This is a genomic window from Streptomyces sp. BK79, from assembly GCF_044142145.1.
GTDB lineage: Bacteria > Actinomycetota > Actinomycetes > Streptomycetales > Streptomycetaceae > Streptomyces.
The window spans coordinates 1-57,662 of sequence record NZ_JBHVOC010000038.1; the positions used below are offsets into that span (position 1 = coordinate 1).

Annotated in this window: 47 protein-coding genes; 27 read left to right on the forward strand and 20 right to left on the reverse strand. The window is 72.8% G+C overall.

What is annotated here, in order from left to right; all coding sequences use genetic code 11:
• On the reverse strand, positions 1-1,496 hold a 1,496-nt coding region (locus tag ACFIF2_RS33740; RefSeq protein ID WP_395577096.1), incomplete at its 3' end, for an MFS transporter.
• A 466-nt stretch (positions 1,497-1,962) separates the two neighbouring features.
• Here ACFIF2_RS33740 and ACFIF2_RS33745 point away from each other — a divergent pair.
• Complete coding sequence (locus ACFIF2_RS33745) at positions 1,963-2,640, forward strand: response regulator transcription factor (protein ID WP_345596614.1); 678 nt, start codon at positions 1,963-1,965, stop codon at positions 2,638-2,640.
• A gap of 31 nt (positions 2,641-2,671) precedes the next feature.
• Positions 2,672-3,943, forward strand: a complete 1,272-nt coding sequence (locus tag ACFIF2_RS33750; RefSeq protein WP_395577097.1) for an ATP-binding protein — start codon at positions 2,672-2,674, stop codon at positions 3,941-3,943.
• Positions 3,944-4,013: 70 nt separating this feature from the next.
• On the opposite strand, the gene ACFIF2_RS33755 is transcribed toward ACFIF2_RS33750, so the two are convergent.
• A complete protein-coding gene (locus ACFIF2_RS33755; protein WP_395577098.1) occupies positions 4,014-4,586 on the reverse strand; it encodes a GtrA family protein in 573 nt (190 codons plus the stop codon).
• A gap of 166 nt (positions 4,587-4,752) precedes the next feature.
• On the opposite strand from ACFIF2_RS33755, the gene ACFIF2_RS33760 reads away from it, so the two are divergent.
• Genes ACFIF2_RS33760 through ACFIF2_RS33770 form a run of 3 tightly spaced genes read left to right on the forward strand, consistent with a single transcriptional unit; the run spans position 4,753 to position 7,615 of the window.
• Positions 4,753-5,892 (forward strand): 5-(carboxyamino)imidazole ribonucleotide synthase, encoded by a 1,140-nt coding sequence (locus ACFIF2_RS33760; protein WP_395577099.1) that lies wholly within the window; start codon positions 4,753-4,755, stop codon positions 5,890-5,892.
• Positions 5,889-6,431 (forward strand): 5-(carboxyamino)imidazole ribonucleotide mutase, encoded by a 543-nt coding sequence (gene purE, locus ACFIF2_RS33765; protein ID WP_395577100.1) that lies wholly within the window; start codon positions 5,889-5,891, stop codon positions 6,429-6,431. The genes ACFIF2_RS33760 and purE overlap by 4 nt, the downstream gene beginning before the upstream one ends.
• A gap of 5 nt (positions 6,432-6,436) precedes the next feature.
• Positions 6,437-7,615 carry a dipeptidase gene (locus ACFIF2_RS33770; RefSeq protein WP_395577101.1) on the forward strand — a complete coding sequence of 393 codons (1,179 nt, stop codon included), beginning with the start codon at positions 6,437-6,439 and terminating at the stop codon, positions 7,613-7,615.
• Between the two features lie 73 nt (positions 7,616-7,688).
• Here ACFIF2_RS33770 and ACFIF2_RS33775 read toward each other — a convergent pair whose 3' ends face one another.
• A complete protein-coding gene (locus ACFIF2_RS33775; RefSeq protein ID WP_395577102.1) occupies positions 7,689-8,999 on the reverse strand; it encodes a PQQ-binding-like beta-propeller repeat protein in 1,311 nt (436 codons plus the stop codon).
• Between the two features lie 199 nt (positions 9,000-9,198).
• Between ACFIF2_RS33775 and ACFIF2_RS33780 the strand changes: the two genes are divergently transcribed.
• Positions 9,199-10,329 (forward strand): dipeptidase, encoded by a 1,131-nt coding sequence (locus tag ACFIF2_RS33780; protein WP_395577103.1) that lies wholly within the window; start codon positions 9,199-9,201, stop codon positions 10,327-10,329.
• A gap of 13 nt (positions 10,330-10,342) precedes the next feature.
• Here the strand turns inward: ACFIF2_RS33780 and ACFIF2_RS33785 are convergent, their stop codons facing one another.
• Together ACFIF2_RS33785 and ACFIF2_RS33790 are read right to left on the reverse strand one after the other, a co-directional pair.
• Positions 10,343-10,735, reverse strand: a complete 393-nt coding sequence (locus tag ACFIF2_RS33785; RefSeq protein WP_395577104.1) for a VOC family protein — start codon at positions 10,733-10,735, stop codon at positions 10,343-10,345.
• Positions 10,736-10,802: 67 nt separating this feature from the next.
• Positions 10,803-11,174 carry a VOC family protein gene (locus ACFIF2_RS33790; protein WP_395577105.1) on the reverse strand — a complete coding sequence of 124 codons (372 nt, stop codon included), beginning with the start codon at positions 11,172-11,174 and terminating at the stop codon, positions 10,803-10,805.
• 272 nt (positions 11,175-11,446) lie between these two features.
• On the opposite strand from ACFIF2_RS33790, the gene ACFIF2_RS33795 reads away from it, so the two are divergent.
• The 3 genes from ACFIF2_RS33795 (at position 11,447) to ACFIF2_RS33805 (ending at position 13,507) form a co-directional block, all read left to right on the forward strand.
• Positions 11,447-11,869, forward strand: coding sequence for a peptidase inhibitor family I36 protein (locus tag ACFIF2_RS33795; RefSeq protein ID WP_395577106.1), 423 nt, complete (start codon positions 11,447-11,449; stop codon positions 11,867-11,869).
• A 90-nt stretch (positions 11,870-11,959) separates the two neighbouring features.
• Positions 11,960-12,919, forward strand: a complete 960-nt coding sequence (locus ACFIF2_RS33800) for a hypothetical protein (protein WP_395577107.1) — start codon at positions 11,960-11,962, stop codon at positions 12,917-12,919.
• A 75-nt stretch (positions 12,920-12,994) separates the two neighbouring features.
• Complete coding sequence (locus ACFIF2_RS33805; RefSeq protein WP_395577108.1) at positions 12,995-13,507, forward strand: CGNR zinc finger domain-containing protein; 513 nt, start codon at positions 12,995-12,997, stop codon at positions 13,505-13,507.
• 114 nt (positions 13,508-13,621) lie between these two features.
• On the opposite strand, the gene ACFIF2_RS33810 is transcribed toward ACFIF2_RS33805, so the two are convergent.
• Positions 13,622-14,965 carry a UDP-glucose dehydrogenase family protein gene (locus ACFIF2_RS33810; RefSeq protein ID WP_395577109.1) on the reverse strand — a complete coding sequence of 448 codons (1,344 nt, stop codon included), beginning with the start codon at positions 14,963-14,965 and terminating at the stop codon, positions 13,622-13,624.
• A gap of 181 nt (positions 14,966-15,146) precedes the next feature.
• On the opposite strand from ACFIF2_RS33810, the gene ACFIF2_RS33815 reads away from it, so the two are divergent.
• The gene (locus ACFIF2_RS33815) at positions 15,147-16,304 is read left to right on the forward strand and encodes an acyl-CoA dehydrogenase family protein (RefSeq protein ID WP_395577110.1); all 1,158 of its coding nucleotides are present in this window, start codon (positions 15,147-15,149) and stop codon (positions 16,302-16,304) included.
• Between the two features lie 31 nt (positions 16,305-16,335).
• Here ACFIF2_RS33815 and ACFIF2_RS33820 read toward each other — a convergent pair whose 3' ends face one another.
• Positions 16,336-16,902 carry an acyl-CoA thioesterase gene (locus tag ACFIF2_RS33820; RefSeq protein ID WP_395577111.1) on the reverse strand — a complete coding sequence of 189 codons (567 nt, stop codon included), beginning with the start codon at positions 16,900-16,902 and terminating at the stop codon, positions 16,336-16,338.
• A 120-nt stretch (positions 16,903-17,022) separates the two neighbouring features.
• Between ACFIF2_RS33820 and ACFIF2_RS33825 the strand changes: the two genes are divergently transcribed.
• Positions 17,023-18,306, forward strand: coding sequence for an LCP family protein (locus ACFIF2_RS33825; protein WP_395577112.1), 1,284 nt, complete (start codon positions 17,023-17,025; stop codon positions 18,304-18,306).
• Between the two features lie 12 nt (positions 18,307-18,318).
• Here the strand turns inward: ACFIF2_RS33825 and ACFIF2_RS33830 are convergent, their stop codons facing one another.
• Positions 18,319-19,695, reverse strand: coding sequence for an LCP family protein (locus tag ACFIF2_RS33830; protein WP_395577113.1), 1,377 nt, complete (start codon positions 19,693-19,695; stop codon positions 18,319-18,321).
• Between the two features lie 273 nt (positions 19,696-19,968).
• On the opposite strand from ACFIF2_RS33830, the gene ACFIF2_RS33835 reads away from it, so the two are divergent.
• Positions 19,969-21,021: a glycosyltransferase family 2 protein gene (locus ACFIF2_RS33835; RefSeq protein WP_395577114.1), complete on the forward strand. Its 1,053-nt coding sequence runs from the start codon at positions 19,969-19,971 to the stop codon at positions 21,019-21,021.
• 6 nt (positions 21,022-21,027) lie between these two features.
• Here the strand turns inward: ACFIF2_RS33835 and ACFIF2_RS33840 are convergent, their stop codons facing one another.
• From ACFIF2_RS33840 to ACFIF2_RS33865, 6 genes are all read right to left on the reverse strand, one after another.
• Positions 21,028-22,647 carry an LCP family protein gene (locus ACFIF2_RS33840; RefSeq protein WP_395577115.1) on the reverse strand — a complete coding sequence of 540 codons (1,620 nt, stop codon included), beginning with the start codon at positions 22,645-22,647 and terminating at the stop codon, positions 21,028-21,030.
• 76 nt (positions 22,648-22,723) lie between these two features.
• A complete protein-coding gene (locus tag ACFIF2_RS33845; protein WP_395577116.1) occupies positions 22,724-24,487 on the reverse strand; it encodes an LCP family protein in 1,764 nt (587 codons plus the stop codon).
• Positions 24,488-24,693: 206 nt separating this feature from the next.
• Positions 24,694-26,397, reverse strand: a complete 1,704-nt coding sequence (locus tag ACFIF2_RS33850) for an LCP family protein (RefSeq protein ID WP_395577117.1) — start codon at positions 26,395-26,397, stop codon at positions 24,694-24,696.
• A gap of 193 nt (positions 26,398-26,590) precedes the next feature.
• Positions 26,591-28,351: an LCP family protein gene (locus ACFIF2_RS33855; protein ID WP_395577118.1), complete on the reverse strand. Its 1,761-nt coding sequence runs from the start codon at positions 28,349-28,351 to the stop codon at positions 26,591-26,593.
• Between the two features lie 274 nt (positions 28,352-28,625).
• Positions 28,626-29,852: an LCP family protein gene (locus ACFIF2_RS33860; protein WP_395577119.1), complete on the reverse strand. Its 1,227-nt coding sequence runs from the start codon at positions 29,850-29,852 to the stop codon at positions 28,626-28,628.
• A gap of 69 nt (positions 29,853-29,921) precedes the next feature.
• Complete coding sequence (locus ACFIF2_RS33865) at positions 29,922-30,686, reverse strand: TIGR03089 family protein (protein WP_395577120.1); 765 nt, start codon at positions 30,684-30,686, stop codon at positions 29,922-29,924.
• A 139-nt stretch (positions 30,687-30,825) separates the two neighbouring features.
• On the opposite strand from ACFIF2_RS33865, the gene ACFIF2_RS33870 reads away from it, so the two are divergent.
• Both ACFIF2_RS33870 and ACFIF2_RS33875 read left to right on the forward strand, forming a co-directional pair.
• Positions 30,826-32,208: a peptidoglycan recognition protein gene (locus tag ACFIF2_RS33870; RefSeq protein WP_395577121.1), complete on the forward strand. Its 1,383-nt coding sequence runs from the start codon at positions 30,826-30,828 to the stop codon at positions 32,206-32,208.
• A gap of 103 nt (positions 32,209-32,311) precedes the next feature.
• Positions 32,312-33,394, forward strand: a complete 1,083-nt coding sequence (locus tag ACFIF2_RS33875) for a sugar phosphate nucleotidyltransferase (RefSeq protein WP_395577122.1) — start codon at positions 32,312-32,314, stop codon at positions 33,392-33,394.
• 271 nt (positions 33,395-33,665) lie between these two features.
• Here the strand turns inward: ACFIF2_RS33875 and ACFIF2_RS33880 are convergent, their stop codons facing one another.
• The 4 genes from ACFIF2_RS33880 to ACFIF2_RS33895 form a co-directional block, all read right to left on the reverse strand.
• Positions 33,666-34,655, reverse strand: coding sequence for a DNA-3-methyladenine glycosylase family protein (locus ACFIF2_RS33880; protein ID WP_395577123.1), 990 nt, complete (start codon positions 34,653-34,655; stop codon positions 33,666-33,668).
• Positions 34,656-34,721: 66 nt separating this feature from the next.
• The gene (locus tag ACFIF2_RS33885; protein ID WP_395577124.1) at positions 34,722-36,041 is read right to left on the reverse strand and encodes a coenzyme F420-0:L-glutamate ligase; all 1,320 of its coding nucleotides are present in this window, start codon (positions 36,039-36,041) and stop codon (positions 34,722-34,724) included.
• Positions 36,038-36,997, reverse strand: coding sequence for a 2-phospho-L-lactate transferase (gene cofD, locus ACFIF2_RS33890; RefSeq protein WP_395577125.1), 960 nt, complete (start codon positions 36,995-36,997; stop codon positions 36,038-36,040). The genes ACFIF2_RS33885 and cofD overlap by 4 nt, the downstream gene beginning before the upstream one ends.
• A 44-nt stretch (positions 36,998-37,041) precedes the next feature.
• Positions 37,042-37,560: a cysteine dioxygenase gene (locus ACFIF2_RS33895; protein WP_395577126.1), complete on the reverse strand. Its 519-nt coding sequence runs from the start codon at positions 37,558-37,560 to the stop codon at positions 37,042-37,044.
• A gap of 688 nt (positions 37,561-38,248) precedes the next feature.
• Here ACFIF2_RS33895 and ACFIF2_RS33900 point away from each other — a divergent pair.
• The 3 genes from ACFIF2_RS33900 (at position 38,249) to ACFIF2_RS33910 (ending at position 44,051) form a co-directional block, all read left to right on the forward strand.
• The gene (locus ACFIF2_RS33900; RefSeq protein ID WP_003975777.1) at positions 38,249-38,512 is read left to right on the forward strand and encodes a WhiB family transcriptional regulator; all 264 of its coding nucleotides are present in this window, start codon (positions 38,249-38,251) and stop codon (positions 38,510-38,512) included.
• Between the two features lie 212 nt (positions 38,513-38,724).
• On the forward strand, positions 38,725-42,552 hold the full coding sequence (locus ACFIF2_RS33905) for a glycosyltransferase (protein WP_395577127.1): 3,828 nt from the start codon (positions 38,725-38,727) through the stop codon (positions 42,550-42,552).
• The gene (locus ACFIF2_RS33910; RefSeq protein ID WP_395577128.1) at positions 42,549-44,051 is read left to right on the forward strand and encodes a DUF5719 family protein; all 1,503 of its coding nucleotides are present in this window, start codon (positions 42,549-42,551) and stop codon (positions 44,049-44,051) included. Before ACFIF2_RS33905 ends, ACFIF2_RS33910 begins: the two co-directional genes overlap by 4 nt.
• A 339-nt stretch (positions 44,052-44,390) precedes the next feature.
• Here the strand turns inward: ACFIF2_RS33910 and ACFIF2_RS33915 are convergent, their stop codons facing one another.
• Entirely contained in the window at positions 44,391-44,852 is a 462-nt protein-coding gene (locus ACFIF2_RS33915) for a metallopeptidase family protein (RefSeq protein ID WP_395577137.1), read from the reverse strand.
• 294 nt (positions 44,853-45,146) lie between these two features.
• Here ACFIF2_RS33915 and ACFIF2_RS33920 point away from each other — a divergent pair, with 294 nt between their 5' ends.
• The 9 genes from ACFIF2_RS33920 (at position 45,147) to ACFIF2_RS33960 (ending at position 55,301) form a co-directional block, all read left to right on the forward strand.
• Positions 45,147-45,569, forward strand: coding sequence for a DUF3499 domain-containing protein (locus tag ACFIF2_RS33920; protein WP_073729114.1), 423 nt, complete (start codon positions 45,147-45,149; stop codon positions 45,567-45,569).
• A gap of 135 nt (positions 45,570-45,704) precedes the next feature.
• Entirely contained in the window at positions 45,705-47,321 is a 1,617-nt protein-coding gene (locus tag ACFIF2_RS33925) for an L-lactate permease (RefSeq protein WP_395577138.1), read from the forward strand.
• An 80-nt stretch (positions 47,322-47,401) separates the two neighbouring features.
• Positions 47,402-48,766 (forward strand): phosphomannomutase/phosphoglucomutase, encoded by a 1,365-nt coding sequence (locus ACFIF2_RS33930; protein ID WP_395577129.1) that lies wholly within the window; start codon positions 47,402-47,404, stop codon positions 48,764-48,766.
• A gap of 171 nt (positions 48,767-48,937) precedes the next feature.
• The gene (locus tag ACFIF2_RS33935) at positions 48,938-49,108 is read left to right on the forward strand and encodes a Trm112 family protein (RefSeq protein ID WP_109005418.1); all 171 of its coding nucleotides are present in this window, start codon (positions 48,938-48,940) and stop codon (positions 49,106-49,108) included.
• A gap of 71 nt (positions 49,109-49,179) precedes the next feature.
• On the forward strand, positions 49,180-50,307 hold the full coding sequence (locus tag ACFIF2_RS33940) for an SIS domain-containing protein (RefSeq protein ID WP_395577130.1): 1,128 nt from the start codon (positions 49,180-49,182) through the stop codon (positions 50,305-50,307).
• Positions 50,308-50,407: 100 nt separating this feature from the next.
• Entirely contained in the window at positions 50,408-51,559 is a 1,152-nt protein-coding gene (manA, locus tag ACFIF2_RS33945; protein ID WP_395577131.1) for a mannose-6-phosphate isomerase, class I, read from the forward strand.
• A 165-nt stretch (positions 51,560-51,724) separates the two neighbouring features.
• A complete protein-coding gene (locus tag ACFIF2_RS33950) occupies positions 51,725-52,705 on the forward strand; it encodes a cation diffusion facilitator family transporter (protein WP_395577132.1) in 981 nt (326 codons plus the stop codon).
• Between the two features lie 362 nt (positions 52,706-53,067).
• Positions 53,068-54,525 (forward strand): adenosylhomocysteinase, encoded by a 1,458-nt coding sequence (gene ahcY, locus ACFIF2_RS33955; protein WP_395577133.1) that lies wholly within the window; start codon positions 53,068-53,070, stop codon positions 54,523-54,525.
• A 161-nt stretch (positions 54,526-54,686) separates the two neighbouring features.
• The gene (locus tag ACFIF2_RS33960; protein ID WP_395577134.1) at positions 54,687-55,301 is read left to right on the forward strand and encodes a hypothetical protein; all 615 of its coding nucleotides are present in this window, start codon (positions 54,687-54,689) and stop codon (positions 55,299-55,301) included.
• Positions 55,302-55,366: 65 nt separating this feature from the next.
• Here the strand turns inward: ACFIF2_RS33960 and ACFIF2_RS33965 are convergent, their stop codons facing one another.
• Positions 55,367-56,293, reverse strand: a complete 927-nt coding sequence (locus tag ACFIF2_RS33965; RefSeq protein WP_395577135.1) for an RDD family protein — start codon at positions 56,291-56,293, stop codon at positions 55,367-55,369.
• Between the two features lie 133 nt (positions 56,294-56,426).
• On the opposite strand from ACFIF2_RS33965, the gene ACFIF2_RS33970 reads away from it, so the two are divergent.
• Positions 56,427-57,434 (forward strand): stage II sporulation protein M, encoded by a 1,008-nt coding sequence (locus ACFIF2_RS33970; RefSeq protein ID WP_395577136.1) that lies wholly within the window; start codon positions 56,427-56,429, stop codon positions 57,432-57,434.
• Positions 57,435-57,662 lie beyond the last annotated feature (228 nt).

The following is a 57,662-nucleotide window of genomic DNA, read 5'->3' on the forward strand; positions in this document are numbered from 1 at the left end:
CAGCGGACGTCGCCCATGAGTTCCTTGACGCGCTTGCGGTACATCCAGATCGCGACACCGGCGACCACGGCGAGCGTGGCCTCCGCGGCCACGATGCCCGTCTTGTTCAGGTCGACGCCGGCGATGGAGAGCAGGCCGGTCGTGGCGTCACCGGCGGTGACGGCCAGGAACCAGACGCCCATCATCTGCGAGGCGTACTTCACCGGCGCCATCTTCGTGGTGACCGACAGGCCGACCGGGGAGAGCAGCAGCTCACCGCAGGTCTGGACGAAGTAGATCGCCACCAGCCACATCGCCGCGGCCTTGTGGCCGCCGTCCGCGATGGCCAGCGGGGCCAGGAAGAGGAAGAAGGACGTGCCGACCAGCACCAGACCGCCGGAGAACTTGACGATCGTGCTCGGCTCCTTGCCGCGGCGGGCGAGCGCCAGCCACAGCGTGGCGAAGACCGGGGCCAGGGCCATGATGATGACCGGGTTGACCGACTGGTACCAGGAGACCGGGAAGTCCCAGCCCAGGACGCTGTTGTCGGCCGAGGTGGAGGCGAAGATCGACAGGGTCGAACCGCCCTGGTCGTAGATCATCCAGAAGACGGCCGCGGCGACGAAGAACCAGATGTACGCCGACATCTTCGACTGCTCGGCGCGGTCCAGCGACCTGTCGCGCTTGATGCGGGTCAGCACCAGCACCGGGATGATCACGCCGAGCAGGGTCAGCGGGACCAGGATCCAGTTCAGGGTGTAGACGCCGGAGAAGCCGACGATCGCGTAGAAGACGACGGCGATCGCGGCCCAGAACGCGGCCTTGCGCAGCGTGGAGGTCTTCTCCTCGGCCGACAGCGGCTTGGGCACGATGCTGGAGTGCGGCGCCAGGTTGCGGCTGCCGATCAGGAACTGGATCACGCCCAGGCCCATGCCGACCGCGGCGAGCGCGAAGCCCAGGTGCCAGTTGACGTTCTCACCGATGGTGCCGATGACCAGCGGGGCCGCGAAGGCACCGAGGTTGATGCCCATGTAGAAGACGGTGAAGCCACCGTCGCGGCGCGGGTCGTCGGGGCCGTCGTAGAGCTGGCCGACCATCGTCGAGATGTTGGCCTTCAGCAGACCGGAACCGATGGCGACCAGTCCGAGACCCGCGAAGAAGGTGCCGGAGGTCGGGAGCGCCAACGTGAGGTGGCCGAGCATGATCACGCCACCGGCGACGGCGACGGTCTTGCGGGGGCCCCAGACACGGTCGCCGAACCAGCCGCCCGGCATCGTGAGCAGGTACACCAGCGAGAGGTACACCGAGTAGATGGCGGTCGCGGTGCCGGCGTTCATGCCGAGACCGCCGGGGGCCACCAGGTACAGCGGGAGCAGAGCCCTCATGCCGTAGTAGGAGAAACGCTCCCACATCTCGGTCATGAAGAGAGTGGCCAGTCCGCGGGGGTGGCCGAAGAAGGTCTTCTCGGAACCGGGGGTGCCCGGAGTGACCGAGTCCTTCGTCAGGCTGGACGCCATGGTCGATCCTTGCTGGTCGGGACGCGCTCATGGAGGCGATGCGCGCCCGGTGGGGGGGGCGGCCGGCACCGGCGGCCTTCGTCCGCCCGTCCCACGCCTGAGGGAGTCCGCTCCGGATTGCGGAGCGCTGGGCGGCGGCCACCGGGATCCACGCCTCGGCGCGCGTCACTGCACGCGGTGAGGCCCGGCCACAGGTCATTCCTTTCGAGGCCGGCCGTGGGGGCCGGCCCGCACACAAAAGAGACCCTCAGCGTCGAACTGTCGCCAAAGGGTCCCCTGGGTGCTACAGGCGCTGATTCACCATACGGCAGGACACCGCCCGGTATGGAAGGACTTGAGACGCGGATCACAGGTAATAGTGGAACCGCGAACGATCTTTCGAAGGTCCATCACAGGATGGCACCCCACAGCCGCAGGTCCGTACGCGGGGGCCCGGGCGTTGCTCCGAGCGGACTACCATCAGCTCATGACCCGTGTACTGCTCGCCGAGGACGACGCGTCCATCTCGGAGCCGCTGGCCCGCGCACTGCGCCGGGAAGGGTACGAGGTCGAGGTGCGTGAGGACGGACCCACCGCACTCGACGCGGGGCTGCAGGGCGGCATCGACCTGGTCGTGCTGGACCTGGGCCTGCCGGGCATGGACGGGCTGGAGGTCGCCCGCCGGCTGCGGTCCGAGGGCCACGCCGTGCCGATCCTCATCCTGACCGCGCGCGCCGACGAGGTCGACACCGTCGTCGGTCTGGACGCGGGCGCCGACGACTACGTCACCAAGCCCTTCCGCCTCGCCGAGCTGCTGGCCCGGGTCCGGGCCCTGCTGCGGCGCGGCTCCGTGGAGCCCCCGCAGCCTCCCGCGACGCACGGTGTGCGCATCGACGTCGAGTCGCACCGGGCCTGGATGGGCGAGGAGGAGCTGCAGCTCACCGCCAAGGAGTTCGACCTGCTGCGGGTGCTGGTGCGCGACGCCGGCCGGGTCGTCACCCGCGACCAGCTGATGCGCGAGGTCTGGGACACCACCTGGTGGTCGTCGACCAAGACCCTCGACATGCACATCTCCTGGCTGCGCAAGAAGCTGGGGGACGACGCGGCCAACCCCCGCTACATCGCCACCGTGCGCGGCGTGGGCTTCCGTTTCGAGAAGAACTGAACGCCCGCAGGGCCTGCCCAGGTAAGAGGACATGCGCCGTCGACTGATCCAGTCCACGCTCGCCGTGGTGCTCGTCGTGATCGCCGTGTTCGGCGTCTCCCTCGTGATCGTCGAGACCCGGACGATCAGCAGCAGCGCCCAGGAGCGGGTGGACCTGGAGGCGGTGCGGCTGGCCAGCATCGTGGACAGCCGGCTGCTCGGTGCCGGGTCCGTCGACGCCGCCTTCCTGCGGGAACAGGTCCGCGACGCCCGGTACGCCGAGATCCGCATCCCCGGCAAGCCGGTCATCGAGGTCGGCACCCGGCCGACCGGTGAGGTCATCCGGGGCAGGGCCACCGGCGAGGAGGGCGAGACGGTCCTCGTCGAGGAGCCGAGTTCCTCGGTGACCCGCGAGGTCGGCCGGACGCTGCTCATCATCGGCCTGGTGGCGCTGCTCGCGGTGGTCGCCGCGGTGGTGCTGGCGATCCGGCAGGCCAACCGCCTCGCCTCCCCGCTCACCGACCTCGCCGAGACCGCCGAGCGCCTCGGCTCCGGCGACCCGCGCCCGCGGCACAAGCGGTACGGCGTCCCCGAGCTGGACCGGGTCGCGGACGTGCTGGACTCCTCCGCCGAGCGCATCGCCCGGATGCTCACCGCCGAACGCCGGCTGGCCGCCGACGCCTCCCATCAGTTGCGTACGCCGCTGACCGCGCTGTCCATGCGGCTGGAGGAGATCACCCTCACCGACGAGCCGGAGACGGTGAAGGAGGAGGCGACGATCGCGTTGTCGCAGGTGGAGCGGCTGACGGACGTCGTGGACCGGCTGCTGACGAACTCCCGCGACCCGCGCAGCGGCTCCGCCGTCACCTTCGAGCTGGACGACGTCATCCAGCAGCAGATCGACGAGTGGCGCCCCGCCTACCGCAGCGAGGGCCGGGCGATCGTCAGCTCCGGGAAACGGCACCTGACCGCCGTGGGCACCCCGGGCGCGGTGGCGCAGGTGCTGGCCGCGCTGATCGAGAACTCCCTGATGCACGGGGGCGGCACGGTGGCCCTCAGGACCCGGGTGACCGGCAACCAGGCGGTGGTCGAGGTCACCGACGAGGGGGCCGGCGTTCCGGGCGACCTGGGGGCGCGGATCTTCGAGCGGGCGATCAGCGGGCGGAACTCGACGGGCATCGGCCTGGCCGTCGCCCGCGACCTGGCCGAGGCGGACGGCGGACGGCTGGAACTCCTCCAGGGCCGCCCCCCGGTCTTCGGCCTGTTCCTGTCCCGCACGCAGCCGCCGAAGTCCTCCGGCGACTCCGGGAACACGGTCCGCTAGCCGCCCTCAGCGGCGAGCGTCCCCAGCGGTGAACGCCCTCAGCGGTGAACGCCCTCAGCGGCGAACGCCCTCAGCGGTGGACCGCCGGTGTGCCGTCCGTCGTGCGTACCGCCGTCGGCTGCTCGTGCTCCAGGAAGGTCTCCGCCCGCGTCACCGGCTCCCGGGCGGGCAGCGCGCGGAAGACCCAGCTGCGGTACGACCAGAAGCGGAACAGCGTGCCCAGGCCGATGCCGAGGAACTTGAAGATGTTGCTCTGCAGCGGGCTGTCCCAGCCGAAGCCGTACGTCGCCGTGTACAGCACGCCGTTCTCGATCACCAGTCCGACCGCGCTGAACACCAGGAACAGCGACATCTCGCGGGTCCGGTGCCCCTTGTCGCGGTCCCGGTAGGTGAAGTAGCGGAAGCCCAGGTAGTTGAAGACGATCGCGACGATCGTCGCGACGATGCTGGCCCGCACCACCTGGAGGTCGGTGGTGTGCCGCACCAGGTTGAAGACCAGGAGGTTGACCAGCACCCCCGCGCCGCCCACCGCGCCGAACTTCACGACCTCGCGGACCAGCCGGTCGAGCCGCTCCCGCACCGCGCCGCGGGGCGCCGGGGGAGCGGGGGGAGCTGTCTGAGCACCCGAGGAACCATGTCCCATGGTCGTGCAGGCCCCCGTCCGTCGGTTGGCGTCAATCCGTTCATGCTAACCACCCGGACGCGCGATCTTCCTGCGGACGGACGCCGGGCGGCGGTGACGGGCGGTGCGATGGCCGGGGAAACGGCCGGTAAACAGGTGGGCTCCGCGCGGCCGATACGCTAGGGGTGTGACGTTCCCCGTAGTCGGCATGGTCGGCGGTGGCCAGCTCGCTCGTATGACACACGAGTCGGGCATCCCGCTGGGCATCAGGTTCAAGCTCCTCAGTGACACCCCTCAGGACTCCGCGGCGCAGGTCGTGAACGAAGTCGTCATCGGCGACTATCGCGATCTGGACACGCTGCGCGAGTTCGCGCGCGGCTGTGACGTGATCACCTTCGATCACGAACACGTGCCGACCGAGCACCTCAGGGCCCTGGAGGCGGACGGCATCCCCGTCCGCCCCGGCCCCGACGCGCTCGTGCACGCCCAGGACAAGGGCGTGATGCGCGCGCGACTCGACGCGATCGGCGTGCCCTGCCCGCGCCACCGGATCGTGCGCGATCCGGCCGACGTGGCCGCCTTCGCGGCGGAGGGCGACGGGTTCCCCGTGGTCCTCAAGACGGTCCGCGGCGGGTACGACGGCAAGGGGGTGTGGGTGGTCGACTCCGTCGAGGAGGCCGCCGAGCCCTTCCGCGCCGGTGTGCCCGTGCTGGCGGAGGAGAAGGTCGACTTCGTCCGCGAGCTGGCCGCCAACGTGGTGCGCTCTCCGCACGGCCAGGCGGTGGCGTACCCCGTCGTCGAGTCGCAGCAGGTCAAGGGCGTGTGCGACACGGTGATCGCGCCCGCTCCCGACCTGGACGAGGACCTGGCCCTGCGGGCCGAGGAGATGGCGCTCAGCATCGCCAAGGAACTCGGCGTCGTCGGCCACCTCGCCGTCGAGCTGTTCCAGACCCGCGACGGCCGCGTCCTCGTCAACGAGCTGGCGATGCGCCCGCACAACTCCGGCCACTGGACGATGGACGGCGCGATCACCTCGCAGTTCGCCAACCACGTCCGCGCCGTCCTCGACCTGCCGCTCGGCGACCCGCGCCCCCGCGCCCCGTGGACGGTGATGGTCAACGTCCTCGGCGGCGACTACCCGGACATGTACTCCGCGTACCTGCACTGCATGGCCCGCGACCCGCAGCTCAAGATCCACATGTACGGCAAGGACGTGAAGCCCGGCCGCAAGGTCGGCCACGTCAACACCTACGGCGACGACCTGGACGACGTGCTGGAGCGCGCCCGTCACGCTGCCGGCTACCTGAGAGGGACGATCACCGAATGAGCCAGGCCAGCCCGGTCAGTCCAGTCGTCGGCGTCGTCATGGGGTCGGACTCCGACTGGCCCGTCATGGAGGCCGCCGCCAAGGCCCTCGACGAGTTCGAGATCCCCTACGAGGTCGACGTCGTCTCCGCCCACCGCATGCCGCACGAGATGATCGCGTACGGCGAGCAGGCGGCCGGGCGTGGGCTGAAGGCGATCATCGCCGGGGCCGGGGGTGCCGCCCACCTGCCGGGCATGCTCGCCTCCGTGACGCCGCTGCCGGTCATCGGCGTGCCGGTGCCGCTGAAGTACCTGGACGGCATGGACAGCCTCCTGTCCATCGTGCAGATGCCGGCCGGTGTGCCGGTCGCCACCGTCTCCGTCGGCGGCGCCCGCAACGCCGGGCTGCTGGCCGCCCGCATCCTCGCCGCGCACGACGAGGAGCTGCTGGGCCGCATGCGCGAGTTCCAGCAGGAGCTGAACGACCAGGCCACCGAGAAGGGCAAGCGGCTGCGCAACAAGGTCGCGGGCTCGGCGGCCGGCTTCGGCTTCGGGAAGTGACGCCCGTGACCTCCCTCGACCAGGCCCGGGAACTGCTGCGCGAGTTCCCCGTCGTCGACGGCCACAACGACCTGCCCTGGGCGCTGCGCGAGCAGGTCCGCTACGACCTCGACGCCCGGGACATCGCCGCCGACCAGTCCGCCCACCTGCACACCGACCTGGCGCGGCTGCGCTCCGGCGGCGTCGGCGCGCAGTACTGGTCGGTGTACGTCCGCTCGGACCTGCCCGGCGCGGTGACGGCGACGCTGGAGCAGATCGACTGCGTACGGCGGCTCATCGACCGCCACCCCGGGGAGCTGCGGGCCGCGCTGACCGCCGCCGACATGGAGGCGGCCCGCGCCGAGGGCCGTATCGCGTCCCTCATGGGCGCCGAGGGCGGCCACTCCATCGACAACTCGCTGGCCACCCTGCGCGCCCTGTACGCGCTCGGTGTGCGCTACATGACGCTCACCCACAACGACAACGTGGCGTGGGCGGACTCGGCGACCGACGAGCCCGGCGTCGGCGGCCTGTCGGCCTTCGGCCGCGAGGTCGTGCGGGAGATGAACCGCGAGGGCATGCTGGTCGACCTCTCGCACGTGGCGGCGACGACGATGCGGGACGCGCTGGACACGTCCACCGCGCCGGTGATCTTCTCGCACTCCTCCGCGCGGGCCGTCTGCGACCACCCGCGCAACATCCCGGACGACGTGCTGGAGCGGCTGCCCGCCAACGGCGGCATGGCGATGGTGACGTTCGTGCCGAAGTTCGTGCTCCAGGCGGCCGTGGACTGGACGGCCGCCGCCGACGAGAACATGCGCGCGCACGGCTTCCACCACCTCGACACCAGCCCCGAGGCGATGAAGGTCCACCGCGCCTTCGAGGAGCGCGCCCCGCGCCCGGTCGCCACCGTGTCCACGGTCGCCGACCACCTCGACCACATGCGCGAGGCCGCCGGCGTCGACCACCTCGGCATCGGCGGCGACTACGACGGCACCGCCTTCACGCCCGACGGTCTCGACGACGTGTCCGGCTACCCGAACCTGATCGCCGAGCTGCTCGACCGCGGCTGGTCGAAGGCCGACCTGGCCAAGCTGACCTGGAAGAACGCGGTCCGGGTGCTGGGCGCGGCGGAGGACGTGGCCCGCGGTCTGCGGGCGACGCGGGGGCCGTCCCACGCCTCGCTGGAGGAGCTGGACGGCTGACCGCTACGCGTGCCGCTGGGGGTGCGGGTGCGGGTGCGGGTGCGACGGACCGTCGCACCCGCACGACGCCGGATCAGCTCGCGACCCGGTAGGCCGTCACCGCGTTGTCCTCCTCGGCGAGGCCGATGCCGACGTAGCCGTCACTGACGTAGGGCGCGATGCCCGGCCGGGTCTCCGCGTCCGCACCGGTGGTGGCGTCCACGACCACCGGGCCGTTCTCGGCGGTGGTGCCGTAGACCAGGCCCTCCCGCACCAGGGTCACCTCGGGGGCGGCGCGGGTCCCGGCCTCGTCGGGCAGCGCCCACCGCTCCTCGCCGGTCGCCGCGTCGTAGGCGGCGACCCGGTCGGCCTCCGTGCACACGGTGGTGGACCGGCCGTCGTAGGCGCAGTCGCCGCCCGCCGCCGAGTCCTCGGGGAACCGCCGCACCTCGTCGCCGGTGGCGGCGTCCAGCAGGAGCGCACCGTCGCCCTCGTCCGTCAGGTACCCGCTCGCCACCACCGTCCTCGGTCCCGCGGCGGAGAGCCGCTCGGCGGCCAGGCGGGGTTCGGACCACCGCTCCTCGCCGGTGGCCGGGTCCAGGCCCACCACCCGCCGGTCGGTGCCGTCCTCGTCCAGGCGCAGTCCCACCACGGTGTCGCCCGCCAGGACGGCGCCCTCCTGGAAGTCGCCCGGCGCCGACCACACCTTGCGGCGGCTGTCCAGGTCGACGCCGAAGAGCTGCCCGTGCCCCATGACGACCACGGTCCGGCCGCTGCGCCCGACGACCTCGCTCTGCCCCTCCTCGACCGAGTAGTGGCCCTCGGCGAGCGGGATCTCCACCCACCACGCCTTGGTCCCCCGCGCGGTGTCCGCGGCCATCAGCTCCAGCGCGTCGTGGCCCTTGGTCGTGCCCGACCCTGGCACCCGCCCGACGAGCGCGGCCAGCGCCAGCGTCCTGCCGCCGTGCTCGGTGACGACCGGTCTGCGGGCCGTGTTGCCGCCGACGAGCGGTCCGAGGTCGTCGAGCCTGGCCAGCGGCTCGCGCTGCGGCGTGATCAGGACCGGGTCGCTGGGGACGTACCCGCTGGCGATCTCCAGGCCGTCCGGCCTGGCTATGTACGCGACGCCCTCGTGCAGGGCGATGGGCAGCGGATGCTGCACCCCCGCGATGGCGACGTTGCCCTCCCCGGCCGACTCGGGAAGGGTGATGGCCCGGTCCGTCGAGAACCGCTTCGGCGCCTTCACCGCCCGCATCTCGGCGGAGGGCGTCGAGGACGGCCCGGCGCCCGCCTTCCCGCCGGACCCCGTGTCCTCGGCACCGTCACTCCCCGATCCCCCGCACCCGGAGAGTGCGAGCACCGCCACCATCGCGACGACACCGCTCGCGGCCACCCCGTGCTTCATGACTTCCCCCTTCGCCGATCACGACGGAGGTGAGGATAGCCAACCGCACGGACACCGCGAGCCGCTTCACGAGCGGCCGGCCCGGGTGCCGTACGGGTCCCGTACGGGTGCCGTACCCCCGAACGCCCCACCCACCAGGAAGCCCTTTCCGCTCCGTGCGACGGTGGCCTCAACGCACGACGACCGTACGGAGCCCGCCATGGCAGACCTCCAGGACGACCTGCACACCGGCACCGAGGCCGCCGGGCTCGCCGACCTGCCCGTGCCGCCCGCCGTGGAGGTCGTCCCGCCGGAGCCCTACGCACCCGTGTCCGACCCCGACGACGAGCCGCTCACCCGGGCCCACGCCGTCCTGTCCGCCCACCCCGTCGCCGACGGCTACAGCGGCCTGCCCCGGGCGCTCAGGCGGCTGCCCTGGTACGACCTGGAGCTGGGCGAGAGCGCCGTCGACACCGACGTGCCCCGGCTCCGCGAGGGCCACGTGGGCGCGCTGTTCTGGTCGCTGCACCTGCCCGAGTCCGTCGACGGGGACCGGGCCGTCGGCGCGACGCTGGAGGAGCTGGACCTCGTCAAGACGGTCGTCCGCGCCCACCCGGAGGGCCTGCGCCTGGCCTACGACGCCGGACAGGCCATCGACGCCCGCAACTGCGGCCGGGTCGCCGTGCTGCCCGGCCCCGCCGGCGCCGCCGCGATCGGCGACCGCCTCGGCATCCTGCGCTCCCTGCACACCCTCGGCCTGCGCGTGCTGACACTGACCGGGACCACCTGGGCGAGCGGGACGGGCCTGACCCGGTTCGGCGAGGAGGTCGTCCGGGAGATGAACCGGCTCGGCGTGATCGCCGACCTCTCCGGCGCCTCGGCCGAGACCGTCCGCCGTACCTTCGCCGTCACCAAGGCGCCCGTGCTGTGCACCCGCTCGGCGGCCCGGGCCCTGCGCCCGCACCCCGCCAACCTCCCCGACGACCTGCTGGTGGAGCTGGGCGCGGCCCAGGGCCTGTGCATGGTCCCGCTGACCGCGGAGCAGACCGGCCCGACCGTCCGGGACGTCGCCGACCACCTCGACCACGTCCGCACGGTGGCCGGCCCGCACAGCGTCGGCCTCTCCGGCACCTACGACGCGGGCACCGCGCACCCGCTGGAGCTGGGCGACGCCTCCTGCTACCCGAAGCTCATCGCCGAACTGCTGCGCCGCGGCTGGGACGAGGCGGACGTGGCCCTGCTGACGTGGGGCAACGTCCAGCGGGTGTTGCGCGGCGCGGCCTTCACCGCCCGTGCGGCCCAGGCCCGCCGCCAGCCCTCGACGGCGACCATCGCCGACCTCGACGGCTGACCCGCCCGCTCGTTCAGGAGTGCTCGATGCGGCACAGGCAGAACGGGTGCCCCGCCGGGTCGGCGTAGACCATGAAGTCCTTCTTCTCCCGGTCCTCCAGGTCCAGCGGCCGGGCGCCCAGCGCGAGCACCTTCTCGTGGGCCGCGTCCATCTCCTCCCAGGTCGCCCCGCCGTCGAAGTCGAGGTGGAACTGCTGGGCGTTGCGATCGGAGCGCGGCCACTCGGGCGGGGTGAGGCCCGGGGCCCGCTGGAAGGACAGCCGCGGCCCGCCGGGCACCTGGAGCACCACCCAGTCGGGATCCCGCTCGTCGGGTGTGCCGCCCCCGACCTCGGCGTAGAAGCGGGCCAGCCCGGCCGGCTCGGGGCAGTCGACGACGACGGAACGGAAACGTGCCACGGGTGCCATCAGGTCCTCCAGGTGGGTGGGGGCGGGCTTCGGTGGGGGGCGGCTTCGGGGTGGGCGGCGGCCGGCCTCAGCAGGCGCAGAGGCAGAACGGGTGGCCGGCCGGATCCGCGTACACCCGGAAGGAGCGCTCCCGGTCCTCCGCGTCCAGCGGCCTCGCGCCCAGCTCCAGCACGGCCTTCTCCGCCGCGTCCAGGTCCTTCACGTCGAGGTCGAGGTGGAACTGCTGCGCCCCGTCGGACCCGGGCCACTTCGGCGGAACGTGCCCGGGGGAGCCCTGGAAGGCCAGCGTCCGTCCCCCCGGCAGCGACAGCTCCACCCAGTCGTACTGGTCGTCGCTCCTGTCCTCGACGGTGCCGCCGAGCACACCGGCGTAGAAGCGGGCCAGGGCGCGGGGGTCGGGACAGTCCAGGACGACGACGCCCAGTTCGGCGACAGCCATGACTTCCTCCTTGAAGTCCGCGGTGCGTACGGACGCCTTCCGCGATCCACGTTACCTGTAGAGACGGTCCAGGGGTAACGGAAAAAGGTGGCGCGACGCGTCGACTCCCGCCGGATGGACGCCTGTTCGAACCCTCGGGTAGGTTGTGCGCGGCGTTGATCATCACGGAGAAAAGCGTGTGCGCGGGGGGCAGTTGGCCTGTGTCTCGCAGGCGTTCCGGGGATGGCGCCCACACGTGTACCGGTCCTCGGTCCTAGGCTACGGAGAGTCACATGAAGAAGTCGCGAATCGGCGCGCTGGCGATGACGGTCGCCGGCACGGCCGCCATGATGGGGGTCTCCGCGGCACCGGCCCAGGCGGGCACCGCGGGCTACAACCTGTGCGCCGAGGCCACCTCGCTGTGGTCCAACCGCCTCTGCCTCTACTACAACTCCAACCAGGAGGGCTCCTTCGCGGGGTTCACCAAGAGCGTGCCCGACCTGGCGCCGTGGATCTTCGGCCACATCGGTACGACCACCGTCGGGCAGGGCCAGCCCGTCAAGAACAACGCGGCGAGCGCCGCCAACCCGGGCAGCCCCTGCTGGCGCGTGTACTACAACAGCAACTACGCCGGTCCCAGTGACACCATCAACGGCTACAGCTACCGGCAGCTCGTCAACACGTACAACGAGAACGCCTCCGTGAAGGTCTGCTGACGGCACCACCCTCCGATCCCCGGGTGCGGCTGTCTCGGACGGCCGCACCCAGCCTCCACCCAGCCTCCCCGACTCTCGACGGAGCTCGCGATGAGACGTCAGCGCCCGCGCGCGACCCTTCCGGCCGTACTGGTGCCGGCCCTCACGGTGAGCCTCCTGGCGGGTTGCTCGGCGGACGGCGGGCGGGCGGAGCCCACGGCCCCGAGCGCGTCGCCGGCCCCGACCGCGTCACTCGGCTTCACCCCGCGACGCCTCGAACTCCCCGTCCACGCCTACCAGCTGAGTCCGGCCGACCAGGTGAAGGTCACCAGGGCGAGGAACACCGCGATCGCCGCGTGCATGAAGCGGTACGGGCTCTCCTGGAGCGCACCGAAGACCCCCGCGGCCCCGCGCCAGGACCGCAGGTACGGGGTCATCGACCTCCCGGCGGCCCAGCGGTACGGCTACCACCTCCTGCCCACGGACGACACGGCCCCCACCGAGCAGGGCGAGCCGCCGTCGAAGGCGGAGACGGACGTGCTCACCGGCGGGCGTCTGCTGGACGCCGACACCGGCCGGTCCCACCTGCTCGCCGGCTACACCGAACCCGTGCGGGAGGTCGACGGCAAGCCGGTGCCGTCCGGCGGCTGCGCCCAGGAAGCGGAGCGGAAGCTGCTGGGCCGCGACGACCTCACCTCGACGGCCGGCGTGGTGAGCCGCATCAACACCGAGTCCTTCACCGAGTCGATGAAGGACACCGCCGTGAAGGACGCGCTGGCCGCGTGGTCCACGTGCATGCGGAAGGCGGGATACGACTACGCCGATCCGCTCGAGAGCATCGCCACGGCCCGCCTCGACTCCGACGAGGTGCCCACCGACGAGATCGATCTGGCCACCGCCGATGTGACGTGCAAACGCGCGGTGGACCTCGTGGACATCTGGAGCCGTGCGGAGTCGGCCGTTCAGCGGCGCATGATCCGCCAGCACGCGTCGGCCACCGCGAAGCAGCGTGCCGACAACGAGACGCGCGTGCGCAACGCCGTCGCCCTCACCGGCCCGGCCGGGGAGTGAGGCGCGTCCGCGTCGCGCGATGCGGTCCGACAACCGCTGCCGCACGCCCCGAGCGAGGGCGGTAACGTCGCAAGGGTGAGTGAGAGATCGCCCGCACCAGGCTCCCTCGACCTGGTCGAGGCACTGGTGAACACCCTCGACCTCGAGTCCGGCGCCGACGCGCTGGACACCGCGGAGGGCCGGGCGCGCTTCGGCCTGACGCAGGGCGACGTGCCCGGGGCGCGCGCACTGCGCGAGTCGCTGCGCGCGACCCTGCTCGTCCACGCCGGCCACCCCCCGCACCGCCCGGTGACGCCGCTGGGCGAGCTGCTGGCCGCGGCCCCCCTGGTCGTGACGGTGGACCCGGCCGACGGCTCCGCCGCCCTCGCCCCCGCCCCCGCGCGGGAGGCGTCCCTGCCCGCCCGGGTCGCCGCCGCCGTGGCCGAGGCGCTGGTCGCGGGCACCTGGACGCGGCTGAAGGCGTGCGAGGCGGCCGACTGCCACTGGGCGTACTACGACCGCAGCCCGGCCGGACGCGGCCGCTGGTGCTCCATGCGGGTGTGCGGGGCCCGCGCCAAGATGCGCCGCTACCGGGCCAGGGGAGCGTGATCCACTCGGCGTTCACCGGCCGTCGGACCGGCCCGTGCGGCAGAATGCGGACGACGCCGGTTCGGCCGACTGAGCCCCGGCCGAACCGGCGCCACCCGGTCGGGCGGCACGCGGCTAGGCCGTCGGGCGGCCCATCGCCCGGTACGTCCAGCCGGCCTTGCGCCACATCTGGGGGTCCAGCGCGTTGCGCCCGTCGAGGATCACCCGGGCCGCCGCCACCTCGCCCAGCGCCTGAGGGTCCAGCTCGCGGAACTCCCGCCACTCGGTCAGGTGCAGCACCACGTCGGCGCCCCGCACCGCCTCCAGCGCGGAGTCGGCGTACCCGAGGGTCGGGAACAGCCGCCGGGCGTTGTCCATGCCCTTCGGGTCGTACACCGTCACCTGCGCGCCCTGGAGGTGCACCTGCCCGGCGACGTTCAGTGCGGGCGAGTCCCGCACGTCGTCCGAGTCGGGCTTGAAGCTGGCGCCGAGCACCGCGACCCGCTTGCCGAGGAAGGGGCCGCCGCCCAGCGCCTGCCGGGTCAGTTCCACCATCCGTCCGCGCTGGCGCATGTTGATCGAGTCGATCTCGCGCAGGAAGGTCAGCGCCTGGTCGGCGCCCAGCTCACCGGCGCGCGCCATGAACGCCCGGATGTCCTTCGGCAGGCAGCCGCCGCCGAAGCCGATCCCGGCCCGCAGGAACTTCTTCCCGATCCGGTCGTCGTACCCGATCGCCTCCGCCAGCTTGGCGACGTCACCGTCGGCGGCCTCGCACACCTCGGCCATCGCGTTGATGAAGGAGATCTTGGTGGCGAGGAAGGAGTTCGCCGAGGTCTTCACCAGCTCGGCGGTCGGGAAGTCGGTGACCACGAAGGGCGTCCCCTCCGCCACCGGCGTCGCGTACACCTCGCGCAGCAGCCGCTCCGCCCGCTCGCTGCGCACACCGACCACGATCCGGTCGGGGTGCAGCGTGTCCTTCACGGCGAAGCCCTCGCGCAGGAACTCCGGGTTCCAGGCCAGCTCGGCGTCGTCGCCGGCCGGGGCGTGCGCGGCGAGGTAGGCGGCCAGCCGGTCGGCGGAGCCCACGGGCACGGTCGACTTGCCGACGACCAGCGCCGGACCGGTCAGGTGCGGGGCCAGCGAGGCCAGCGCGGCCTCCACGTAGGACATGTCGCAGGCGTACTCACCGTGCTTCTGCGGCGTGTTCACGCACAGGAAGTGCACGTCGCCGAAAGCGGCGGCCTCGGCGAAGTCGGTGGTGAAGCGCAGCCGCCCGCTGGAGCCCTCGATCCCGGCGACGTGCTTGCCCAGCAGGTCCTCAAGACCGGGCTCGTACATGGGGACCTCGCCCCGCTGGAGCATCTCGATCTTCTCGGGCACCACGTCCAGGCCCAGCACCTCGAACCCCAGCTCCGCCATGGCCGCCGCGTGGGTCGCGCCGAGATAGCCGGTGCCGATCACGGTGATCTTGAGGGCCATGGGTGCTCCAGAGGTGTACGGCGGGGGTGCGCGCCCGAGCATAACGGGGACACCCGGGCAGGCCGTCGGTCGGCTGTCGCCAAGCTCACCTATCCACGAGCGCGGACGGGGCTCTAAAATTTGGGTTACTTAACGGTAGTTAGCGTGCTCAGCATCACAGCGTTTTGGAGCGTGAGAGACCTTGGCCGGATCGGCTGACTTCGACCTGTACCGCCCGTCCGAGGAGCACGACATGCTCCGGGACGCCGTCCGCGCGCTGGCCGAGGCGAAGATCGCGCCGTACGCCGCAGCGGTGGACGAGGAGGCCCGCTTCCCGCAGGAGGCGCTCGACGCCCTGACCGCGAACGACCTGCACGCGGTCCACGTCCCGGAGTCGTACGGCGGCGCCGGCGCCGACGCGCTCGCCACCGTCATCGTCATCGAGGAGGTCGCCCGCGTGTGCGCCTCCTCCTCCCTCATCCCGGCGGTGAACAAGCTCGGCTCGCTGCCGGTGATCCTCTCCGGCTCCGAGGAGCTGAAGAAGAAGTACATGACCCCGCTCGCCAAGGGCGACGGCATGTTCTCCTACTGCCTCTCCGAGCCCGACGCGGGATCCGACGCGGCCGGCATGAAGACCAAGGCCGTCCGCGACGGCGACTTCTGGGTCCTCAACGGCGTCAAGCGCTGGATCACCAACGCGGGCGTGTCGGAGTACTACACGGTGATGGCGGTCACCGACCCCGCCAAGCGCTCCAAGGGCATCTCCGCCTTCGTCGTCGAGAAGTCCGACGAGGGCGTCTCCTTCGGCGCCCCGGAGAAGAAGCTCGGCATCAAGGGCTCCCCGACCCGCGAGGTCTACCTCGACAACGTCCGCATCCCCGCCGACCGCATGATCGGCGAGGAGGGCACGGGCTTCGCGACCGCCATGAAGACCCTGGACCACACCCGCATCACCATCGCCGCCCAGGCCCTCGGCATCGCCCAGGGCGCCCTCGACTACGCCAAGGGCTACGTCAAGGAGCGCAAGCAGTTCGGCAAGCCGATCGCCGACTTCCAGGGCATCCAGTTCATGCTCGCCGACATGGCCATGAAGATCTCGGCCGCCCGCGCCCTGACCTACCAGGCCGCCGCCGCCTCCGAGCGCGGCGACGCCGACCTCACCTACCTGGGCGCCGCCGCCAAGTGCTTCGCCTCGGACACCGCGATGGAGGTCGCCACGGACGCCGTCCAGCTCCTCGGCGGCTACGGCTACACCCGCGACTACCCGGTGGAGCGCATGATGCGCGACGCGAAGATCACGCAGATCTACGAAGGCACCAACCAGGTCCAGCGCATCGTCATGGCGCGCAACCTGCCGTAACCGGCACGCGCGCGCCCGCGCCTTCGGGGGATCAGTCCTCGAACCCCTCCGCCACCCGCCGCTCGCGCAGCTCCATGATCGCGCGGCGGCGGGCCAGGCGGTGGGTGCGGCGGATCTGGGCCTCCTGGTAGCGCCGCTTGTCCTTCTCGGTCTCGGGGAGGACCGGCGGCACCGTGCGCGGCTTGCCGTCCGCGTCCACCGCGGCGAAGACCAGGTAGGCCGAACCGACCTGGGTGGCCGGGGCGGACTCGTTCCAGCGTTCGGCCAGGACCCGGACGCCGACCTCCATGGAGCTGCGGCCGGTCCAGTTGACCTGGGCCTTCACATGGACGAGGTCACCGACGCGGACCGGCTCGAGGAACGCCATCTCGTCCATCGACGCGGTGACGGCGGGACCGCCGGAGTGGCGTCCGGCCACGGCGCCCGCCGCGTCGTCGACGAGCTTCATGATCACTCCGCCGTGCACCGTGCCCAGCAGGTTGGTGTCACCGTGGGTCATGATGTGGCTGAGGGTGGTGCGGGAGGCCGAGGTCGGCTTGCCCGGGATCTCCGGAGTCGCCGAGTGTGCGGCCGAGGCCTGTTCTGCCTGGTCTGTCATGGCCTCCACCTTATGCCGGGGGCGACGGCCGGGTACTTTGTGTCAGCTTCGCAACAGCGCCGACCCTATTTTCCGACGACCCTTGTATGGGCCGTGGTGCGGACCTGCACACTGGTCCGCATGAATGATTGGCCCGAGGGATGGTCCGGTGACAACCGCGGCGGCGGATACGGACGCGGCAGCGCGAGCGCGCGGCCCGAGAGCGCCCGCGTGATGCGTCAGGTCCGCCGCGGGCAGGCGCCGCCCGGACCGGGCCCGTCGGCCCCGCCGTACGGCGGCGGGGTGCCGCAGCAGCCGTCGTACGTCGACGGCCAGGGCCACGGCGGCCAGGAGGGGTACGACAGCGGCTACAACACCGGCCAGGTCTACGGCAGCCCCGGCGGCCGCGGACCCGCCGGCCGGGGCCCGGGTCCCGGGCGGCCGGCGCCCGACTGGCGGCGCCGGATCAAGTGGACCGCGATCACCGTGGTGACCGCGCTGGTCGTGACGACCGTCGGCACCTACTTCTGGGCCGACTCCAAGCTCAACCGCGAGGTCGACCTGTCCAAGGTCATCGAGCGGCCCGGGGCGGGCGAGGGCACGAACTACCTGATCGTCGGTTCCGACAGCCGCGAGGGCATGACCGACGAGCAGAAGAAGGACCTGCACACCGGCTCCGCCGAGGGCAAGCGCACCGACTCGATGATGATCCTGCACACCGGGGACAACGGGTCGACGCTGATCTCCCTGCCCCGCGACTCGGACGTCGAGATCCCGAGCTTCGTCGGCTCCGAGTCCGGCAAGAAGTACGAGGGCACCGGCCGGCGCGTGAAGCTGAACGCCGCGTACGCGGAGGACGGCCCCGAGCTGCTGGTGCGCACCGTCGAGCACAACACCGGGCTGCGCCTGGACCACTACGTCGAGATCGGCTTCGCCGGCTTCGCCAACATCGTGGACGCGGTCGGCGGCGTCGAGATGGACATCCCGCAGGACATCAAGGACCCGAAGTCGGGCGCCGACCTGAAGAAGGGCAAGCAGACCCTGAACGGCGAGGACGCCCTGGCCTTCGTCCGCACCCGGTACGCGCTGGCCGGCTCCGACCTGGACCGGACGAAGAACCAGCAGAAGTTCCTGTCGGCGCTGGCGAGCCAGGTGGCCACCCCGTCGACCGTCCTCAACCCGTTCAAGCTGTACCCGACCATGGGCGCCGGCCTGGACTCCCTCATCGTCGACAAGGACATGGGCCTGTTCGACCTGGCGAGCATGTTCTGGGCGATGAAGAGCGTCAGCGGCGGCGACGGCACATCGATGAACATGCCGGTCTCCGGCAGCGTCGGCGGCAACCTCCAGTGGGACAAGGCCAAGGTCGAGACGCTGGTCGAGCAGCTGAAGAACGACGAGAAGGTCACCGTCAAGGGCAACTGAGGCCGCCGCCGGTCACGGCTTCCCGCACACCACCTCGTCGCCGCGCACCACCGTGCCCGATTCCTGCGGCGGGTCCGCCGGCCGTACCGCGGCGACCCGCTGGAAGTCGGCGCCCGCGATCACCTTGAGCATCGGGCCCTGGCCCTTGACGGGCCGCAGCTCGCTGCCGGGCAGGGCGGCGGCCAGCGACTTCGCCGAGCGGTCCCAGCGGGGGTCGAAGGCGACGACGGTCCGCTCGACCGCCCGGTCGGCGGCGTTCCTGGGCGCCCGGGTGGTGCGGAACCCGGTCGCCGCCAGGGCGTCGTCCACCCGCTTGCCGAGCCCCCGCGTGTGCGTGCCGTTCTCCACCTGGACCCGGATCTGCTTCGGGTCGACCGGGACCCGTACCGGCGCCGGGCCCTTCGGCTTCGGCCTCGGCGCGGTCAGCGGCTCGTCCTCGCGCAGGGCGTCGAAGATCCGCCCGGACTTCGCCGGGTCCCACTTCAGGGTCGAGCCGACGCCCTTGACGGCGTAGCCCATCTGCCCGATCGGCACGGTGGTGAACTCCGACGAGGACGGCGAGAAGTTCCGCATCGCCCGCCCCAGCGCCAGCATCTCGTCGGTGCCGAAGCCCTTGTCGGCCCGTACCGAGCCCAGCACCGCCCGGGTGACGTCGCGGAACTTCAGCGGGTTCAGCAGCAGTCCCGACGAGGTCGCCCGGTCGATCAGGGCGGCCAGGAAGCGCTGCTGGCGCTTCATCCGGCTCAGGTCGGAGGCGCCGTCGAGGTGGCGGGCGCGGACGTACTGGAGCGCCTGCCCGCCCATCAGCGTGTGCGTGCCCGCCGGCAGGTCGAGTCCGGTGTAGGTGTCCTTCAGCGGCTCGGCGGTGCAGATCCGCACGCCCCCGAGGACGTCCACGGTCTTCATGAAGCTGGTGAAGTCGACCTCCACGTAGTGGTCGATCTTCACCCGGGTCATGTTCTCGACGGTGCGGATGGTCAGCTGCGGGCCGCCCTCGGCGTAGGCCGCGTTCAGCTTCAGCGGGTGGCCCTCGTGGTGCTCGCCGGTGGTCCGGTCGGTGTGGTCGGGCGTCTCGGCGTACGAGTCGCGCGGCAGGCTGACCACGCTCGCCCGCTCCCGGTCCTCCGAGATGTGCACGATCATGATCGTGTCGGTGCAGTGGCAGGGCGCGCCGCCGAGCCGGTACTTCTGCCGCTCCTGCTCGCTGATCCGGTCGCGGCCGTCGGTGCCGACCAGCAGGACGTTCATGCCGTCGCCGGCGCGCGGCCGGTTCTTCATGTCCCGGAAGGCGTCGACCCGCGAGATGTCCGAGTCGAGGCCGGAGAGCACCGCGTGCCCGATCCCCGCGGAGGCGAGCACCACCACCGACAGGGCGGTCACCGCCCGCATGGCCCAGCGCGGCTTCTTCCGCCGTACGGGGGGCCTCGGCCCCCGGCCGGACGGCCGGGGGCCGCCGCGCTGCGGGGGAGGGCCGCCGCGGGTCGTCGAGGCCGGGGCCCGGGGAGAGCGGGGCGGCGTGGGCAAGGTGACACCTCCGCGAGGACGGGCCCGGGGGCCGGACGTGGGATCCGTGAGCACCGTAGGCCCATACGATCTGCTGCCCGGGGCTGTGACCCCCGCGGCGCGCACCCGTGTCCCCCGTTCGCGGTAACGTGAGCACCGATGAACGCCAAGTCCGACGTGCGGCCGCCCGCCGTTTCCGTGATCATGCCCGTCCTCAACGAGGAGCGGCATCTGCGCGGCTCAGTCCGCGCCATCCTCGCCCAGGAGTACGCCGGCGAGATGGAGGTCGTGATCGCCCTCGGTCCGTCCACGGACCGTACGGACGAGATCGCCGCCGAGCTCGTCGCCGAGGATCCGCGCGTGCACACCGTGCCGAATCCCACCGGCCGTACGCCCGCCGCGCTGAACGCCGCCATCAAGGCCTCCCGCCACCCGGTCGTCGTCCGCGTCGACGGGCACGGCATGCTCTCGCCGAACTACATCGCCACGGCCGTACGGCTGCTGGAGGAGACCGGCGCGCAGAACGTCGGCGGCATCATGCACGCCGAGGGTGAGAACGCCTGGGAGGACGCCGTCGCCGCCGCGATGACGTCGAAGATCGGCGTCGGCAACGCCGCCTTCCACACGGGCGGGCAGGCGGGCCCCGCCGAGACCGTGTACCTCGGTGTCTTCCGCCGCGAGGCGCTGGAGCGCCAGGGCGGCTACAACGAGGAGTTCATCCGCGCCCAGGACTGGGAGCTGAACTTCCGCATCCGCGAGGCCGGCGGCCTGATCTGGTTCTCGCCGGAGCTGAGGGTGTCGTACCGGCCGCGGCCGTCCGTGCGGGCGCTGGCCAAGCAGTACAAGGACTACGGCCGCTGGCGGCACGTCGTCGCCCGCTACCACTCCGGCTCCATCAACCTGCGCTACCTCGCCCCGCCGACCGCCGTGTGCGCCATCGCCGCCGGCGTCGTGGTGGGCGTCGCGCTGACCCCGTGGGGCTTCGTGGTCCCCGGCGGCTACCTGGCCGCGATCGCCGCCGGTTCGGTCCCGGCGGGCAAGGGGCTGGGGCTGAAGGCACGGGCGCGGATCCCGGTGGCGCTGGCGACCATGCACATGTCGTGGGGCTGGGGCTTCCTGACCAGCCCGCGGTCGCTGGCCAGGAAGGTCATCGCGTCGCGGCGCCCGGCGGTCCGGCCGGACGCCGAGACCGACGCCGCCGGGACGCGGTGACGTCCGTCAGGACCAGGTGAACGCCGGGTTCACGTGCATGCAGGCGCTCTCGTCGGCGCCGTTGAGCGCCTCGGCGGACTCGGGAGTCTCGTCGTCCGGCGCGGGCGCCTCGTACGCCGTCCCCTCGCGCCAGTCCGCGCCCACGACCAGCGTGACACCCGAGACGTCCGTCGAGCGCCGCACCGCACTCGCCGGTATCCCGAGGGACTCGGCGACCCGGAGTGCGTCGCCCTCCAGGTCGGCGCTCGGGTAGCGGACGACCGTACGGTCCTCGCTCGGCAGCACCGAGGGGTCGGCGACGGCCCGGTCGAAGCCCCGCTCCACCAGCAGCGCGGCGACCGTGTTCGCGCGTCCGCCGGCCGCTCGGAGGCGGTCGGTGCGGGTGCCGTTGCGCACCTGGACCGCGATCTCGGCGTCGTCGGCGGCCGGGTCGTCAGGGGCCCGCGTCTCCTCCTCGGGCCGCTTCTTCGCGTCCTTGCCGTCCAGCGCGATGTCCTCGCGCACCAGCCGGAACAGCTGCTCGGCGTCCTCGGTCGGCTCCACGCGGGCGCCCACGTACCGGTTGGGCATCGTGGTCATGGTGATGCGCTCCGGCTTCACCTGGCGCAGCTCGGTGCTGAGGTCGTACAGCTTCTTGACGGTGTCGAGGCCCGGGTCGACCGTGAGGGCCCGGGTGGCCTCCTCGGCCAGCCTGCGCAGCTTGTTCGGGTTGCTCAGGGTGGCGTTCTCGCGCAGCGTCCGGACCAGCGAGTTCAGGTACATGTGCTGGGCCTTCGCCCGCGCGAGGTCGCTGCCGTCCTCGAAGCCGTAGCGGGTGCGCAGCCACTGGAGGGCCTGCTCGCCCCTGATCGGGTGGGTGCCCTTCTCCAGTTTCAGGCCGGAGCCGTGGCCCTGGCCGTCGCGCGAGTGGATGTTGGCGTCCACGCAGACCGGGACGCCGCCGACGGCGTCCGCCATCGACACCACGCCCGCGAAGTCGACCATCACGAAGTGGTCGATGTGGATGCCGGTCAGCTCCTGCCAGGTGGCCACCGTGCAGCCGGGACCGCCGTGCCCGAGGCTCTGGTTGGTCATCGCCCGGCCCTCGCTCGCCGGGTACACCTTCCCGTCGTCCGGGTCGGTGCACTTGGGTATCTTCACCAGGGTGTCGCGGGGCATGCTGACGACCGACATGTTGCTGCGGTCGGCGGACAGGTGCACCAGCATCTGCACGTCCGCCAGCGGCGTGGCGCCGAACGTCTCGCGGGCGCCGCCCAGTTGCTGATTCTCCTCGCTGTCCCGGGCGTCCGACCCGATCACGAGGATGTTCAGCGGGGTCTGCCCCGCCGCGTTCGGCGTCGGCGCGGCGACCTTGCTGTCGCCCAGGTTCAGGACGTCTTTCCTGATGTTGTCGTTGAGGTGCTCGTAGTAGAGGTAGCCGGCGCCCGCCGTGGCGACCAGGAGCACGGCGAGGCCCACCGCCGTCCAGCGCAGCACCCGGCGCCTGACGCGCGGCCCGCGTCTGCCCGCCTCGGCGCCGCTGTCGCCGTCGTCGCCCGGGGAGTCGTCCCCGGTCCGCTCGGCACGCTCGGGGGCGTCCGGTGCGCCCTGTCGCGTGTCCTCCCCCTGCACATCGTTCCGCGTCATCCCGCGTTCCTTCCCGCCCCCGCGCCACCGCCCGGGCCCGTCGCCGTCCTGTGAGACGCCCGCCGGGCCCGCCGGGTCAACTGGCGCACTGCACCTGGTCCGCCGTGGACTTCTGCACGCCCTCGGGCGCCTCGGCGGAGGCGGCGTCGAGTTTGATCCCGGGGCCCTTGAAGTCCTTGCCGAGGGTGAGGGTCATGGTGGGCAGGCCCTGGGCGTTGGTGACGCTCTCGCCGGGTTTCATGGCGGCGCCGGACAGGCCGAGGATCTCGGCGAGGGCGCGGGCCTGGTCGGCCTGGTCGGGGGCGTATTCGAGGGTGGTCCTGGCGAGTTCCGTGTCGGCGTTGCCCGCGTTCTCGGACTTGGTGACGCCGGCCCTGGTCTGGAGGTACTGGAGTTCCTCCTGGGCGCTGCCGGCCGCGGCGCCGCCGTTCATGACGCGGACGCGGACCTCGGAGGGGTCGGCCTTCTCACCCTCGAGACGGGCGGCGACGGCCGCGGCCTCCTTCTTCTTCCGCTGCTTGACCTCGGTGAAGGAGATGTCGTTGCGGACCATGTCGAAGACCTGCGGCGCCTTCGTCTCGTCCACCACGACCGTCACCGGCGTCGGCTCGGCGGGGTTGTCCTTCACCGGCACCGTGGCGAACGTGATGTTCTTCGGCGGCACCTTCTTCAGCTCCAGGGCGACGTCCTTGAGCGCGCCCACGGTGCCGATGGCGCTGTCCACCGTCAGTGCCTCGGTCGCGGCCTCGGCGAGCTTCACCAGCTTGGTCGGGCTGGTCAGGGTGTCGCCGGAGGACATCTTCCGCATGAGCGAGCCCAGGAACTGCTGCTGCACCTTGATGCGGTCCAGGTCGCCCTCGTTGCCGAACGCGTGCCGGGTGCGGACGAAGGCCAGAGCCTGCTCGCCCTCGACCTTGGACTCGCCCGCGGGCAGCTTCAGATGGGACTTGGGGTCGTCGACGGCGTGCTCCACGCAGACGTCGACGCCGTCGACGGCCGTGGTGAGCGTCTTGACCGCGTTGAAGTCGGCCATCATGAAGTGGTGCGGCTGGATGCCGGTCACTTCCTTCACCGTGCGCATCGTGCAGCCCGCGTCCCGCCCGCTCTCGCCGAGGCTCCGGTTGAAGCGGATGCCCGTCTGCCCGGGGACGACCGTCTTGACCCCGTCCTCCTGCGTGGTCGGGCAGTCGGGGACGTCGACGATCAGGTCGCGGGGGATGCTGAGCGCGGTGGCGTTGGAGCGGTCCTTGGAGACGTGCAGCAGGATCGTGGTGTCGGCGTGACCGGCGCTGCCGGCGTCGCCGTAGCCCTCGTTGCCGGCGCCGGTGCGCTTGTCCGTGCCGATGATGAGGATGTTGAAGGCCTCGTCCTTCTTGAAGCTGCTGCTCCCGGCGTCGCCGATGTCCGTCGTCGAGACGTTGCCCTCCAGGTGCTTGAGGTAGGCGTAACCGCCGACACCGGCCACGAGGACGACGAACGCGGTGCCGCCGCCGACCCACAACAGGGCCTTCCTGCCCTTCGACTTCTTCGCCGGCCGCCGTCCGCGCCGGCCCGGCGCCGGCTCCTCGACGGCCGGGCGGCGCCGCCGCTGGGGCGGGACCTCACGGCCGGGCGCGGCCGTCCGCCGGGCCCGGCCGGCGGTGGTGCCGTCGGCGGGGGAGGCGGGAGAGGCGGGGGAGGAGCCGTCGGTGTCGTGCGGGGCGCGTCCGCGGGGGCCCGGGACCGCCGGTCGCGGCGCGGAAGAAGACAGCCGCAGTTCGTATTCACCGGTACGCGGATTCAGTACCCACTGGTCTGCGGGATCGACATCCTCTGCCCGCCCACGTCCTTGCGCGTCCACGGTCTCCCAATCCTCCGTCGGGGGCCACGCGGCACCTTCTGCCGGAAGGCGCACGATAAAGGGTCAACATGTGCACGACGCCAGGGCGGACCTCGCGGCGGGGGCACTGGAGCGCTCACACTATCCGCCCAGTTCAGGGCTGAACGACACCAGTGCCACGTCATCAGCCCCTACATCAGGGCAATCCGTCCTATTTTCCTGAACTCCTACCATCGGTAGGGCTTGTACACGTCCATGCACTGACCCGAGTCGGAGCCGTTGAGGGCGTCGCTGGTGTCCGGCAGGTCGCCGGCCTCGGGCTTCTTCTCTTCCGGATACGACGTCCCGGAGCGCCAGTCAGCTCCCACGTCGAGCGTGATCCCCGACACGTCCGCCGACTTCCGCACCGCGCCCGCCGGGATGCCCAGGGCCTCGGCGACCCGCCGCGCGTCGCCCGCCGACTCCGCGTCCGGGTACCGGACCACGGTCCTCTCCTCGGCGAGCGCGGCCGAGGTGTCCGGGGCCGCCTTCCCGAAGCCCTTGTCCACCAGCGCGTCGGCGACCGCGGCGGCACGGCCGCCGACCGGGCCGAGGGCGGCGGAGCGGGTGGCGTTCCGGACGGTGACGCCGATCTCGGAGTCGGGGGCGGCGGGGTCCGGGGCCTTCCCGGCGGAGTCCTCCGCGGATGCCTCCGCGGTCCCCTTGCCGTCCCCGGTGCCCTTGCCGTCCGCGCCGCCCTTGTCGTCGAAGGACACGTCGTCGCGGAGCATCGCCCACATCCGCTCCGCGTCGTCACCGGCCGGGAGCAGGTGGTTGCGGTCCTGAGGGTCCTGGACCGTGGGCAGCGTCGTCATGGTGATGCGGTCCGTCGGCACCGTCTTGAGCTGCATCCCGAGGTCGTACAGCTTCTTCGGGGTGCCGATCTCGGTGGAGACCGCCAGGGACTTCGTGGCCGCCTCGGCCAGGTCCATCAGCCTGCCGGTGTCGGTGAAGACGTTCTGGTCCTTCAGGGTGCGGATCATCGAGTTCATGTACATGTGCTGGGCCCGTGCGCGCAGTGGGTCGCTGCCCCAGGCGTGGCGGGTGCGCAGCCACTGGAGGGCCTCCTCGCCCTGCACCTTGTGCCGGCCGGCCGTCATCTTCAGGCCCGAGCCGCCGCTCTCGCCCGCGCTCAGGGGGCGGTCCCACACGTTCTGGTTGACGCAGACCTCGACCCCGCCGACGGCGTCCGCCATCGACACCACCCCCGCGAAGTCGATCGTCATCCAGTGGTCGACGTAGACCCCGGTGAGGTTCTCCCAGGTGGCCAGGGTGCAGCCGGCGCCACCGCGGCCCAGCGACTCGTTGATGATCGTGTTGGTCGCCGGGAACTTCTCGCCGGTCTTCGGGTCGGTGCACGCGGGGATGTCGACCCGGGTGTCGCGGGGGATGCTCACCACCGCGGCGCTCTTGCGGTCCGCGGCCAGGTGGATCAGCATCTGCACGTCGCCCAGCGGCGGGTTGTCGCGGCTGTCCTTGCCGCCGCCCAGTGCCACGTTCGCGTCGGAGGCCCGGCTGTCGGAGCCGATCAGCAGGATGTTCAGCGGTGTCTGCCCGGCCGCGTTCGGCTCGGTCCGGTGCGCCTTGGAGTCGCCGCTGCTGCGTTCGCCCTTCTCGATGTTGTCGCTCAGGTGCTCGTAGTAGAGGTAGCCGGCGCCGGCCGTGCCGAGTATCAGCACCGCGAGGGTGGTCGCGGACCACCGGAGCGCGCGGTGCCGGCGTCCGGCGCGCCGCTGTCCGGGCCGCCTGCCGTGTCCGCTCCCCGGGCCGCCCGAGCCCGCCGGGCCGCCCTGTCCGCCCTTGCCCGCGCCGCCCCCGCCCCGCGTGCCTCCCCTGGCGCGCCGGACGGCGTCCGGCCGGGTTCCCTCCCCCTGCACACTGCTCTGCGTCATGCCTCTCCCCACCCGCGGGCCTCGAACGTGCCTGTGCGCGCTGCCTGTTCGCACAGTTGGACGTACGGGCCCCCTCGTTGGCTGTACGGCGGTCCCGACGGATCGCCCGCGCCCCGGAGGGCTCCTGCCGTCCCCGTCGTCTTCGGGGCCCCGTGGACCGCCGTACTGTCAGACGCGTGCCGGACCCGTCAGGTCACTTCGCGCACTCGACCTTGTCGGCCGTGGACTTCTGCACGCCCTCGGGCGTCTTGCCGGGGGCGGCGTCGAGTTTGATCCCGGGGCCCTTGAAGTCCTTGCCGAGGGTGAGGGTCATGGTGGGCAGGCCCTGGGCGTTGGTGACGCTCTCGCCGGGTTTCATGGCGGCGCCGGACAGGCCGAGGATCTCGGCGAGGGCGCGGGCCTGGTCGGCCTGGTCGGGGGCGTATTCGAGGGTGGTCCTGGCGAGTTCCGTGTCGGCGTTGCCCGCGTTCTCGGACTTGGTGACGCCGGCCCTGGTCTGGAGGTACTGGAGTTCCTCCTGGGCGCTGCCGGCCGCGGCGCCGCCGTTCATGACGCGGACGCGGACCTCGGAGGGGTCGGCCTTCTCGCCCTCGAGGCGGGCGGCGACGGCGGCCTTCTCCTTCTTCTCCTTCTCCGACTCCTTCTTCTTGACCTCGGTGAAGGAGACGTCGCTCTGGATCATGTCGAAGACCTGCTGGGCGGGCCCTTCCTTGAGGACGACCGTGACCGGGACCTTCTCGGCCGGGTTGTCGACCACCGGGACCGTGGTGAAGGTCAGGTTCTTGGTGTTGAGCTTGCCCAGCTCCAGGCCGAGGTCCTTCAGTTTGCCGATGTCGTCCAGCTTGGAGTCGACGGTGAGCGCCTCGGTCGCCGCCTCGGCCAGCTTCACCATCTTCGAGGGGCTGGTGAGCGTGTCGTTGGACTTGAGCTTGCGCATCAGCGCGCTGAGGAACTGCTGCTGGATCTCGATCCGGCTCAGGTCGCCGCCGAGGCCGACGGAGTGCCGGGTGCGGACGAAGGCGAGGGCCTGCTCGCCCTCGACGGTGTGCTTGCCCGCCGGCAGCTTCAGGTGCGAGTCGGGGTCGTCGATGGCCTTCGCCAGGCACACCTCGACACCTCCGACCGCCGAGGTGAGCGTCTTGACCGCGTTGAAGTCGGCCACCATGAAGTTGTCCGGCGTGACCCCGGTCAGCTCGGTGACCGTGCGCATGGTGCAGCTGGGCGTACGGCCGTCCTGGCCGAGGCTGGTGTTGAAACGGACGCCGGTGGAGCCGGGGATGATCTTCTTGGTCCCGTCCTCCTGCGTGGTCGGGCAGTCGGGGACGTCGACGATCAGGTCGCGGGGGATGCTGAGCGCGGTGGCGTTGGAGCGGTCCTTGGAGACGTGCAGCAGGATCGTGGTGTCGGCGTGACCGGCGCTGCCGGCGTCGCCGTAGCCCTCGTTGCCGGCGCCGGTGCGCTTGTCGGTGCCGATCAGCAGGATGTTGATCGCCCTGTCCTTCTGGAAGCCACCGGTGCTCGCGCCGTCGTCGGCGACGGACTTGATGTTGCCGTTGAGGTGTTCCAGGTAGAGGTAACCGGCGGTACAGGCGGCGAGCACGACGAACGCCATGGTGCCGCCGGTCCACAGCAGGGCCTTCTTGCCCTTCGACTTCTTCTGCGCCGGCCGCCGCCGGCCGCGCCGCCCGGGCGGCGGCTCCTCGGGTGCCGCACGGCGCCGGCGGGGCGCGGGGACCTCACGGTCCGGCGCGGCCGGGGGCGCGGACCCGGACGCCCGCGGGGCGCGGCCGCGACCGCGCGACCCGGCGCGCGACGCGCCCCGGGGGCCGGGAACCGGCGTCGACTGCGGTGCGGAAGGGGTCAGTCGCAGTTCGTATTCACCGGTGTCCGGATTGAGTACCCACTGGTCTGCGGGGTCGATGTGCTCCGCCCGCCCACGGCTCTGCGCGTCCACGGTTGTCCGAATCCTCCGTCGGGGCCACGCGGCGCCCTCCCCTCAAGGCGCCCGGTCCAGCTCGCTCGGTGCCCGGCCCCGGGCAGAAACTCCTGACCGCGGGCACACCGGAGCGCTCACACTAACCGGCCCGTTCGGTACAGGTCGACGTCAGTGACCCATTCCTCAGGGCTTACAACTGGGCAATCCGGCTCATTTCTTGGAAACTTCCCGCACTTCAGGGTCCGATCCCGCCTCCGCCCCGGGCGAGCCTTGCGGGGTTTTGGAACGCGCTTTACCCGCAGATGTCCTCGGCGGCGGTGTTCCCGCTGAAGGTCGGCGCCGGGGAATCACCGGTTCCGGGTTCCGGGGACTTTCCCGCGCTCTTGGGCGCGTCCCGCTCCGGCGCGGCCTCGACCGCCACCGGTTCGTCCGTCCGCAGACGGGTGAACAGCCGCTCGGCGTCGGGCTCCACGAGTTGGTCACGATTGGCGTCGCCCGCGTACGACTCCCTGGGAACGGTCAGGAATTGCACGCGTTCGGTGGGAATGCCGCGCAGCCCCCGGACCAGGTCGTACAAACCGCGCAGGCTCGCCAGATCCGGATCCGTCGTGAGGGAGGAAGTCGCCGCGTCCAGAACGGGATACAGCTTCACCGGATTCAGCAGTACGTCATTGCTCTGCACCTTGCTGACGAGCGCACCCAGAAAGCGCTGCTGCCGGTCCATCCGGTCGGTGTCGCTGCCGTCGCCGAGCGATTCGCGGGCGCGGACGTAACCGAGCGCCTGCTCCCCGTCGAGGGTCACCCGGCCCGCGGGCAGCTTCAGCTTCGCGGCCTTGTCGTCGACCGGCTCGCGCAGGCACACCTCGACGCCGTCGAGCGCGTCGACCAGCTTCTTGAAGCCCTGGAAGTCGACGACCACGTGGTGGTCGACGCGGACGCCGGTCAGCTTCTCCGCCGTACGGATGGTGCACGCCGAACCACCCGCCGCGAAGGCGTGGTTGAACTGCGCGAACACCGGCGCGGTGCGCGAGCCGTCGGGGCGGCGGCAGCCGGGCACGTCGACCATGAGGTCGCGGGGGAGGGAGACCGCGGTGGCGCTGTCCCGGCCGGCCGCCAAATGCAGCAGGATCGTGGTGTCCGACCGCTCCGTGCCGCTGTCCCGCCCGTAGCGCGCGTTGCCGTCGCCGGACCGCGAGTCCGACCCGATCAGCAGCACGTTCTGCGCGCCGCGGACCAGCGCGGTGGGCCGTTCCCTCTCGTACCGGGCGAGTTCGGCGGCCGCCGCCTCGTCCGCCGTGATGTTCCCGGACAGCTTGGCGTACACCGCCCACCCGGCCCCCGCGGCACCGGCGGCCAGGACGGCGACGGCCACGCCCGTACACCCCAGCCGCCGCCTGCGGCGCCGCCGCCGCCCGACCCCGGTCGCGGACGCCCCGGGCCCGGGCACCTTCGAGGGCGTGCCCGCGTCGTCGTCGCTCACGTCTCCCTCCGTCCCGCTCCCGTGCGCTCCTTCGACCATGACCCGGGCGGGCGCCGGGCGGGGAACGGGGCTGGGCCGAACGGGGGGGCGGGTCGGACCCGCCCCGGGTCAACGAGCCGTCGCGGACACCCTCTCGGCCTCGATCCGCTGGTCCACGACCCCCGCCGCCGCCTGCTCCAGGTGCCGGCACAGCACGACCGACCCCCCGCTCGCCAACGGCCCGTACAGGCCCGCGCTCAGCCCTTCCCACGTGTCGTACGGCAGCCCCGACAGGATCCGCGCCCCCGGCCCCGTCAGTCCCAGCCCCGACGCCTCCGCGCGCGCCCGCTCCACGACCTCGGCCCCGCTGAACTCCCGCCCGGCCACGATCAGCGCGGGCGCCTCCGGGTCCACCGGCGCGTACGGCGCGAACCGGTCGCCCTGCCCCGGCACTTCCACCGCGTAGTCGCTGAACCCCTCCGGGGGAGCGGGCAGGAACCGCCCCCCGAGCGGCCGCAGCGCCAGCGCCACCCGGGCCCCCGGACACGCCCTGGCCGCCTCCAGCGACTCGGGTTCCGGACCGCTCACGACCACGTCGGCCGCCGCCGGGTCCCCCGACACGTCGGCGACGACTCCCACCGACGCGCACGCCAGCAGCCACACCGCCGTCTGCCAGTGCGCGGGCAGCAGGAGGGCGACCCGGTCGCCGGGTTCGACGGACAGTTCGTCCTGGAGGAGGTTGGCGGTCTTGGCCACCCAATTGGCGAAGGTGGCCACGGACAGTTCGACGCGTTCGCCGGTGGCGTCGTCGTAGAAGGTCACCAGGGGGCGTCCCGGGTCCGCGGCGAGCGCGGAACTCAGCAGGTCGGCAGGGGTGCGGTCGGTCGCGTTCATCCGCGCAAGGGTACGCGGGCCCACGGCCGCGCACCGGGCGTACGGCGTACCGACCGGCCACCGGATCGGACGAAAACGCCCTACGGCCCGTCAGTTCACGGATGGACAGATTTGTCCGGTGATGTCCACGATCAATGGCATGCGTGGATTCCTTGCTTCCTCGATCGGTGTCACGTGCGCGGCGGCCCTGGCCCTCCCGCTCGCCCCGCCCGCGTCCGCGTCGGCCACCGCCGTGTCGGCCCCGTCCGCGGCGTACGCCCCCGGCGGCACCCAGTCGTTGCCCCTCGTCCCCCTGGCCGACGACCGCGCCCCGGGCGCCGCCCAACAGGGCGTGCCGCGCCGGGACGTACGGCGGTTCTCGCTGGTCGGTGTCGTCTGGGACGACCCGGCCACCGAGCTCCACGGCCACGTCCAGGTCCGCACCCGCGCCACCGCCACCGGCGCCTGGTCCGGCTGGCAGGAACTGGAGACCCACAACGCCGACCACGCCGCCGACCCCGGCACCCCCGAGAGCACCTCGGGCCGCGTCCGCGGCGCCACCGCCCCGCTGTGGGTGGGCGACTCCGACGGCGTGGAGGTACGGGTACGGGCGGAGAGCGCCGCCGGAGGCCCCGGTGCCGCCGGAGCGCCCGGAGCCCACGGGGCCGCCGACGGCACCCGGGCCGCCGTCCCTCCCCGCGCCGCCGCGTCCCCGCTCCCCACCGGCATGCGCCTGGAACTCGTCGACCCCGGCGAGGGCACCGCGTCCACCGTCGCCCCGGCGACGGAGGAGGGTGCCCGCACCACCGACATGAGCACCGCGTCCGCGGAAGCCTTCGCCGCCTGGGCCGCCAACGCCGACCTCGCCCCGGTCGGCGCCACCGAGATCCCGGCCCTGAGCCGCGACCGGACCGAGGCACAGCTGCGGGGCAAGCCGTACGTGGGTCCCCGCCCCGGCATCACCACGCGCCGCGGCTGGGGCGCCGACGAGAAGCTGCGCGAGAAGAAGTTCGTGTACACGAAGAAGATCAAGGCGGCCTTCGTGCACCACTCGGCCACGGGCAACAACTACACCTGCAAGCAGGCGCCGTCAGTCATCCGCAGTATCTACCGCTACCACGTCAACAGCATGGGCTGGCGCGACATCGGCTACAACTTCCTCGTCGACAAGTGCGGAAAGATCTACGAGGGACGGGCCGGGGGCGTGTCCAAGTCGGTACTGGGTGCCCACACCCTGGGGTTCAACTCCAACAGCATGGGCATCGCCGTACTCGGCACCTACGGCTCCAAGAAGCCGTCGTCGGCCGCGGTGAAGGGGATCGCCCGGCTCACGGCGTGGAAGCTCGGTCTGAACGGCATGAATCCGCGGAGCAAGACATACCTGAAGTCCGGCGGTGGCAATCTCTACCGAAAAGGCAAGAACGTACGACTGAACGTCATCTCCGGTCATCGCGACGGCTTCGCCACCAGTTGCCCCGGCAAGAAGCTTTACTCCAAGCTCGGCACGGCCCGCTCGACGGCGGCGAAGTACCAGGGCCGCTGAGGGCGGGACACCGCACGACCACGAAGGCACCAGGGAACGGTCTGCATACACTGGCCCGCCGAAAGACAGTTCGGCCGGTCCCGGCAGGAAGCAGAGACGACAGGTGACAGAAGCGATCCTCCTGGTCGGCGGCAAGGGCACGCGGCTGCGGCCGCTCACGGTGCACACGCCGAAGCCCATGGTCAGGGCGGCGGGGGTGCCGTTCCTCACGCATCAGCTGGCGCGGGCGAAGGCCGCGGGCGTCGAGCACATCGTGCTCGCGACGAGCTATCTGGCGGAGGTCTTCGAGCCGTACTTCGGCGACGGCTCGGCCCTGGGACTCCACCTCGAGTACGTCACGGAGGAGGAGCCGCTCGGCACCGGCGGCGCGATCCGCAACGTGGCGTCGCGGCTGCACTCCGGACCCGACGAGCCGGTCCTGATCTTCAACGGCGACATCCTGACCGGCCTGGACATCGGCGCGCTGGTCCGCACCCACGAGTCGACGGGCGCGGACGTCTCGCTGCACCTGACGAAGGTGACCGACCCGAGGGCGTACGGCCTGGTCCCCACGGACGACACGGGCCGGGTGCTCGCCTTCCTGGAGAAGCCGCAGACCCCCGAGGAGATCGTCACCGACCAGATCAACGCGGGGGCGTACGTCTTCCGGCGCTCGGTCATCGACACGATCCCGGCGGGCCGCCCCGTCTCGGTCGAACGAGAGACCTTCCCGGAACTCCTCGCCACCGGGGCGCACCTCCAGGGCCTGGTCGACTCCACGTACTGGCTGGACCTCGGCACCCCGGCGGCCTTCGTACGCGGCTCGGCGGACCTGGTCCTGGGCCGTGCCCCGTCCCCGGCGATACCGGGCCGCTGCGGGGACCGCCTCGTCCTGCCCACGGCGCGGGTCGCGCCCGACGCCAAGCTGGCCGGCGGCACGGTGGTCGGCGAGGGCGCCTTCGTGGCGGAGGGCGCGCGGGTCTTCGGCAGCACGATCCTTCCGGGGGCGGTCATCGAACCGGGGGCGGTCATCACCGACTCCCTCATCGGCACCCGCGCCCGCGTCGGCACCCGCTCGGTCCTCACCGACACGGTCATCGGCGACGGCGCGGTCATCGGCGCCGACAACGAACTCCGCTCCGGCGCCCGCATCTGGTGCGACGCCCACATCCCCCCAGCCGCCCTACGCTTCTCCCCGGACGCGTAACCCGCCGACGGCGGGGCGGGTACCCCCGCCCCCCGCTGCGGGCCGTCGCCTGCCCCGCCCTCCCCAGCTGCGGGCCGTCGCCTGCCGCCCGTAGCTGCGGGCAGTCGTGCCGCTGGGGCGGCACGGGTGGGCGGTGGGGGTCCCCCCGCTCGAGCGAAGCCGAGAGTGGGGGAGGCACCCCGCAACGCCGGGCCGCGACCCCACCCCCGGCCCACCCCCACGCCGGGCCGCGTCAAATGCCCCACCCCCACGCCGGCCCTCCCGGCAACCGTCAGAGCCGCTCGATCCCCCGCGGAGCCATCCGCGGCGCCCGCCTCCCCGGCACCCGCCCACTCAACAGCACCAGCCGAGCCGCCCGATGCCGCTGCCCGGCATACGGCTCCAGCAACCGCAGCATGACGGAGTCGTCCGCGTACCGGTCCCCGCCCAGCGCGAACCCCACGATCCCCGGCAGATGCAGATCCCCCACCGTCACCGCGTCCGGCGCCCCGTGACTGCGCTGCACGGTCTCCGCGGACGTCCACGGCCCGATCCCGGACACCAGCTCCAGCCGCTCCTGCGCCGCCGCCGGCGCCATCCCGGCCGCCTCCTCCAGCCGCGCCGCGACCCGCACGGCCCGCAGGACCGTCGACGCCCGCTTGTCGTCCACGCCGGCCAGGTGCCACTCCCAGGACGGGATCATCGCCCACGTCCGTGCCCCCGGCATGACACACATCCCCCCGGGCGCCGGCCCCGGCGCCGGCTCCCCGAACTTCCGCACGAGCACCCGCCACGCCTGGTACGCCTCCAGCGTCGTGACCTTCTGCTCCAGGATCGACGGGATCAGCGACTCCAGCACCAGCCCGGTCCGCGTCAGCCGCAGCCCCGGCCGCCGATGCCCGGTCAGCGCCAGCAACCGGTGCCGCGGCACGAACGCGGACGGGTCGTCGTCGGCACCCAGCAGCCGCGGCAGCCGCTCCAGCAGCCATTCCGCTCCCGGCCCCCACGCCTCGCCCCGCACCTCACCGCCGCGCGCGGTGAGGTGCAGCGTGCCCGGCCCGGCGGGCGTGCGGCTGGCCCGCCACACCGACCCGTCCGGCATCGTCCGGTAGGTCGGGTCGCCGGGCCCGCGCCGCAGGGGCCCGAGCACCAGCCCCAGCTCCAGCGGCCCGTCCGGCACGTACACCCGTACCTTCCCCGGCGCGGCGGCCTGCCGGGGTACGCCGGTCCCCCCTACGCGCACCACGGCGGGCGTGGGGCGGGGAGCGAAACGTCCGGCCACGAGAGAGGTCCTTGGGAGGGGAGGAGAGCAGAGGTCCCTACGAGGGTAGAGGCTTGGCCACCCGGCTCACCGCACCTCGATGAAGCCCTCCGCGTCCCGCGCGGGCCGTGCCCGGGGCTCCTCGGCCGGGTGACCGACCGCGACCGCGCCCATCGGGTCCCAGTCCGCGGGCAGTCCCAGCGTCTCCCGTACGACGTCCCGGCAGAACATCGTCGAGGACACCCACGCGGAACCCAGCCGCTCACCGGCGAGTGCGACGAGCAGGTTCTGCACGCCGGCGCCGGTGGCGACCACGAACATCTCCCGCTCGGCCCCGTCCCGCCGCGCGTCCCCGTACGTGTGCGAGCCGTCCATGACCAGGCAGGGGACGACGAGGTACGGCGCGTTCCGCAGCACGTCGCCGCGCCTGACCCGCTTGGCGATCGACTCCTCGCTCTTGCCGTCCCGGCGCAGGTCCGCGATCCAGGCGTCCCGCATCGCGTCCAGCAGCCGGGTGCGGGAGCCGGCCGACTCCAGCAGCACGAAACGCCACGGCGTGGTGTGGTGCGGGGCCGGCGCGGTCACGGCCGCGGCCACCGCGCGGCGCACGGCGCCGGGATCGACCGGCTCGTCCGTGAAGGCCCGTACCGTACGCCGCTGGGTGACCGCCTGGCGTACCGCCTCGGACGTGCCCAGCCGGAACATGTCGTCGCGCGCGCCGCGCACCATCGCCCGCGCGCCCTCGCCGTCGCCCTCGGCCACCACCTGCGGCAGTCCCCGCACGACGGCGACGGGCAGCCCCGCGGCCTTCCCCTTGACCAGGTCGCCCGCGGCGGCCAGCTCGTCGGCGGTGGCCACGACGGTGGCGCCGAGCGGATTGCCGTGCGCGTCGGTGCCGCCGCGCAGGTCGTCGAGGACCCGGACGCCGGCGGCGCCGATCGCCACGTCCGTCAGCCCGGCCCGCCAGGGCCGCCCGAACGTGTCGGTGACGACGACGCCGACGTCCACGCCCAGCGCGTCGCGCAGCCCTTCCCGGATGCCCCGCGCGGAGGCGTCCGGGTCCTCGGGGAGCAGCAGCACCGTGCCCGACGGCGTGTTGGAGGCGTCGACCCCGGCCGCCGCCATGACCAGGCCCTGGCGGTTCTCCACGATGCGCAGCGTGCCGCGCCGGGCCACCACCCGCACGGTCTCCGCGTCGATCGCGGCCTCCCGGTCGGCGGCCCGCACGACGCGGCCCTCGGCCTTGGACACGATCTTGGAGGTGACGATCAGCACGTCCCCGTCGGCCAGCGAGGGTTCGGCCGCCGCGATCAGCTTGGCCAGGTCGTCGCCCGGCTGGACCTCGGGCAGGCCGGGGACGGCCCACACCCGGTACCCCTCCCGGCGGCCGGGAACGCCGTCGCTCATGCCTCCCGCACCTCCTCCGCCAGGGTCAGCGCCTCGTGGGCCATCCGCGCCGTGGCGTCGAGATCGGTCATCATCAGCGGGACGGCGCGGCAGAGGATGCCGGCCGCCTTCACGCGGGTGACGGAGTCCGCGTCGACCGTGTCGACCAGCCAGCCGTCGAGCAGGCCCGAGCCGTAGTGCTCGGCGACCGCGGCGGCGGTGGACTCCACGCCGACCGCCGCGAGCACCTTGTCGGCCATCCCGCGCACCGGCGCGTCCCCGACGATCGGGGAAAGGCCGACCACCGGCACCCCGGCGTCGGCGATCGCCTCCCGGATGCCGGGCACCGCGAGGATGGTGCCCACCGAGACGACCGGGTTGGACGGCGGGAAGAGGATCACGTCCGCCTCCGCGATGGCCTCCAGCACGCCGGGCGCCGGCTTGGCCCGCTCGGCGCCGACCGGCACGACCGCCTCGGCGGGGACCGAGGCCCGCAGCCGTACCCAGTACTCCTGGAAGTGGACCGCCTTGCGCTCACCGTCCAGCTCGACGGCGACGTGGGTCTCCACGCGGTCGTCGGTCATCGGGATCAGGTGCACGCCGGGCTTCCAGCGGTCGCACAGGGCCTGGGTGACCGCGCTGAGCGGATACCCGGCGGTGATCATCTGCGTCCGCACGATGTGCGTCGCGAAGTCGCGGTCGCCGAGGCCGAACCACTCGGGTCCGACGCCGTACGCCGCGAGCTCCTCCTTGAGGTGGAAGGTCTCGTCCGCCCGCCCCCAGCCCTGCTCCTCGTTGATGCCGCCGCCGAGGGTGTACATCACCGTGTCGAGGTCCGGGCAGACCTTCAGCCCGAAGAGGTGGATGTCGTCCCCGGTGTTGCCGATGACCGTGATGTCCGCGTCCGGCGCGGCCTGCTTGAGACCACGCAGGAACCGGGCACCGCCGATGCCGCCTGCCAGAACCACAATGCGCATGGGCCCAGTCTCGCAGGCGGGTGCGACAGGGCGTCAGGCAGTCGTCACCGCGCCGGTACCACGCCGGCGTCCGGGACGTGGGAGGTGGTGGCCGAGCACTGGGGGGCGTGCATGGGCATGGTGGTGAGACCCGGGTAGTAGACGTGCAGGCTGACCGCCGGCTCCAGCGCGTCGTTGACCACCTCGTGCGCGTACCCCGGCGCGAACACCTGCTGCCTGCCCGCCCGCAGCGCGCGCGTGCCGCGCTCCGTGTGCTCGGTGAGGGTGCCGTCCAGGACCGTCCACACGCCCGAGGAGGGGCCGTGGTCGTGGCGTCCGCTGCCCTGGCCGGGCAGCCAGGACAGCAGCCAGACCTCGTAGCCGGGGCCGGTGCGCAGCCGGTGGTACCAGCGTGTCGTCGCGTCGTAGCGGACGAGGTGCTCCCACTGCGACCGGTCGGCGGCGAGGGAGCGGGCCAGGCCGGCGAACTCGGCGACGGTGGCCGGGTGCTCGCGGGGTGCCTGGAGGAGGTGGGGGACTTCGAGGATGTCGCCGGCGATCTGGAGGTCGCTGTCGCTGTTCATGGGTGGAGTGGTTCCTCGGCGGAAGAGAGCGGGGAGGGACGGCGAAGAGCGCCCGGGTGGGGCGGGAACAGACGGTCGGGCCGAGTGGACCCGGGACAGCCGGAGCGCGGTCGGCTCAACAGCTGGAACAGCGGCAACAGCTACAGCGAGCGCGGGCAGCACCGTGGGACCCGGCGGTGCGGGTCGAGGTGAGTGCCAAGTTCGCGAGCATGCCCACAAGGACAGCGGTTCACACCAGCACTGTCAACTCGATGCCCGTTATGTGGGACATGGTTCACCTCATCCGGTTCATCTCGCAGGCGAAAGGTTTGCTCAGGCGCTTCCGGGACACAAGGCGCACAAGCCGGGCGCACAACCCCCGTTGCGATCCCGTGATCCGAATGTGATCAGGTTCGCTTCGGCGTGTGTATCGGAACGGGATCGAACGCCCGGGCGTCCTTCCTTGCGCGGGCTCCGCGGTGACGCCGCGCGGGGGCGGGTGCTCTTGCGGCCTCTTTGGTCTGTCAAGGTTTATGCCGATTTGAACACTTTCCGCATTGCCTTGGTTCCGCAGAGTGAATAAGGGGCCCAATAGCAGATCTCGGCTTGACTCGCCCGGAGCAGCACACTTGTAATTTCACTCGTGTCGTTCAGCCGGAATCGGTAACGGCTGGATCACGGGGACGCGAAAGACGGACGAGGGGCGCACATGACCGAGCTGGTGCAGCAACTGCTGGTCGACGACGCGGACGAGGAGCTCGGCTGGCAGGAGCGCGCACTGTGCGCCCAGACCGACCCCGAGTCCTTCTTCCCCGAGAAGGGCGGCTCCACCCGGGAGGCCAAGAAGGTCTGCCTCGCCTGCGAGGTCCGCTCCGAGTGCCTCGAGTACGCCCTCGCCAACGACGAGCGCTTCGGTATCTGGGGCGGCCTGTCCGAGCGGGAGCGCCGCCGGCTGAAGAAGGCCGCCGTCTGACCGCCGGCCCGGCCCGCCGTCCCCGGACGGCGCACCTCCGCATGTGCATACCGGCAGGAACGGCACGAACGGCCCGTCGCGGGTGAGTTGTCCACAGGCGGCGGGCCGTCCTCCTGCCCAGCCGATAGTGTGGGCGCTCGTCCGAGACGCCCCGCCACCCCCAACAGGCACGGGCGTCCACCGCAGTCCACCGAACCGGGGCCCGTACCTCGATGTCCGTGCACAGCCACACGGCAGCCCAGCAAGACCTCGCTGCCACACCTGAGTTCCCGCGTCACGTCGTCACCGCCGTCCTCGTCTCCCACGACGGAGCCCGCTGGCTGCCCGACGCGCTCGCCGGGCTGCTCGGCCAGGAGCGCCCCGTCCAGTACGCGGTGGCCGCCGACACCGGCAGCGCCGACGACTCCGCCCGGCTGGTCACCGACGCCCTCGGCGACGACCGCGTGCTCCACCTCGCCCGGCGCACCGGCTTCGGCCAGGCCGTCGAGGAGGCCGCCCGCACCGCTCCCGTCCTCACCCCCGACGACCTGTCGTACCTGAGGCGGCCCAGCGGCTGGGACCCCGTCACGCGCACCTGGCGCGACGACGCGTACGACCTGCCGGACCTTCCCCACGGAGAGCCGGTGCAGTGGCTGTGGCTGCTGCACGACGACTGCGCCCCCGAACCCGACGCCCTCGCCGAGCTGCTGCGCGTCGTGGACACCGAGTACGAACTCGGCCGGGACGACGTGGCCGTCGTCGGCCCCAAGCTCCGCGGCTGGTACGACCGCCGGCAACTGCTGGAGGTCGGCGTCTCCATCGCCAACTCCGGCCGCCGCTGGACCGGCCTGGACCGGCGCGAGCAGGACCAGGGCCAGCACGACCACGTCCGGCCCGTGCTGTCCGTTTCCACCGCCGGGATGCTGATCCGGCGTGACGTCTTCGAACGGCTCGGCGGGTTCGACCGGCGGCTGCCCCTGATGCGCGACGACGTCGACCTCTGCTGGCGCGCGCACGCCGCCGGTCTGCGCGTCCTCGTCGCCCCCGAGGCGGTCGTGCGGCACGCCGAGGCGGCCTCGCGCGAGCGCCGCGCCGTCGACTGCGCGGGCCGCACCACCGCCTCACCGCACAAGGTGGACAAGGCCGGCGCCGTCCACACCCTCCTCGTCAACGTCCGTACGGCCGTGCTGCCCTGGGTGCTGCTGCGCATCGTCGTCGGCACCCTGCTGAGGACCCTCGCCTACCTCGTCGGCAAGGTCCCCGGTCAGGCCGTCGACGAGATCCGGGGCCTGCTGGGCGTCCTGCTGCGCCCCGAGCGCATCCTCGCCGGCCGGCGCGAACGCGGCCGCCCGCAGATCGAGAAGGACGAACTGCGCGCCCTGTTCCCGCCCCCCGGAGCGACCATCCGCGTCACCGTCGAGCAGGTCGCGGGCAACCTCGCCGGCAGCTCCGACGCCGAGACGGCCGCAGGCGCCGGACGGCACGGCGGGGCCATCGAGTCCGGACCCGGCGGCGACGACGCCGACTTCCTGGAGATCGAGCAGTTCGCCCGCCTCAAGCGCGTCGCCCGCAAGCCCGGCCCGGTACTCTTCCTGGTCCTGCTGCTCGTCTCCCTCGCCGCCTGCCGCGCCCTGTTCGGCGGCGGCACCCTGGCGGGCGGCGCACTGCTGCCCGTCCCGGCCGGTGCCGGCGACCTGTGGTCGCGGTACCTGGACGCCTGGCACACCGTGGGCACCGGCGGCACCGCCTCCGCGCCGCCCTACCTCGCGTTCGTCGCCACCCTCGCCACCCTCCTGTTCGGCTCCACCCAGCTCGCCGTCACCCTGCTGCTGGTCTGCTCGGTGCCCCTGGCCGGCGTCACCGCGTACTTCGCCTCGCGCCCGCTCGTCCCCTCCCGGCTGCTGCGCGCGTGGGCGGCCGTCGCCTACGCCTTCCTGCCCGCCGCCACCGGCGCCCTCGCCGGCGGCCGCGTCGGCACCGCCGTCCTCGCCGTGCTGCTCCCGCTCATCGCGCGCGCGGGCGTCGCGGCGGCCGGCCTGACGGCCCCGTCCGGCACTCGCGGCAGCTGGCGCGCGACCTGGGCGTACGCGCTGCTGCTCACGATCACCACCGCCTTCACCCCGGTGGTGTGGCCCATCGCGCTGCTCCTGGGCGTCGGCGTCCTGGCCCTGCGCAGGACCGACCTCACGGGTTACGGGCCGCGCTTCCTGGCCCAGCTCGGCACCCCCCTGCTGCTCCTCGCGCCGTGGTCGCTGTCGCTGCTGCCCTTCGGCTTCTTCGACGAGGCGGGCCTGGAGTACGGCTCCTCGGCCGCCTCCGCCCTCGACCTGCTCGGCGCCAGCCCCGGCGGCCCCGGCACGGTCGGCGGACTGGTCCTCATCGGCATCGTCCTGGCCGCGCTCGCCGCCCTGCTGCGCTCGGAGCGGCAGCCGGCCATCCGCACGGCCTGGGCCGTCGCCCTGGTCGCGCTGGTCTTCGCCGTCCTGGCCAACCGCTCCGCCTGGGCCGGCCCCGCCACTCTCGTCTACGGCCTCGCCCTCCTGTCCGCCGCCACCCTCGGCGCCGACGGGGCACGCTCGCGCGTGGCCGAGCAGAGCTTCGGCTGGCGCCAGCCGGTCGCCGCCCTGATCGCCCTCGCCTCGGCCGTCGGCCCCCTGATCGCCGCCGGCGGCTGGATGATCGGCGGCGCCGACGGACCCCTGGAGCGACGCGACCCCGTCCAGGTGCCCGCGTTCGTCGCCGAGGAGAGCGGCACCCGCGACCAGGCCCGCACCCTCGTCCTCGACAGCGACTCCGCGGCCCACGTGCGCTACATGCTGGTCCGCGGCTCCGGGGCCCGCCTCGGCGACGGGGAACTGGCCGCCCGGCACGGCGGGGACAGCCGCCTCGACAAGGTCGTCGCCAACCTGGTGGCCGGTTCCGGCGCCGACCAGGCCGACCAGCTCGGCGGCTTCGCCGTGCGCTACGTCCTCGTCCACCAGGGCGCGCCCCGCGAGGTGACCCGCGTCCTGGACGCCACGCCCGGCCTGAGCCGGCTGAGCCAGCAGGACGGCAGCGGGCTGTGGCGGGTCGACCGGAAGGTCGCGCGCGCGACCATCGTCCCCGGCGGCGGCTCGGGCAGCGGGGGCAGCGGTGCGCGCAGCGGTGCGGGCAGCGGGGAGCCGCAGCCCGTCGCCGCCGGGCCCGTCGAGATCCACACCGAGATCCCGTCCGGTCCCGACGGCCGTGTCCTGCGCCTCGCCGACACCGCGGACGAGGGCTGGACCGCCACCCTGGACGGCAAGCCGCTCACCCGTACCACGGTCGACGGCTGGGCGCAGGGCTTCGAACTCCCCGCCTCCGGCGGCAGGCTGGACCTCACCCACGACGACCCCCTCACCCACACCGCCTGGCTGTGGGCCCAGGGACTCCTCGGCCTCGTCCTGGTCGTGCTCGCCCTGCCCGGCAGGCGCCGTGACGTCGACGACGACCTGCCCGACGAGCCGCTCGTCCCGGCGCAGGCCGTCGAGGGCGAGGGCCGCCGCGCCCGGCGACTGCGGGCGCAGGCCGAGGCGGAGGCCGACGCCGCCGCGGCCGCCGAGCCCGTCACCGGGACCCCGGACGCGTCCGGGGAGGCCGGCGACCCGCCCGCGCAGCCCTCCGCCCCGGTCCCGCCGCAGCCGGCGTACGGGGCCTGGGACTCGGCGGCGTACACCGGTGCCGAGTACGGCTCCTACGGCACGTACGCCGACGACCCCTACCAGGGCGCCCAGCAGTACGACCAGGGCGGGTACGGGCAACAGCAGTACCAGGGGGACCCGTACCAGGCGGACGCCTATCAGGACGGCCAGGCCGCCCAGGGCGGTCACGGCGGGCAGGGGCAGAACGGCCGGTACGGGGCGGGTCAGTACGACCCGTACGCCTACGGCGACCCGTCCGCCCCGCCCGGGAGCGGCGGCTACGACCCCGCCTACGGCCAGGCGTACGGCCAGGACGGATACGACGACACGCCGTACGACCCGTCCCGGCCCCGCCGGCCCCACGGCACGGACAGTGAGCGTCCCGACGGGAGCCAGCAGTGAAGCGCACCACCCTGTCCCTGTTCGCCGGCGTGGCCGCGCTCGCCGCGGTCACCGGATTCGCGGCGGTGTCCACACCGGACGCCACCGGCGCGGACACCGCCCGGCCGGCCGCCCGGCTGCCGGTGGAGCGCACCAGCCTGCTGTGCCCGGCGCCCAGCACCTCCGACCTCGCCGAGACGACGTACACCTCCTTCACGCCCGTCACGAAGGGCGCCGACGACAAGGGCGCGGCGGAACTCACGGCGGCGACGACGGGGCAGGCCGGCGCGGACACCGAGAAGTCCGGCGAGCAGAAGGAGAAGGCCGAGAAGCCCGCCGTGCGGCCCGGGAAGCCCGGCACACCGGTCACCGGCGAGACCACCGGCGCCGACACGCCCGCGCTGGTCGGCATCGCGGAGGGCAGCCACGCGCCCGGCTGGACCGTGCAGCAGACCACGGAGGTCGCCGCCGGGACGGGCCGCGGACTGCAGGGCGTCGCCTGCGCCGCCCCCGACACGGAGTTCTGGTTCCCCGGCGCCAGCACGGCGGCCGACCGCACCGACTACGTGCACCTGACGAACCCCGACGACTCGGCGGCCGTCGTCGACATCGAGCTGTACGGCAAGGACGGTGCCCTGAAGTCCACGGTGGGGGAGGGCGTCACGGTGCCGCCGCACGCCAGTGAGTCCCTGCTGCTGTCCACGCTCAGCGACGTCGAGCAGACCGACGTCACCGTGCACGTCGGCGTGCGCAGCGGGCGGGTCGGCGCCGCGGTGCAGGCCCTCGACGACAAGACCGGCGGCGACTGGCTGACGGCGTCCGCGGCCCCGGCGAGCGGCCTCGTGGTGCCGGGCATCCCGAAGGACGCCAAGGACGTGCGCCTGGTGCTGTTCACACCCGGCGGCACCGACGCCGACCTGAAGGTGCGGCTCGCCTCGCCGTCCGGACTGATCACGCCCGCCGGGCACGAGACCGTGCGCGTCAAGGCGGGCATGACGACGGGGGTCGACCTCGGCGAGGTGACGCGCGGCGAGGCCGGGTCGCTGGTGCTGACGCCGACCGGCGGCTCCGTGCCGGTCGTGGCGGCGGTCCGGGTCGTACGCGGCGAGGGCGGTGAGCAGGAGTCGGCCTTCATCCCGGCCACCGAGCCGCTCGGGGCGCGCGCGACGGCGGCGGACAACCGCGCCAAGCACACGACGCTGTCCCTGACCGCCCCCGAGGAGGGCGCCAAGGTCAAGGTCACGGCGTCGGCGGGCACCGAGGGGGGCACGACGGCGACCAGGACGTACACGCTCAAGGGCGGCACGACCCAGGACGTCGACGCACCCGTCCCGGCCGGTCTCAAGGGGTCCTACGCCCTGACGGTCGAGACGGTCTCGGGCGGCCCGGTCCACGCCTCCCGCACCCTGACCGGCCAGGACGACGACGTGGCGTCCTTCACGGTCCAGACCCTCCCGGACGACCGGGGAACGGTCTCGGTACCGAACGCGGACCAGGACCTGTCGGTACTCCAGAGGTAGCCGCCCGGAAAAGCCCTGCCGCGCGGGGAGCCCTGCCGCATGGGGAGCTGCCGCGCGGGAAGCCCCGCGGCCTCGGGGAGCCCCGCGGCCTCGGGGAAGCTTGCCGCCTCGGGGAAGCCTGTCGCCTCGGGAGCCGTGCCGTCCCGGGTAGGCATGCCGGGCGGGCAAGCCCTGCCCGCCCGGCGTGAGCGCTGTCGCTGCCCGTCCAGAAGAAGCCCCGCCGCCCGGCCGCGGGCCCGTCGACGCCGGGCCCGCTCACCCCGGGCGCCCAGCGCGCGCCCTCTGAGGGCCCACGCCGCCTGCCCTCGCGCGCGGCGCGGACCGACCCCGCTTCCCCGCTCAGTCCTCCCCGTACCGCGGATCCACCGTCTCCGGCGTCAGCCCCAGCAACTCCGCCACCTGCTCGACGACCACCTCGTGCACGAGTGCCGCCCGCTCGTCCCGCCCCTTGGTCCGGATCTCGACCGGCCGCCGGTACACGACCACCCGCCCCCGACGCCCGTCCTTGGACGACACCGTGCCCCCGAGCGGCACCGCCTCGTCGTCCCACACGTCGCCGGACCCGGGACCGCCGCCCATCCGCGGCACGTCGAGGACGAGGAAGTCGATGTCGGCGAGCTGCGGCCAGCGCCGCTCCAGCCGCTCGACGGAGTCCTGCACCAGGTCCGCGAAGACCTCGCTGCGGCTCGCGGCGAGCGGCACCTGCGGGGGCGCGACCGGGCCGCGCATGCCCCGACCGTGGCGATCACGACGGCGGGGCCCTGGGCGGCCGGCATCACGGGGCGTCACGGGGTTGTCCATCACTGCTGAAGGGTAGTCCCCGCCGGGTCCGCGCGCCGGACCGCACACGCGCACCGGGCCCGCGCCGGGCACCGCGTACGGCATGTCGCCGGATGACCGTTCCAGCCAAGGTCGGGCTCGATTTCGTACCTCTCGGCGACCGGCGAACTCAAGGCAAATGTCGTTGTTCGTAGCGGTTCGCGACCGCTTCCGCGGCCGTCCGGCATCCCGGAATCAGGCGTCCGCGCAGGTCGACGAGGCGTGTCCGGAGGGGGCTGTGATGCGTTTCACGCCACGACACGGTGGTGTGACCTGGTGGGGAGTCGTCGCGGCCCGCTCAAGAGTGCGGTACCGTCCAACATCGTGAGCCCTGTACGTCGCTGTTCGCGCACCGCCTGCGGCCGTCCCGCCGTCGCGACGCTGACGTACGTCTACGCCGACTCGACCGCGGTCCTCGGCCCGCTCGCCACCTACGCCGAACCCCACTGCTACGACCTGTGCGCCGAGCACTCCGAGCGCCTCACCGCCCCGCGCGGCTGGGAGGTCGTCCGCCTGCTCGACGGCTCGGCCCCGGCCCGCCCCAGCGGCGACGACCTGGAAGCGCTCGCCAACGCGGTGCGCGAGGCGGCCCGCCCCCAGGAGCGGGCGGCCGAGGCCGGCGGCGGTCCGCGGACGGCCGACCCGATGGAGGTCGCGCGCCGCGGCCACCTCCGCGTGCTGCGCTCGCCGGACAACTGAGGCCACTGCGGCCCCTCAAGCCCCCTTGGCGCGGTCCCGTTCCCGCACACCCATTGACGTCCACTTGTCGCGGACACGACCATTCCGGGAGTCGCGAGAAATCGCTTTCGCATGGCGGAAACCGGGGAGGCGCCCGTGTACGTGCAGGAACTGGAACCCGTCGCCGGCTCGCTCGGCCTGTCCGCCCTGGTGGCGGCGCTGCCCCTGGTGATCGTCCTCGTCCTGCTGGGCGGCGTCCGCATGAAGGCGCACCTGGCGGGCCTCACGGGCCTCCTGGCGGCTGTACTCGTCGCCTGGCTCGCCTACGGCATGCCGCTGGACCAGACGGCTTCCAGCGCCGTCCAGGGCGCCCTGTTCGGGATCTTCCCCATCCTGTGGATCGTCGTGAACGCCCTGTGGGTCTACCGGATGACCGTCCGCACCCGGCACTTCGACATCCTGCGCCGCTCCTTCGGGCGGCTCTCCGACGACCCGCGCATCCAGGCCCTCGTCGTCGCCTTCTGCTTCGGCGCCCTGCTGGAGGCCCTCGCCGGGTTCGGGGCGCCCGTCGCGATCTGCTCGGTCATGCTCGTCGCGCTCGGCTTCGACCCCGTCCGCGCGGCGGTCGTGTCGCTGGTCGCCAACACCGCGCCGGTCGCCTTCGGCGCGATGGGCACCCCCGTGGTGACGCTGGCCCAGGTGACCGGACTGCCGCTGGACGACGTCGCGTCCGTGGTGGGCCGTCAGACACCCCTGCTGGCCCTCGTCGTCCCGCTGCTGCTGGTCTGGCTCGTCGACGGCAGGCGCGGGCTGCGCGAGACCTGGGTGCCCGCGACGGCCTGCGGCGTCGCCTTCGCCGTCGCCCAGTTCGCCGCCGCCAACTACGTCTCCGCCCAGCTCGCCGACATCGGCGCCGCCCTCCTGGGCGCCGCTGCCCTGGTCGCCGTCCCGCAGGCCCGCCGTCCCGCCGCCGAACCCGTACGGACGTCCGTGCTGACCGGCGTACGCAGCGAGGAACTGGACGAGGACGATCCGCGCCGGGAAGTGGTGCGGGCCTACGCGCCGTACGCCCTGATCGTCGCCGTCTTCTCCGTCGCGCAGATCCCCGCGGTCAAGGACTGGCTGGCGAAGGCGACCCAGACGTACGACTGGCCCCTCCTGGACGTCGCCGACCCGGAGGGGAACCCCGTCGGCGGCAACGTCTTCTCCCTGCCGCTCGTGTCCACCGGCGGCACGCTCGTGCTGCTCGCGGGGCTGGCCACGGCCGTCGTTCTCGGTGTGCACGCGCGCGTGGCGGTCAAGGAGTGGCTCGCCACCGTGCACGAACTGCGGTTCGCGATCCTCACCGTGACCTCCGTCCTGGCCCTCGCCTACGTCATGAACCTCTCCGGGCAGGCCGCCACCATCGGCCACTTCGTCGCGGCGGCCGGTGCCGGCCTCGCCTTCCTGTCGCCGGTGCTCGGCTGGTTCGGCGTCGCCGTCTCCGGCTCGGACACCTCCGCCAACGCGCTCTTCGGCGCCCTCCAGGTGACCGCCGCGCGGGAGTCGGGTCTGTCGCCCGAGTTGCTCGCCGCCGCCAACAGCTCCGGCGGTGTCCTCGGCAAGATGATCTCCCCGCAGAACCTCACCATCGCGTGCGCGGCCGTGGGGCTGGCGGGCCGCGAGGGCGACCTGCTGCGCAAGGTGCTGCCCTGGAGCCTCGGCCTGCTGCTGGTGATGTGCCTGATCGTCGTGGGGCAGTCCACGCCGGTCCTGGGCTGGATGCTGCCCTGACCTTCGCCGAACCCCACGGCGCGCTGTCGGTGCTTGCGGGTAGTTTGTGGGCACCGACAGGACTTCCAGGAAGGTTGGCCGTGACTGCTGATCTGTCACAGATCGTGAAGGCGTACGACGTACGCGGAGTGGTCCCGGACCAGTGGGACGAGTCGCTGGCCGAGCTGTTCGGCGCGGCCTTCGTCGAGCTGACCGGCGCGAGCGCCGTCGTGGTCGGCCACGACATGCGGCCCTCCTCGCCGGGCCTGTCCGGCGCCTTCGCGCGCGGTGCGGCGGCCCGCGGCGCCGACGTCACCGAGATCGGCCTGTGCTCCACCGACCAGCTGTACTACGCCTCCGGCGCGCTGGGCCTGCCGGGCGCCATGTTCACGGCCTCGCACAACCCCGCCCGGTACAACGGCATCAAGCTGTGCCGCGCGGGCGCCGCCCCCGTCGGCCAGGACACCGGCCTCGCCGAGATCCGCGCGTCCGTGGAGCGGTGGAGCACCTCCGGCGCCCCGGAGCCGGCGTCCCGGCCGGGCACCGTCACCCGCCGCGACACGCTCGCCGACTACGCGGCCCACCTGCGTTCCCTCGTCGACCTCACCGGCATCCGGCCCCTCAAGGTCGTCGTCGACGCGGGCAACGGCATGGGCGGCCACACCGTCCCCACGGTCTTCGCCGGCCTGCCCCTCGACCTCGTGCCGATGTACTTCGAACTGGACGGCACCTTCCCCAACCACGAGGCCAACCCGCTCGACCCGGCCAACCTCGTCGACCTGCAGAAGCGCGTCCGCGAGGAGGGCGCCGACCTCGGCCTCGCCTTCGACGGCGACGCCGACCGCTGCTTCGTCGTCGACCAGAACGGCGACCCGGTCTCCCCGTCCGCCGTCACCGCCCTGGTGGCCGCCCGCGAACTCGCCCGCAACGGCGGCGAGGGCACGGTCATCCACAACCTGATCACCTCCTGGTCCGTGCCGGAGGTCGTGAGGGAGAACGGCGGCACACCGGAACGCACCCGCGTGGGCCACTCCTTCATCAAGGCCGAGATGGCCCGCACCGGCGCCATCTTCGGCGGCGAGCACTCCGCGCACTACTACTTCCGCGACTTCTGGAACGCCGACACGGGCATGCTGGCGGCCCTCCACGTCCTGGCCGCCCTCGGCGAGCAGGACGGCCCGCTGTCCGCCCTGGTCGCCCAGTACGACCGCTACGCCGGCTCCGGCGAGATCAACTCCACCGTCGCCGACCAGACCGCCCGCCTCGCCGCCCTCCGGGCCGCGTACGAGGGCCGCGACGGCGTCACCCTCGACGACCTGGACGGCCTCACCGTCACCTCGGCCGACTGGTGGTTCAACGTCCGCCCCTCCAACACGGAACCGCTCCTGCGCCTGAACGCGGAGGCCCGCGACGAGGCGACGATGACGAAGGTGCGCGACGAGGCCCTGGCGATCATCCGGGCATAGCCGCCGGGGCGGGCAGTCGCGCCGCCCCGCAGCGGCACCCCATAAGCGCCGGGCCGCGCTGCCCTCCCGGCACCAACGCCGGTACGACGCGGGCCACCCGCACGAGCCCCGCCCCGGCGGTACCCTGACCAGCACATCCACACAAGCCCCACCGCCCCGAAGGGAACCCCCATGCCGCTCGAAGCCGGCCTCCTGGAGATCCTCGCCTGCCCCGCCTGCCACGCCCCCCTCAAGGAGCAGGACAGCGAGCTGATCTGCACCGGCCAGGACTGCGGCCTGGCGTACCCGGTCCGCGACGGCATCCCCGTCCTCCTCGTCGACGAGGCCCGCCGCCCCGCCTGAACCGACGGCCGGCCACGGCCGGGCGACCCGCGCAACCGAACGAACGCATCCGGCGATCGGAGACTGCCGCCATGCTCGACGAATCGCTGCTCGACGCCCCGGAGCGCCTCACCGAGGCCGACCGACGCGGCCTGCTCCGCGGCGCCGCCGAGGCCGGTGCCCGCGTACGCACCGCCGCCCGGCACGCCGCCGAGGCCGGCGTCGGGAACCTGAAACCGGACGGCCGCCCCCGCGCCGTCCTGATCGCCGGCCCCGGCGCCGCCGCCACGCACGCCGCCGACCTCCTCGGCACCCTCGCCGGCGCCGGCAGCCCCGTCACCCGCCTCGCGCCGACCGGCGTCGCCCCCGCCGCGGGCGCCCTGCGCTGGGAACTGCCCGGCTGGACCGGCTCCGTCGACCTCCTGCTGATCGCCACCCCCGACGGCACCGAGCCGGGCCTGTCCCTGCTCGCCGAACAGGCCTACCGCCGGGGCTGCACGGTCGTCGCCGTCGCCCCCGCCGGCTCACCGCTCAGCGAGTCGGTGAGCGCCTCGCACGGCCTGTTCATCCCGATGGCTACCGCCCCCTACGACCACGACGAGCCCCTCGCCGGCGCCGCCCCCGGCGTCCTGTGGGCGCTGCTCACCCCCCTGCTCGCGCTGCTGGACCGCACCGGCCTGCTCGACGCGCCGCCGGACGCCGTCGACCGCGTCGCCGACCGCCTCGACCGCGTCGCCGCCCGCTGCGGGCCCGCCGTCGCCGCCTACAGCAACCCCGCCAAGACCCTCGCGGCCGAGGTGGCCGACTCCCTCCCGGTCGTGTGGACCGAGGGCATCTCCGCGGGGCCCGCCGGCCGCCGCTTCGCCGCCGCCCTCGCCGAGCTGTCCGGCACCCCGGCCGTCGTCGCCGAACTCCCCGAGGCACTCGCCGCGCACAGCACCCTGCTCGCCGGCCGCCTCGCCGCCGGAGCCGACCCCGACGACTTCTTCCGCGACCGCGTGGAGGAGGCGCCCGCCCTGCACGCGCGCGTGGTGCTCCTGCGCGACCGCCCCATCGGCGGCCTCACCGCCGCGCCCGCCGCCCGTGACCTGGCCCTCGGCCACGACACGCCGATCAGCGAACTGGAACCCGAAGCGGGCGGCGAACTGGAGACCCTCGCCGAACTGATCGCCATCACGGATTTCGCCGCCGTTTACCTGGCGCTCGCCTCGGGCGCCTGATCCCGTACGCACCATCTCCTACGTACCAGCGCGTACGTCCGTCCGTACCAGCGCGTACGGGCCGGGACACGCCCCGCGCACGCACCGGCAGAGAGAGCCCATGGACCGCCTCGACAACACCGTCCGCCCCTACGCCTGGGGTTCCACCACCGCGATCCCGACCCTGCTCGGGACCGAGCCGACCGGCGAACCGCAGGCGGAGATGTGGATGGGCGCCCACCCCGGCGCCCCCTCCCGCACCGGCCGGGGCACCCTCGCCGAGGTCGTCGGCGCCGACCCCGAGAAGGAACTGGGGGCCGCCTCCGTCGACAAGTTCGGCCCCCGGCTGCCCTTCCTCCTCAAGCTCCTCGCCGCCGGCGCCCCGCTCTCCCTCCAGGTCCACCCCGACCTGTCCCAGGCCAAGGCGGGATACGAGGACGAGGAGCGCCGCGGCGTCCCCCTGAGCGCCCCGCACCGCAACTACAAGGACGCCAACCACAAGCCCGAACTGATCTGCTCCCTCACCGAGTTCGACGGCCTGTGCGGCTTCCGCGCCCCCACCGAGACGGCCGACCTCCTCGACGGGCTCGGCATCGCCTCCCTCAAGCCCTACGTCGACCTGCTGCGCGCCCACCCCGAGGACGCCGCCCTGCGCGAGGTCCTCACCGCGATCCTCACCGCCGACCCCGAGGAGATGTCCCGCACGGTCGCCGAGACCGCGGCCGCCTGCGACCGCCTCGGCGGCGCCTACGAGCCCTACGCCGCCATCGCCCACCACTACCCCGGCGACCCCGGCGTCCTCGCCGCCCTGCTCCTCAACCACGTGCGACTCCAGCCCGGCGAGGCCCTGTTCCTCGGCGCCGGCATCCCGCACGCCTACCTCGACGGCCTCGGTGTCGAGATCATGGCCAACTCCGACAACGTCCTGCGCTGCGGCCTCACCCCCAAGCACGTCGACGTCCCCGAACTCCTGCGCGTCGTCCGCTTCGAGGCGGGCGACCCCGGCGTCCTGCGCCCGGAGGCGTCCCCCGACGGCGAAGAGGTCTACGACACGCCGATCGACGAGTTCCGCCTCTCCCGGTACGTCCTGCCCGAGGGCACCGCCGCCCACGACCTCACCCTGCCCACCCCGCAGATCCTGCTCTGCACGGCGGGCGCCGTACGGACCGGCGAGCACGACCTCACCCCGGGCCGCTCCGTCTTCGTCCCGGCCGGCGAAAAGACCGAAGTGTCCGGATCCGGCACGCTCTTCCGGGCCACCGTGCGCCTCTGATCCACGCCCGGCCCATGCCTGACCGGCGCACGACGGGGCATCCGGCACGTCGGGGCCCGCGCGGGCTGCAACAATGGCGCACCGTCGAGGAGGGGCGAAGCCGATGACCGGCCGAGCCCCCACCGGCGTACGGACGTAGACGAAGGCGAAGGGACAACGCGACACATGAGCGCGTCAGGCGGAACCAAGGCGATCGTGGCGGCACTGCTCGCCAACCTCTCGATCGCGGTAGCGAAATTCGTGGCGTTCGTCTTCAGTGGATCGTCGTCGATGCTCGCCGAGTCCGTGCACTCCCTCGCCGACTCCGGCAACCAGGGACTCCTGCTCCTCGGCGGCAAGCGCGCCCAGCGCGCCGCGACCCCCCAACACCCCTTCGGCTACGGCCGCGAGCGCTACATCTACGCCTTCCTCGTCTCCATCGTGCTCTTCTCGGTCGGCGGCATGTTCGCCCTCTACGAGGGCTACGAGAAGATCAAGCACCCGCACGAGATCGAGCACTGGTACTGGCCGGTGGGCGTCCTGGTCTTCGCGATCATCGCCGAGACCTTCTCCTTCCGGACCGCCATCAAGGAGTCCAACGCCCTGCGCGGGAAGAAGTCCTGGAGGGAGTTCGTCCGCCACGCCAAGGCCCCCGAACTGCCCGTCGTCCTCCTGGAGGACCTCGGTGCCCTCGTCGGCCTGATCCTCGCCCTCGGCGGCGTCGGCCTTGCCCTGCTCACCGGCGACGGCGTCTGGGACGGCATCGGCACCCTGTGCATCGGCGTGCTGCTGATCCTCATCGCGCTCGTCCTGGCCGCCGAGACCAAGTCCCTGCTGCTCGGCGAGGCCGCGGGCCCCGAGGCCGAGCAGCGGATCGAGGCCGCGATCGCCGCCGGCGAGACCGTCACCGGCGTCATCCACATGCGTACGCTCCACCTCGGCCCCGAGGAACTGCTCGTCGCCGCCAAGATCGCCGTCCGCCACGACGGCACGGCCGGCGAGATCGCCTCCGCCATCGACGCCGCCGAGGCCCGCATCCGCGAGGCCGTCCCGATCGCCCGCGTCATCTACCTGGAGCCGGACATCTACAGCGAGACCGAGGCGGCCAAGGGCCCGGACCGCGAGGCCAGCCCGGGCGGTCCGAGCACGCCGCCCGACGCGCACTGACGCCGCCGTCACCCACCACTCCCACGCCCCCGGGGCCCGCCGATCCACTCGGCGGGCCCCGTCGGCTTCACGGCCCCGGCCCCTCCCGTGACCCCTCCGGTCACGCTTCGTGAACGTCCGGAAGTGTGCGGAGGCGGACTGGGGAGGCCGGGCACCACCGGTGTAGCTTGGGACGGAGCCAGACGTCGCTGCTGATGGCGGTCGGGCGGTCCGGACACGGACCGGCCGAGGGAGAGAGGGCCTCCGACGGACTGCGCTGCGCGCACGCGGGCATGCCTGTGTCCTCTTCGGGGCACTCCTGTGTCCGCCGCCGCGCAGGTCAGCCGTACCCACCCTCGACCCAACACGAGGAGCAGCTCGCAATGACGACTGTCGACAACCGACAGGACTTCAAGGTCGCCGACCTCTCCCTGGCCGAGTTCGGCCGCAAGGAGATCACCCTCGCCGAGCACGAGATGCCCGGCCTCATGGCGATCCGCAGGGAATACGCCGAGGCCCAGCCCCTCGCCGGCGCCCGCGTCACCGGCTCCCTGCACATGACCGTGCAGACCGCCGTCCTCATCGAGACCCTGGTCGCCCTCGGCGCCGAGGTCCGCTGGGCCTCCTGCAACATCTTCTCCACCCAGGACCACGCCGCGGCCGCCATCGCCGTCGGTCCGAACGGCACGCCCGACAACCCCCAGGGCGTCCCCGTCTTCGCCTGGAAGGGCGAGACGCTGGAGGAGTACTGGTGGTGCACGGAGCAGGCCCTGACCTGGCCGAACACCCCCACCGGCGGCCCGAACATGATCCTGGACGACGGCGGTGACGCCACCCTCCTCGTCCACAAGGGCGTCGAGTACGAGAAGGACGGCAAGGTCCCGTCCGTCGACACCGCCGAGAACGACGAGCACCGCGTCATCCTCGAACTCCTCAACCGCACCATCACTGACGGCTCCCAGAAGTGGACCCAGCTGGCGTCGGAGATCCGCGGCGTCACCGAGGAGACCACGACCGGCGTCCACCGCCTGTACGAGATGCACCGCGACGGCACCCTGCTGTTCCCGGCGATCAACGTGAACGACGCGGTGACGAAGTCGAAGTTCGACAACAAGTACGGCTGCCGCCACTCCCTGATCGACGGCATCAACCGGGCCACGGATGTGCTGATCGGCGGCAAGACCGCGGTCGTCTGCGGTTACGGCGACGTGGGCAAGGGCTGCGCGGAGTCCCTCCGGGGCCAGGGCGCCCGCGTGATCGTCACCGAGATCGACCCGATCTGCGCGCTCCAGGCGGCGATGGACGGCTACCAGGTCACCACGCTGGACGAGGTCGTCGACCAGGCCGACATCTTCATTACCACGACCGGCAACAAGGACATCATCATGGCCTCCGACATGGCCAAGATGAAGCACCAGGCGATCATCGGCAACATCGGCCACTTCGACAACGAGATCGACATGGCCGGCCTCGCCAAGATCCCCGGCATCGTCAAGGACGAGGTCAAGCCGCAGGTCCACACCTGGACCTTCCCCGACGGCAAGGTCCTCATCGTCCTGTCCGAGGGCCGCCTGCTGAACCTGGGCAACGCCACCGGCCACCCGTCGTTCGTGATGTCCAACTCGTTCGCGGACCAGACCCTGGCCCAGATCGAGCTGTTCACCAAGCCCGACGCGTACCCGACCGACGTCTACGTGCTGCCCAAGCACCTGGACGAGAAGGTCGCCCGCCTCCACCTCGACGCCCTCGGCGTCAAGCTCACCACGCTCCGCCCGGAGCAGGCCGAGTACATCGGCGTCAAGGTCGAGGGCCCGTACAAGGCGGACCACTACCGCTACTGAGCCACTCGCGGCCGGCGGGGACGCACCCGTGCACCGACACGTCCCCGCCGACCGCAACGGCTCCCCGAGGCAGGCCCCCGCACCCCCGTGCCGGGGGCCTGCCCCGTCGGTGCCTCAGCGACCGGCGCCGGACCAGCAGCCCGTCACGACCCAGGACCCTCATGCCCCGCGGCCGGTATTCGCTCCACGATCCGCATGACCACACCCCCCTCGCCGAAGAACACTTCCAGTGCGCCCCCGGCCCCTCCGGCTGGCGCTACGTCTCCCGGCTGACCACACCCGCCGGAGACCACCACGGCTCCGTCGACCTCGCCCTCGACGAACTCGGCCGCCCCATCCGCCTCGAACTGCACGCCGTGAACTGGCTGGTCCGCGGCGCGGCCATCGACGGCGTCACCTGGGTCCGTACCGACCCCACCGGAGTCCACGCCACCGAAGGCAATGCGCGCGCCCACGCCTTCACCGGCACGTCCCCGGCCTTCCTCGTCGCCGTCACCCGTCTCCTGCGCCTCACCCCCTCCGGATCGGCCACCCGCGTACGCCTCGTCGCCCTCACCGACCCGGTCCTCGCCCCCCGCACCGTGGACCAGTCCTGGGCCTTGCTGAACAGAGAAGCACACGCCACTGACAACGGCCCTCTGACCGTGGACGAATACCAGGTCACAGCCCTGGACACCGGCGAGCAGCACACCGTCCACATCACCGGCGACGTCGTCCTCGCGGCCCCCGGCATCGAACTGGAGGACCTGGAGAGCCCGCCGTCCGTCTTCCCGTGACCGACGCCGACAGGGGGCGCGCGAGCGAACCGCGGCGGCACGGCAGCCCCCCCGGGGCCGCCCGCCTACGCCGGCGGAACGAACCCGGTGCCGGACCGGCCGTCCGACGACGCGTCCCGGGGGACCTCGGGCCGCGCCTCCCACGAGGGAGCTGCCGGTGGCGCCATGGGAGGCGCCGCCGGTGTCTCCGCCGACGGCGCCCCCCATGGCACCACAGTCCCCGCAGGCGGACCCCCCGCGGCCGGGGCCCCGAAGGTCCGCCGGGCCTCCCGAGCCTGCCGTTCCTGCAGCACCGCCGCGAGGTAGGCGGCCGGCGGAACTCCCTGTGGCGCCGGAGCACCCGTACGAGCCGCCACATCGGCGGCCAGCCGTTCGCCCATGGCCCAGCCGACCCGGGGATCGAGCTGCCCCATCCGCGTCAGGTACTGACGGACGGCGAGCCAGAGGTCGTCGGGCACCGCGGACAGATCAAGCCCCGAGAACCGTCCCGCGAGCCACGGCGGAGGCGGCGGCATGAAACCAGCGCGCGAGGCCGGCACCCGCTCCCGCACCACCAGGGTTCCGGCGAACACGTCACCGACCCGTCGCCCACGCGCCGACACCAGTGACGCGATACAGGCCACGACGCCGAACGTCATCAGAATCTCGATCACGCCGATCAGGCCCCGCACCAACGAGTGCCGGAACCGGATCGGCCCGCCGTCGTCCCGCACCACCCGCAGCCCGCACGCCATCTTCCCGAGCGACCGCCCGTGGCTGAGCGTCTCCACGGCGATCGGACCACCCACCAGCACGAGGACGAAGGCCGCGATCGACAACGCGGTCTGCGCCGCCATGTCCAGGGAGGCGGTGGACGCCACCAGCACCACGGTCACCGCCACATAGACGGCCACGGCCACGGCCAGATCGAGCAGGACGGCCAGCGCCCTGCTGGGCAGCCTCGCGGGGCGCAGCTCCAACGCCACCGCCTCGCCCGTCACCAGCTCACTCACGCCCGCCGCCCTTCCCCTGACTGCTGACTGCCCCCGTCCCCGCCAGTCTGCCAAGCTGAGGACGCACCGCGCCGCAGTACGACAAGCTGATCCACGACGAGCCGCCGACGATAGCCGAGGAGCAGGCACACCGATGGACCTCGACGTCTTCGTCTCCGCCCACCGCGCGGAGTGGGACCGCCTCGACGCCCTGCTCCAGCGACGGCGCCGGCTGACCGGCGCCGAGACCGACGAACTCGTCGCCCTCTACCAGCGCACGGCCACCCACCTCTCCCTGATCCAGTCCAGCGCCCCCGATCCCCAGCTGACCGGACGGCTCAGCCAACTGGTGGCCCGCGCGCGCAGCGCCGTGACCGGCACCCGCCGAGCCTCCTGGCGCGACGTCACCCGCTTCCTGACCTACGGCTTCCCGGCCGCCGTCTACCGCGCCCGCCACTGGTGGGTGCCCACGGCACTCCTGTCGACCGCCGTCGCGGCGCTCCTCGGCTGGTGGATCGGCACCCACCCGGAGGTGCAGTCCACCATCGCCGCCCCCAGCGAGCTGCGCGAGCTCACCCGCCCCGGCGGCCAGTACGAGACCTACTACTCGAGTAACCCCGCGGCGTCCTTCGCCGCGCAGGTCTGGACGAACAACGCGTGGGCCGCGGCGCTCTGCCTCATCCTGGGCGTCTTCCTGGGCCTGCCGGTCATCTGGATCCTGTTCCAGAACATGCTCAATCTTGGCGTGGGCTTCGGCCTCATGTCGTCGGCCGGCCGCCTGGACACCTTCCTCGGCCTCGTACTGCCCCACGGCCTGCTCGAACTGACCGCCGTCTTCGTGGCCGCCGGCACCGGCCTGCGTCTCGGCTGGACCCTCATCGACCCCGGCCCCCGCACCCGGCGCGTCGCCCTCGCCGAAGAAGGCCGCGCCGCCATCGGCATGGCGATCGGCCTCGCCCTGGTCCTGTTCGTCTCCGGCGCGATCGAAGGCTTCGTCACCCCCTCCGGCCTGCCCACCTGGGCCCGCATCACCATCGGAGTCGTCGCCGAGCTGGCCTTCCTCGCCTACGTCTACGTCCTGGGCGGGCGGGCCGCGCGCGCCGGCGACACGGGTGACGTCGATGCCTACGAGCGCAGCGCCACCGTGCCGACGGCCGCCTGATGTGCATCCACCCCTGGCGAGCTGCTAGTGTCCTCTCCGTTCCCGCAAGAGCCGTTGACACGGAGCTAGCGGGGAGGTAGATTCGAACAGTTGCCTGGAGACGGGGTCACCCCGCAGGGCGACAGTGAGTACCTATCCGCTTCCTCCCGAATCATCGAATTCGACGAAGCGCACTCCCGATGAATCGGAAATGAACAGCCGGTCAGACCGGCTCAGAACTTCTGATAA

Coding starts and splice junctions, on each gene's coding strand:
- ACFIF2_RS33940 (WP_395577130.1), top strand. CDS start 49,180: ATGCTCGACGAATCGCTGCTCGACGCCCCGGAGCGCCTCACCGAGGCC.
- ACFIF2_RS33755 (WP_395577098.1), bottom strand. CDS start 4,586: ATGGGACATGGTTCCTCGGGTGCTCAGACAGCTCCCCCCGCTCCCCCG.
- ACFIF2_RS33785 (WP_395577104.1), bottom strand. CDS start 10,735: ATGGCACCCGTGGCACGTTTCCGTTCCGTCGTCGTCGACTGCCCCGAG.
- ACFIF2_RS33970 (WP_395577136.1), top strand. CDS start 56,427: ATGGACCTCGACGTCTTCGTCTCCGCCCACCGCGCGGAGTGGGACCGC.
- ACFIF2_RS33795 (WP_395577106.1), top strand. CDS start 11,447: ATGAAGAAGTCGCGAATCGGCGCGCTGGCGATGACGGTCGCCGGCACG.
- ACFIF2_RS33750 (WP_395577097.1), top strand. CDS start 2,672: ATGCGCCGTCGACTGATCCAGTCCACGCTCGCCGTGGTGCTCGTCGTG.
- ACFIF2_RS33850 (WP_395577117.1), bottom strand. CDS start 26,397: ATGACGCAGAGCAGTGTGCAGGGGGAGGGAACCCGGCCGGACGCCGTC.
- ACFIF2_RS33780 (WP_395577103.1), top strand. CDS start 9,199: ATGGCAGACCTCCAGGACGACCTGCACACCGGCACCGAGGCCGCCGGG.
- ACFIF2_RS33935 (WP_109005418.1), top strand. CDS start 48,938: ATGCCGCTCGAAGCCGGCCTCCTGGAGATCCTCGCCTGCCCCGCCTGC.
- ACFIF2_RS33960 (WP_395577134.1), top strand. CDS start 54,687: ATGCCCCGCGGCCGGTATTCGCTCCACGATCCGCATGACCACACCCCC.
- ACFIF2_RS33800 (WP_395577107.1), top strand. CDS start 11,960: ATGAGACGTCAGCGCCCGCGCGCGACCCTTCCGGCCGTACTGGTGCCG.
- ACFIF2_RS33915 (WP_395577137.1), bottom strand. CDS start 44,852: ATGGACAACCCCGTGACGCCCCGTGATGCCGGCCGCCCAGGGCCCCGC.
- ACFIF2_RS33830 (WP_395577113.1), bottom strand. CDS start 19,695: ATGCGGGCGGTGACCGCCCTGTCGGTGGTGGTGCTCGCCTCCGCGGGG.
- ACFIF2_RS33775 (WP_395577102.1), bottom strand. CDS start 8,999: ATGAAGCACGGGGTGGCCGCGAGCGGTGTCGTCGCGATGGTGGCGGTG.
- purE (WP_395577100.1), top strand. CDS start 5,889: ATGAGCCAGGCCAGCCCGGTCAGTCCAGTCGTCGGCGTCGTCATGGGG.
- ACFIF2_RS33870 (WP_395577121.1), top strand. CDS start 30,826: ATGCGTGGATTCCTTGCTTCCTCGATCGGTGTCACGTGCGCGGCGGCC.
- cofD (WP_395577125.1), bottom strand. CDS start 36,997: ATGCGCATTGTGGTTCTGGCAGGCGGCATCGGCGGTGCCCGGTTCCTG.
- ACFIF2_RS33895 (WP_395577126.1), bottom strand. CDS start 37,560: ATGAACAGCGACAGCGACCTCCAGATCGCCGGCGACATCCTCGAAGTC.
- ACFIF2_RS33905 (WP_395577127.1), top strand. CDS start 38,725: ATGTCCGTGCACAGCCACACGGCAGCCCAGCAAGACCTCGCTGCCACA.
- ACFIF2_RS33790 (WP_395577105.1), bottom strand. CDS start 11,174: ATGGCTGTCGCCGAACTGGGCGTCGTCGTCCTGGACTGTCCCGACCCC.
- ACFIF2_RS33825 (WP_395577112.1), top strand. CDS start 17,023: ATGAATGATTGGCCCGAGGGATGGTCCGGTGACAACCGCGGCGGCGGA.
- ACFIF2_RS33835 (WP_395577114.1), top strand. CDS start 19,969: ATGAACGCCAAGTCCGACGTGCGGCCGCCCGCCGTTTCCGTGATCATG.
- ACFIF2_RS33900 (WP_003975777.1), top strand. CDS start 38,249: ATGACCGAGCTGGTGCAGCAACTGCTGGTCGACGACGCGGACGAGGAG.
- ahcY (WP_395577133.1), top strand. CDS start 53,068: ATGACGACTGTCGACAACCGACAGGACTTCAAGGTCGCCGACCTCTCC.
- ACFIF2_RS33860 (WP_395577119.1), bottom strand. CDS start 29,852: ATGGTCGAAGGAGCGCACGGGAGCGGGACGGAGGGAGACGTGAGCGAC.
- ACFIF2_RS33885 (WP_395577124.1), bottom strand. CDS start 36,041: ATGAGCGACGGCGTTCCCGGCCGCCGGGAGGGGTACCGGGTGTGGGCC.
- ACFIF2_RS33865 (WP_395577120.1), bottom strand. CDS start 30,686: ATGAACGCGACCGACCGCACCCCTGCCGACCTGCTGAGTTCCGCGCTC.
- ACFIF2_RS33810 (WP_395577109.1), bottom strand. CDS start 14,965: ATGGCCCTCAAGATCACCGTGATCGGCACCGGCTATCTCGGCGCGACC.
- manA (WP_395577131.1), top strand. CDS start 50,408: ATGGACCGCCTCGACAACACCGTCCGCCCCTACGCCTGGGGTTCCACC.
- ACFIF2_RS33840 (WP_395577115.1), bottom strand. CDS start 22,647: ATGACGCGGAACGATGTGCAGGGGGAGGACACGCGACAGGGCGCACCG.
- ACFIF2_RS33745 (WP_345596614.1), top strand. CDS start 1,963: ATGACCCGTGTACTGCTCGCCGAGGACGACGCGTCCATCTCGGAGCCG.
- ACFIF2_RS33950 (WP_395577132.1), top strand. CDS start 51,725: ATGAGCGCGTCAGGCGGAACCAAGGCGATCGTGGCGGCACTGCTCGCC.
- ACFIF2_RS33820 (WP_395577111.1), bottom strand. CDS start 16,902: ATGACAGACCAGGCAGAACAGGCCTCGGCCGCACACTCGGCGACTCCG.